Genomic DNA, 57,671 nt, shown 5'->3' on the forward strand with positions numbered 1-57,671 from the left:
CCCGGCAGCGACGCCGAGGCTGCCGCCACTCAGGACCCGACCTTTGTTCTGGTTATCCAGCGTGCCGGCGCTAACGCTGGTTTGCCGCTGCCCGCTCAAGGTGCCGCCCTGGTTGCCCAGGGTTTGCGTTGCGGTCACCGTCAGGTCGCGGCTGGCGATCACGCTCTGGCCGCTGTTGACAAGGTTCTGCGCAGTGACGCTGACATCGCCAGTGTTGTTGCGCGAGTTGTCGGCATTGACCCCGGCTTCGATAATCCCGTTGTTGGTCAACTGGCCGCCGCTGCCCAGGGTGATGCTGTCCCTGGCCGCCAGGTTGTTCTGGCTGTTCAGGTCACCCGTGGTCTGCACGCTCAAAGTGCTACCGGCGTAGATCGGACCTTGGGCCTCAAGGCTCGCGGCCTTCACATTGACCGCCCCGCTGGCCGTGGCCTGGACCATGCTCAACTGGCCATTGGCATCGAGTTGGATATCACCGCCACTGGCCGCCAGATTACCCGCCAGCTTTACCCCGACCCCGGCTTCGGTCCCCACCAGTTTGATGGCCCCGGCGTACATGCCACCCAGTGCCGAGGAATCGATCGCCACTTGCGGCTTGGCACTGCCATCGTCGGCGCGCGCCGTGGCCTGGAGCGTGTGGGCGTCAACGTCGTTGCGACCGGCAATCACCGTCAGTTGGTTGGCATTGATCTGCGCGTTGATGCTCGCGGCACGGGTGATGATTTCGAACTGGTCGATATTGCTGGCGTTGAGGCCCGCACCGTCGATGGAAACGCTGCCCTGGTCGACCTGATACCCCGTGACCTGACCGTTTGTGATGACCGCCTTGCCGGTGGTCAAGGTCGCCTGCGGGGTGTTGATGAAGCCACAGCCATTGCAACTGATGCCATAGGGGTTGGCGACGATCACATGGGCCGATTGCCCCGCCACTTCGGTGTAGCCGCGCAACTGGCTCGGACTGCCACCGTTCACTTCGTTGAGGATGACGTTGGCCGCCGTGCCGTTGAAATTCGGGTTGCCGAGAATGATCCCGCCCAGTTGCGTCGACTGGGTTCTGTTCGTTGAGTTGTTGAGGATGACCCCGTTGGCCCCGACGTTGTAGTCGCTGAACTGGTTATGGGACAGGCCCTGGGCATTCGGCGCGGCAATGTTGACGATGGGAACGCCATTGCCCGCCTGCCCCAGCGTGGTGCCCGGCGCATTGACCACGATGCCGTCCGCCTGAGCCAGCAAGGGCTGCCAGAACAGCGCGTTCGCCAGGATGAAGGCCAACCCGCGCTTGGGCATTCCGAGGAAATGCTCGCGTTTTTTCAGAGCAGCAGAAGGCTGGCGAGCCAGGAAGGCGAACTGACGAACGTCCATGTAGGGATCTCGATACAACGCAGACGCCGGGACGCCCTTAAGATGGCGCTATGCCATCAACCGGCGGCGATACTAGGGCGACAATTCAATGACGTCAATTTGTCCAATCATAAATATTTCAAAATATTTCTTACGACTTTATTGACCCGAGCAGGCCATTTCAGCAGGCTGCGCGGCTAATTCATTGATAGGTATCGATTTCGATACTGAAACCCCCGACTTCTCGCTCGGCATCTGACCCAGGTGCCCGGTTTCTTGCTGTCGGCGGGAAAGTGGTCATCAAGGAGCGTTGCATGAGCAGGTTTTACCGGACGTCCCCAACGGGAGGGTCCGCCCCGCGGTTCGCGCTCAACCTCCTGACCCTCGGCCTGCTGACCGCTACCGGCCTGCCGACGGCCCGCGCCGCCACCGAACTGGCGCCAGTCAGCGTGGTCGGCGAGAGCGACGCCGGCTACAACGCCAGTAGCGCCTCGGTCGGCGGTTTCGACGCCGCGCCCTTGCTCGACACACCCGCGTCGATTTCGGTGGTCACTGAATCCTTGATCAAGGATCAGCAGGCGCGCCTGCTCAGCGACGTGTTGCGCAACGATGCCTCGGTGGGCGACAGCTATGCGCCGGTCGGCTACTACGAAAACTTCGTGGTGCGCGGCTTCTCGCTGAACGCCGCCAACAGTTACCGGATCAACGGCCGCAGCATCACCGGCGAACAGAACGTCGGGCTGGAAAACAAACAGCAGGTGGAGTTGCTCAAGGGACTGGCCGGGCTGGAAAGCGGCGTCAGCGAACCCGGCGGGCTGGTCAATTACGTGACCAAGCGTCCGGCGACAGTGCGCTCGGTCACCATTTCCACCGATGACCGTGGCAGCGGTTACCTGGCCGCCGACGTCGGCGACTGGTTCGGCGCCGAGCAGCAACTGGGCCTGCGGGCCAACGTCGCCCATGAAGATATCCAGTCCTACGTCGAACACACCAACGGCCAGCGCGATTTCGCTTCCCTGGCCCTCGACTGGAATATCAACCCCGATGCCGTCCTGCAACTGGATGCCGAATACCAGACCAAGCAGCAACGCTCGGCCCCCGGCTATCAGTTGCTCGGCGGCACCGAACTGCCCCACGACGCCTCGCCGAGACGGCTGCTGGGCTACCAGAGCGGCTCACCACCAGTCACCAATGACTCGCTGAACCTCAACGGCCTGTTCGAATACCACTTCAACGATCGCTGGAAAGGCAGCCTCAGCGCCTCCCGCAGCCGTGTGGTGATCGACGACTACAGTTCGTTCGCCTGGGGCTCCGCGAACGGGACCTACAACCACTTCAGTCCCGAGGGCGGCTACGATATCTACGACTATCGCAGCCCTGACGAAACCCATCGCAACGATGAGCTCCAGGCCTCCCTCAATGGTCGGTTCGACACCGGCTTCCTGGGCCATGAGCTGACCCTGGGGACCAGCGCCTTCCGCCGTATAGTCGACCAGCACGATCCGATCAACCAGCAGATCGGCAGCGGCAATATCGACAGCGACCCGGCACAGTTCCCGCGCTACGACGGTCCGATCGGACCCTCCTATCGACACCTGGACAGTCGCCAGTACGGGTTGTTCTTCAACGACCGGATCAGCCTGAACGAGCAGTGGCAGACCCTCCTCGGCGGACGTGAAGTGCGCCTCGACGAAAGAACCTTCGACCAACAGGGTTCGACCACCCGGCATACCCAGGAATATGTGTTCCTGCCTTCGGCGGCCCTGATCTACAAACCCGTCGACAACCTGTCGCTCTACACCCGCTACAGCAAAGGCCTGTCCCTGGGTGGCGAAGCACCGTGGTTCGCCAGCAATGCCTTTGAAATCCTCGCGCCGACGGTATCGCGGCAGATCGAGGCCGGGGTCAAGTACGACTGGCAACGAATCAGCCTGGCCGCAGCATTGTTCCAGATCCGCCAGGCCTACCAATACTCCAAGCCCAATGACGACGGTTCCTTCACCTTCACCCAACAGGGCGAGCAGAAGAACACCGGGCTGGAGCTCTCGGCCAATGGCTGGGCAACCCAGCGCCTGCAGATCGCGGCCAGCGTCGCGGCCATTCAGGCACGGGTCACCGGCAGCGGCACGCCATCCTATGAAGGGCACCAGGCGATCAACATCCCACGGCTGCGCGCCAGCCTCTCCGGCGACTACGCCCTGCCCTGGCTCGATGGCCTGGCGTTGCTCGGCGGGGTTCAATACAGTGGCAGCAAATACGCCAATCACGAAGGTTCGGTGGCCACCAGTGCCTACGCCATCTTCAATGCCGGCAGCCGCTACAGCACCCGTATCGAAGGCTACGACACCGTCTTCCGTCTGACCGTGGACAACCTGTTCGACAAGCGTTACTGGCGTGATGCCGGTGAATACGAAGGCGACGGCTACCTGTTCCAGGGCGCCCCGTTGACCGCACGACTGAGCGCATCGATCAATTTCTGATTGCCTGCCCCTACTGTTTCCGTTGAGGAACCTTGCATGTCCACCCTTGAAATCATCGCTGTCCTGGTCAATGTCCTTGGCGTCTGGCTGACCGCCCGACGCATTCGCTGGTGCTGGCCGGTCGGCGTCGTTGCCGTGCTCTTGTACGCCTGGATTTTCTACGATGCCAAGCTGTATTCCGACACCTTGCTGCAAGGCATTTTCGCCGTGCTGCAGGGTTATGGCTGGTGGCGCTGGAGCCAGGGCGGGCTCAGCGACGGCAAGGTCCATGTTGCCCGGTTGTCCTTGCGCGAAGGCCTCCTCGGCCTGTTCAGCGGCGCCGTGGGCGCGGTGCTGCTGGGCGGCCTGATGGCCCACTTTACCGACGCGGAGGTGCCTTGGGTCGACGCCTCGCTCACCGCCTTCAGCCTGGTGGCCAGCGTCTGGGCGGCACGCAAATATGTCGCCAGTTGGTGGCTGTGGATCGTGCTGGACGTGATCTACGTCGGCCTGTTCCTGTTCAAGGACCTGCAACTGACGGCGGCGCTCTACGCCGGCTTCGTGGTACTGGCGATCTATGGTCTGCGGGCCTGGCAACAGGACCTGAAGTCCCAGGAGCGGCAGCCCTTCCCGGGGTCGAGCGGCGAGCTGATTCGTTAGTCTAGGCGTCTGACCCGCGGCGCCTGCCCACCAGGCGCCCAAGCCCCTCGATCACGGGTCCTCGACCCCCTGGACAACCACGATTTGATCGGTTGGCGACGCCCTAAAGTTTCATGTGTCATGGTCGATACACTCCTGTACATAGAATAATTTTCTTGATTCAGGAGGTTCCATGACAGGGATATCGTCGATTACTGCCGTGACGCTGACCCCTTCTCAGCTTGTTGCCAATCTGCCCGCCGGCCAACAGACCGCCAACACCACCGCTGCCGTTTCCTCACCGGCCTCGAGCGTGATACTCGGCCAGAACAATGTGGTCGGGATCAGTACCTACAATGCCCGTGGAGCCTTGCCTAACGCCGCACTGCAACCGGCCTGGGAAGGCAGTCCGCTGGACCGGGTGTCGTTCACGATGGGCGGCAACCTCGCCAGCAAGTCCAACTCCGCCCGCTTTGCCGGCCTGGGTGCGGCGTTGCTGACGCAGTTGGCCGAGGGCAAGAAAAACATCTCGCAATCGGTTGTCCAGCAGTCCGGCAGCAAACCGCTCAACGCCGCCGAGCTTTCGGCCGCGCAAGCCAAGCTGCACAGCGACAATGTCGACAGCGCGATCACCCTGACCCTCAAGACCGCCAGCGGTAAAACCGTGACCTTGAGCCTGTCGAACCAGGACACGGGAATGGCCGTACAGGCCCAGGTAGAGGGCGGCGACCTCACGGATCAAGAGAGTGCGGCCCTGGCCAAGATGGCCAAGGGTTTCCAGTCCGCGATCGACGGTTTGACCGCCGAGCCACCTCAGCTGAAGCTGGATGCCCTGACCCAGTTCGATTCGAAGGTATTTTCCTCGGTCGACCTGAACACCAAGCTCAAGATTGACGACAACAACACCCAGACCCTGGTGTTCCACGCCGACAACCAGCAACGCTCGGTGAAAATGAGCGGCCCTTCGGGTGATCTGCAACTGTCCGTGGACCTGAAGAACCAGGCGATTCTCGGCAATGCCAGCCAACAGGCCAAGGCGCTGCAAAGCTACCTCAAGCAGATCGATGCCGCCGCCGCTCGGGGTCACGCCGACCGCGATATGATGTCGATGTTCAAGGATGCGTTCTCCTCCCTGAACAGCAACTATCCCGCCACCCGGGCAACCTCCACGCCGGCAACCGTCAATCCACTTGCACCGACCAATCTCGACCGCAACCTGTTGACCGGCTTGGCGGACTTCTCCGCGTCGATGACGCAGAAAAGCGAGGCAAGCAACCCGATGCGTCCCCTCGAGCGGGATACCTTTGCTTACAACGTGTCCCAAACCACTCAACTCAAGGGCAGCGATCCGCAGAACCGCTCCATTGAGCAGCACCAGCAATCGAGCCTGAACGCCAGCTTTCACCAGTCACTGTCCGGCCAAAAGCTGCGGCTGACCACCAATGCCGATTCGCAGAACTACCTGTTCTACCAGATCGCCGACACCGCCGACAGCCAGACCAGCATCGGTTACAAAGACGGTGAATTGACCAATGCGTCGGTGACCCAGTCGGCCAGCCAATCCACCCATATTGCCAAATACGTGATGGGCCGCCTGGTGGATCAGACATCGACACCGGTCAACACATCGAAAACCCAGAGTTTCCTGGACGTGCTGGAAAGGAGCCTGCACCCCGACCAGGATGACAAGACGTCAACAGGCGCTGCGCGCTTGAAAGAACTCCTGGCTGGCCTTCAGGACAAGGTACTGCTGGATTCGTACCCGAAAAAGCTCAACAGCTGACCCTGACAGTTCGTCGGTTCGCTGCCGCGCTTAGTGGTAAGGTTGGCGCATAGATATCGCCCCCTTAACCCGGATAGACGAATATGAAAAAATTCACATTCAAAGCGGCCATGCCGGCCGTGTTGATGCTGGCTGTCCTCGGCGCTTCCTTCTCGGCACCGACGATGGCGGCGAGCAGCTCCGACGCCGTCTCACAGGCGGCCGCCCGTCACGCCAGGAAATATGAAGACCTGGTCGAAAAACGGATCAACGAACTCCACGCCAAACTGAAGATCACCGACAAACAGTCCGTCCAGTGGGAGGCCTATGCGAAAACCATGCGTGAGAATGCACATGGCACCGATAAAGCCTACCTGGATCAGGCACAGAAACTCCCATCGTTAAATGCCGACGACGCGATGCAGTCCTATGCCAGGCTGGCCCAGATGCACGCAGGCAATCTGCAGAGACTTGCCACTTCGTTCAGCGCGCTGTACGGCACACTTTCCGCCGATCAGAAAAAGACCGCCGATAAACTGTTTCGCAGTGAGCGCGGGGAACGGCACGAAGTCGCGGATAGATTTCATTGATGCGCCGTGTGTTGTGCACTATTGAACAGCCAAAGGGCCATGGCTATCCAAGGATTGACTGAAAACCGCGATGCCGATCAGTTGCGCTCAATACATTAGGCCCGGGACTACAGGGCCCGGCGAAGTATCTGACTATCTCACCCAGTAGGTTTGAGTCCACCATCGGGACTATGAATCACTGTCGTCGATGCCCTCGCCGACTGGCCAATGGAATGCCCAGTCCCCACACCGTCATACACCTTCGATATCAGGTGGGACTCCAGGCAGTTGTCACCTGCAGGAGAGACAATGACACTCGCCCTTACGTTCTACGACGCGCTGACCACTGTCAGCATTCCATCAGAAAAAGCCAAGGCGGTTGTACAGGCCTGGGAGGCTGAAGTGGAAGATCTCGCATCGAAATCCGACCTAAAACAAGTGGAAACCCATTTAACGTATTCAATCACCGCGCTAGGTGATGAACTTCGCTCATCGATCAAGGAGCTGCAATCCTCTCTCCGGGAACAGGGCGTCGAGCTGAGAGCGGAACTCAAGGAACAGCGGGCCGAGTTCCGCGCCGAACTCAAGGAACAACGAGCCGAGTTCCGCGCTGAGCTCAAGGAACAACGGGCCGAGCAACGCTCTTCTACCCGGGTCTTGCAATGGAGTATCGGCGTGACCTTTCTCTGCGTCGCGGCACCCTTTATCAAGAATGCGTTCGAGCTGTTGGCCACGTTGTACTGACCGGCTGCGCTGGGTCAGCCTGGATAGCGGCCCGATGAAATGAAAAGGCTTGCCCAAGAGAATTCACTTGACTTACCGGTCATTAAATCTGCAATTAGTCTTCTGCCGGGCATCAACACCTTGATACCCGGTGATGCCCTCCTCCCAATGTTTGAGCATAAATGATCGTTCAAGGAGGCAAAGAGCATAGGTTTGATCTATTCATAAACTAACTAATTGACTCATCAGAGAGCCCATGGACGAGCAATCCCAGCAGCAGGTGACTTCTCGCATCTGGCAGGTTCTCGCCCCTGCCAGTGTGCTTTGCCTTGCCCTGCTTACGGGCTGCGCCGTGGGCCCGGACTTTGCTCGGCCCAGTGTGGCTAAAAATGCCAGCTATTCGCCGGAAAAACTCGCAACCACAACCGCCTCAGCCGACGTGTCAGCAGGCGGCGCTGCGCAAAAACTGGTCGAGGGCATGGACATCCCCGGCCAATGGTGGACGCTGTTCCGCTCGCCGGCACTGAATGCCCTGGTGGAAGAGGCGCTGAAAGCCAATGCGGATGTGGCCGCCGCCCAAGCGGCCCTGCATCAGGCCAACGAACTGCTCTACGCCGAACAGGCTTCGCTGTTTCCCTCCGTGAGTGGCGGCACATCACGGACTCGGGAGTTGCCCTCGGCGGTCACGACCTTTGGCGCGCCCTCGCAGATTTTCACCGTCAACTCCGCGTCGCTGAGCGTCTCCTACGCCCCGGACGTTTTCGGCGGAACCCGGCGCCAGATCGAGTCGTCCGCAGCGCAGGCCGAGTATGAGCGTTACCAGCTGGAAGCGACTTACCTCACGCTGACCTCGAATGTCGTCAATACAGCCGTGACCCTGGCGTCCCTGCGCGATCAGGTAGCAGCCACCGAGGCAATCATTCGGTTGCAGAGCGACCAGCTTGAACTCCTGCGGTCGCAACGTCGTCTAGGGGCGATTGCCAATACCGACGTGCTCACGCAACAAGCGGCACTCGCCCAAACCCGCGCGACATTGCCGCCCCTGCAAAAACAGCTCGCCCAGACCCGCAATCAGCTGATGGCCTATCTCGGTCGCTTTCCGAATCAGGATCAGGGGGAAAACTTCGATCTGGCCTCCCTCCATCTGCCAGAGCAACTGCCGGTCAGCCTGCCGTCGACCATCGTTGAGCAGCGCCCGGATGTGCGCTCCGCCGAAGCGCAACTGCATCAGGCCAGCGCCAATATCGGCGTAGCCATCGCCAATCAACTGCCGCAATTCAGCATCACCGGATCCCTGGGCTCCGCTGCGTTGGGTGGCACCCGGCTGTTTTCGGCAGGCACGGGGTTCTGGAGCCTCGCCGGATCGGTCAGCCAGACGCTCTTTGACGCAGGCGCCCTTGAGCATCGCAAGCGGGCCGCCGTGGCTGCCTATGACGAATCCGCCGCACGTTATCGCAGCACCGTGATCGCCGCCTTCCAGGATATCGCCAATGCACTCAGGGCACTGCAAGCGGACGCCGAGACCCTCAACCAGCAGGTTCAGGCCGAACAGGCTGCCCGCGAAAGCCTGGAGCTGGCCCAGGCCCAGTTCCGCCTGGGCGCCGTGGGTTATCTGAGTCTGCTGACAGCGCAACAGACCTATCAGAACGCGGTACTCACCCGCGTCAAGGTGCAGAGCACGCGTTATAGCGACACCACCGCCCTGTTCCAGGCACTGGGTGGTGGCTGGTGGAACCGAACCGATGTGGCCCCTGCCTCCGTGGGAAGCCCCGACCGCTATTGAAACAGTGAGAAAAAACCATGGCCGACGCCAAGACCGTCTCTTCTCCCTCCTCCCAGCCGGCTGAACCGGGTGGGGCACGCAAGCGACGGCTGCTTAAACCCATGCTCACCATGATTGCGGTGGTCCTGGTGATCGTTGCGATCATTGCCGGCGTGAAATTCACCCAGATATCAAAGCTGATCGCCCAGGGCAAACTGCCTCTACCGCCGGCCGTGGTGACAGCTATGCGCGTCGAATTTGCCGATTGGCAGCCCAGCGTTTCCGCCGTGGGATCGATAAAGGCCGTGCGGGGTGTCGATGTCACCACCGAGGTCGGCGGTATCGTTCGCACCCTCGGTTTCAAACCGGGCCAGGAGGTGGCGGCCGGGGACCTGCTCGTCCAGTTGAATGCGGACTCGGACATCGCCCAGTTGCACTCGCTCGAAGCCACCGCCAACCTGGCGGTAACGGTCCTCAAACGTGATAAGGCGCAACTGGCGGTGAGCGCCGTGTCCCAGGCGCTGGTCGAGGCGGACAGCGCCGACTTGAAAGCCAAAGTGGCGGCGGCAGAACAGCAACGGGCGCTGGTGGCGAAGAAAACCATCCGCGCGCCCTTTGCGGGAAAGATCGGGATTACCAGTGTCAATCCCGGCCAATTCCTCAATCCCGGCGACAAGATCGCGACCCTGCAAACGTTCAATCCCATCTACATCGACTTTAACGTACCGCAAGCCCAGGTGGCGGCGGTGACCCTCGGGCAAGCCGTCGCGGTCACGGCCAGCGGCCTGCCCAAGCAGACCTTCGCCGGCAAGATCACCGCCATCGACACCAAGTTCGATCCGACCACACGTAACGTCCTGGTTGAAGCCACCGTCGACAACCCCAAGCAAAACCTGGTGCCCGGCATGTTTGCCCAGGCCGTCGTGGAGTCCGGCGCCAAGCAGCGCTACCTCACCGTTCCACAAACCTCCGTCACCTATAACCCTTATGGGACGACGGTGTTCATCGCGGTCCAGAAGAGCGACCAGGACAAGGATGTGCTCACCGCGCAGCAGACCTTCATCGAAACCGGGCCGACCCGTGGCGATCAGGTGGCCATCGTGTCCGGCGTCAAGGAAGGCGATCAGGTGATCACAAGTGGCCAGATGAAGCTCAAGAACGGCTCACCGGTAAAAGTCGACAACCAGAGCGTGCCCTTGAACGATGCGGCGCCCAAGCCGCAAGAACAATAGGTCTCCGCGCCCATGAAGCTCACCGACATCTTCATCAAGCGACCGGTCTGGGCCGTGGTCATCTCGCTGTTTATCCTGATACTGGGGCTGCGCTCGATCTTCGGGCTGCCGGTCAACCAGTGGCCGCGTACCGAAAACACCGTGGTCACCATCAGCACCAGCTATTACGGGGCGGACGCGGCCACCGTGGCCGGCTTTATCACGCAACCGCTCGAATCGGCCATTGCCCAGGCGCAGGGCATTGATTACCTGGCGTCTTCGAGCATTACCGGGGTCTCGACCATTACCGCGACGCTGCGGCTCAACTACGAGGCCAGCAAGGCGCTGACGGAGATCAACACCCAGGTCAACTCGGTCAAGAACCAGCTGCCGGCGCAGGCCCAGGAGCCGGTGCTCACGGTCGCCGTCGGGCAGACCACGGACGCCATGTACCTGGGCTTCTACAGTGACGTCCTGCCCACCAACAACATCACCGATTACCTGTTACGGGTCGTCAAGCCCAAGCTCGACTCCCTTGAAGGCGTACAGACCGCCGAGATTCTCGGCGGACGCCAATTCGCCATGCGTGCCTGGCTGGACCCCGGCAAGCTGGCCGCCCACAACGTTTCGGCGCAGGACGTTTCCACCGCCTTGGCCAACAACAACTACCTGTCCGCCCTGGGTTCGACCAAAGGGCAGATGGTGACGGTCGACCTGACCGCCGGCACCGACCTGCACACCGTGGATGAATTCAAACAGCTGGTCATCAAGCAGAACGGCGACGCACTGGTGCACCTGGAAGATGTAGCGACGGTCACCCTGGGGGCGGAGAACTACAACACCAGCGTGGCGTTCTCCGGTAAACGCTCGGTGTTCATCGGCATCAAGACCGCCCCGAATGCCAATATCCTGACCGTCGCCGCCGATGTCAGAAAGGCCTTCCCCGATCTGCAATCGCAACTGCCGAGCGGCGTCAGGGGGGAAATCGTCTACGACTCCACGGAGTTCATCAACACCTCGATCTACGAGGTGGTGAAGACCCTCGTTGAAGCCATGATCATCGTCTCGATCGTGATCTATCTGTTCCTCGGCTCATTTCGCGCGGTGATCGTGCCACTGGTGGCGATACCGCTGTCGTTGGTCGGGACTTTTTTCATCATGTTCCTGCTGGGGTACTCGATCAATCTGCTGACCCTGCTGGCCCTGGTATTGGCCATCGGCCTGGTGGTCGATGACGCGATCATCGTGGTGGAAAACGTCGACCGCCATATCAAGGAAGAAGGCAAAGGGGTCATGGAGGCCGCCATGATCGCGGCCAGGGAACTCGGCGGCCCGATTCTCGCCATGACGGTGGTGTTGATTGCCGCGTACGTGCCCATCGGCTTGCGCAGCGGTCTCACCGGTGCGCTGTTCAAGGAGTTCTGTTTCTCATTGGCCGGCGCCGTGACCGTGTCCGCCGTGGTGGCGTTGAGCCTGTCGCCGATGATGACTTCGCGACTGTTCAAGCCAGGGCAGGAAGAGGGTCGATTTGCCCGCCTGCTGGATCGTTATTTCGACCGGCTACGCCACGGCTACCATCGGATACTGTCAGCCGGACTCAATAGCTGGCCGGTCCTGGTCACCTTTGGTTTTATCCTGTTCCTGCTGGTGGCCGCCAGTGGCATGACCGCCAAGAGCGAGCTGTCGCCCACCGAAGACCAGGGACTGGTGTTCATGCAGATCCAGGGCGCCTCGACAGCCTCGCCGCAGCAGATGGAACGGCTGGCGGACCAGGCTTTCCAGATTTCGAAAACCGAGCCTGAGTACGCACAGATGTTCCAGCTTACCGGGGTCCCCTCGCTCAATCAGGGACTCGGCGGCGTGCTGCTCAAGCCCTGGGGGCAGCGAACTCGCTCCCAGGCAGAATTGATCCTGGACCTGCAACAGAAGTGGAACCAGGTGGCCGGCGCCAAGCTGGCGGCCTTTCCGCTGCCGTCGCTACCCGGTGCCCAAGGCTTGCCGGTACAGTTTGTCATTACCACCACCGAGTCCGTCGAAAACTTGAATGAGGTGGCCCAGGCGGTCATGGCCGAGGCCCAGAAACAAAAGCTGTTCTGGTTCGCCGACCTGGACCTGAAGATCGACAAGCCGCAGGCCAAGCTGATCGTGGACCGAGACAAGATCGCCGCCCTCGGCATGACCCAGGCCGACGTCGGTGCAGCCCTATCGGCAGCGCTGGGCGGGAATTACGTGAACTATTTCTCCACCGCCGGGCGCTCCTACAAAGTCATTCCCCAGGTACTGCAGGTTGACCGTCTCAACCCCGATCAAATTCTCGACTACTACATTCGCACGCCCTCCGGCGCCATGATCCAGGCGCGTACGGTGGCGCATATCGAAACCTCGACGCAAGCGGAGTCGATCAACCACTTCCAGCAACTCAACTCGGTCACCCTTTCCGGCGTGAGTGGCGTTTCCCAGGGCGAACTGCTGGCGAAACTGAACACCATCCTCAACAACGTCGCCCCTTCGGGATATACCTCCGATGCGTCGGGTGAGTCGCGTCAGTTCGTCCAGGAGTCGGGCGGATTTGTCGGCCTCTTGCTGTTCTCCATCCTGATCGTCTACCTGGCGCTGGCCTTCCAGTTCGAGAGCTACCGCGATCCCGTGGTGATCCTGTTTTCGGTGCCGCCTGCGCTCTTCGGCGCACTGGCGTTCATCACCATGGGCTTCGCCTCGATCAACGTGTACACCCAGGTGGGGCTGGTGACCCTGCTCGGGCTTATCACCAAGCACGGGATTCTGATCGTGCAGTTTGCCAACGAACTGCAGCGCGCCGGTCGCAGCAAGCGCGAGGCCATCGAAGAAGCCGCTGAGGTACGCTTGCGACCGATCCTGATGACCACCGCGGCCATGGTCTTGGGCGTGGTGCCGCTGGTCTGGGCCTCCGGTGCCGGCGCGGCCGGACGTCACGACATGGGCCTGGTGATCTTCGCCGGCCTCTCCATCGGCACCCTGCTGACGCTGTTCATGGTGCCGGCCATGTACATGTTCATTGGCACCACTCACCATCAGGAGGCGCCCGAGCAGCCGTTGTCGACTCCTGTGGCGTGACGCTCCTGCTGCGTATTGCCAGGGCAGTCGAGGTAGACTTCGACGTTTACGGCGAGCACCGGATGGCTCGCCGAGCCCCGGGAGCGAGATCGTTGACGATGAAAAGATGGAACATTGCGATAACCGGCTTTGGCTCGATTGGCAAAGCCGTCGCTCAGATACTCCGCCAGCGGGAGCAGCGCTATAAAGCGCTTTATGGCGCCGACGTGCGTGTGGTGGCGGTCTGCGGATCCCGTGCGGGACTGATGGATCACAACGGGCTGGCGTTTGACACAGAGGGGGCGTTGTCGTTGCAACCCGGCCTGACCGGTGAAGGTTTTATCGAACAGGCGCAGGCCGATGTGCTGATTGAAGCCGGACCGACCGACTACGAGACCGGCGGCGCGGGCTACCGCTATATCCGTGCGGCATTGGGCCAGGGTATGCATGCCATTGCCATCTCCAAAGGCGCGTTGGTCTTCGACTACCGCGGCCTCGCCGACCTGGCCCGCGCCAACGGCGCACAGTTGAAAATCAGCGGCGCCACCTCGGCAGCGCTGCCGACCATTGATCTGCTGCAATACAATCTTGCCGGCTGCCAGATTCTCGAAGTTGAAGGGATCGTGACCGCAACCAGCAACTTCGTGCTGAGCCGCATGATGGACGGCGCAGGCTTCAGCGACGCAGTGGCCGAGGCCCAGCGTCTGGGCATGGCAGAACCGGACCCGCGTTTTGATGTCGAGGGCTGGGACACCGCTTGCAAGATCAACATTCTGGCCAACGCCGCTTTTGGCGCTGACTTGAAACTGCAAGACATACCGCGTGACGGTATCGACCAGATCTCAGCGGTGGATATCCAACGCTGGAAAGCAGCAGGCGTCGTTCCCAAGCTCGTCGGACACATCGATAACCGCGCCAGCGGCGTCCAAGCCTCGGTCACGCTGAAGACCTATCCGCTGGATCACCCGTTTGCCCAGGTGAGCGCCAAAATGAAAGCGATCCGGGTCACGACCGATGTCATGGGAGAAATCATGGCCATTGGCGTCACCAGCCCTTTGGCGACTGCCGCAGCGGCCTTGAAGGACTTTGAGCATCTGCTCATGGCCGCCCATCGATAGCGCCATCGGCAGCCGGGACAGACCCCGGCTGCCTGCTCATACGGGTTTCAGCTCGCCAGCTGTTTTTTCAGCATCACCGGTATCGACAAGGCAATCAGCGAGGCGATTACGCAGAGCAGCCCGGCGATAAAAAACGCCGGCGTGTAGGTGGCCAGCAAAGTCCGTGTCAGCCCGGCGCCGTAGGCAGCAAAGGCCGCGCCCAGTTGATGCCCGGCAAACACCCAGCCGAACACGATATTGGCCCGCTCGCCACCGAACTTCTGTGCCACCAGCTTGACCGTCGGCGGCACGGTGGCGATCCAGTCCAGGCCATAGAGAACGGCGAAAAATGACAGGCCGAACACGGTGAAGTCGGTAAACGGCAGGAGCATCAGCGAGATGCCGCGCAAACCGTAGTACCAGAACAACAGCCAACGGTTATCGAAACGATCCGACAGCCAGCCCGAACCCACGGTGCCGAAAAAGTCGAAGATGCCCATCATCGCCAGAATACCGGCCGCCGTGGTGGCCACCAGGCCGAAATCGCCGCACATGCTGATGAAGTGGGTCTGGATCAATCCATTGGTGCTGGCGCCGCAAATAAAGAAGGTGAAAAACAGCACCCAGAACGTCCAACTGCCCGACACGTCGCGCAGCACCTTCAGCGGGCTGATCAGCATCTGCAGCAAACTGCCCCGATGGGCAGGCGCCGGCAGCACCTCCTTCTCCCCGTACAACGGCAAGTCCAGGTCCACCGGCCGATCGCGCAACAGGGCAAGCACAGCGACCACCACCACGGCCATGGCGCAGCAAATGAAGCTCAGTGCCAGGCGCCAGCCATAGTGTTCAGTCAACGAAGCCATCAGCGGCATGAACAGCAGTTGGCCTGTAGCAGAACTGGCCGACAGCAGCCCGACCACCAGGCCACGCCGATGGGAAAACCAGCGGGTCGCTACCGTGGCACCGAGCACCATGGCGGTGAGCCCCGTACCGACACCAACGACCACGCCCCACAACAGCACCAGTTGCCAGAAGCTGTTCATGAACATCGAACCGATCATGCCACCCAGCACGATCACCAGGGCCACCAGCACCACCCGGCGCAGGCCGAAGTAGTTCATGAAGGCTGCTGCGAACGGCCCCATCAATCCATAGAGCATGAAACGAATCGCCAGGGCCCCGGAGATCTGCGCACTGCTCCAGCCGAACTCGTGCTCCAGGGGCACGATAAACACCCCCGGCGCGCCCATGGCACCGGCCATCACCAGCATGGTCAGGAAGGTGACGGCGGCGACCACCCAGCCATAGTGAACCTGGCGCCGCGCCAGACGGTTTGCGACCAATGTAGACAACATGGAGTGTTCCTTATGCTCGCGGGGCGTGCCGCAGCTCGTCAGGGGGAAGGACAAATAGATTATTCACAACCTTTATTTAATAGATGTTTTACATCATGTATTATCCCTTGGCAAGACAGCCGATTCATCGACACCGATGATTTTCGTCCCATGTTTTTTAGCATCACGCGAGTCGACTATGCCCAGGGTATCCAGGAAACAGAGCGAACTGAACCGCGTCATCATCACCGAAACCGCCAGCCGACTGTTCCGTCAGCGCGGCATGCACGGCGTCAGCTTGATCGAGGTGATGAAGGCCAGCGGGCTGACCCACGGCGGTTTCTATGGCCACTTTGAGTCCAAGGAAGCCCTGGCCAACGAGGCTTGTGCCAAGGCCTTCGAGCAGTCCGCCAAGTCTTGGCGAGAACGCGTCGGCGCCCAGCGCAAAAAGAGCGAGGCGCGCCAGGCCATCGTCGACAACTACCTGTCCGACAGGCTGCGAGCACACGACGCCGAGATCTGCCCGGTGCTGGCGTTTGGCCCGGATCTGGCTCACGAGGCCAAGCCCTCGACGCTGCATCAGCACTATGTCGAAGGCCTGGAACAGTTGCTGGCGATTTACCAGGGCACCCTGGATGACGCCGACTCAAACCGCGCCCGACAAACCGCCCTGATGGAATACGCCTTGATGGTCGGCGCCATGACCCTGGCCCGCGCCGCCGGTTCGCCGCTGGCCGATGAGCTGCTCAATGCGGCGAGACACTTTCTGGAATCCAACGCAGGGCAAGTGTCATCTGACACCGCTCAGGAGTGAGCCACCGAACCCGAGACCGGTAAGCTTTCCAGCAGTTTGAGCCCGGTGGTTTTCACAAAGGTCTCATAGTCCATCGGCTTCTCGACGCGAGTTTCCGCGTTGGGCAGCACATAGGCCCAGGCCCGCTTGGACGACACGTCATAGACCAGTTTGAACAGACGTGTAGGCACCCAGACCTGGTCGTCACCAATGGTGCCGTGGCCCTCATCGAAGATCGGACCGGTAAAGACAAACACGTTGCCTTCGGCGCGCATCGCGAACTTCCTGACGTCGGCCTCGACCTTGCTCCAGATCTTGCGGTTATTGGTGGGGTCTTGGGGCACCATGTTCGACAGCGCGAAGGACTGTGCCATGGCATTCGCATTCGGCGCATCGGCTGCTGGCGCCTGATGACCACGGTCCACGGCCGGATGCTGGGCCTTATAGTCGCTCAACTCGGCGCGCGCACCCTTGGGAATGCGCGGGTCCGGGTAGAACTGATTGGTACGTTCCTCGCCCTTGGCATCCTGTAGCTGGGCCGCGCTCAAGCGTTCCACCACCAGCAACGGGGTCTTGCTGGTTTGTGAATACAGCACCGCAAAGCTGTCGGAACACAGGGCCATGGGTTTCATGGTGGCCGGCACGCTGGCCGTGCTGATCGGCCTGGCACCCGGGAACAGGTCGGCACAACCGTCAAATGAGGCTTGCTGCTGCTGGCTCGAATACAGGTCAATCGCCGCGCTCTGGCTGATGGAGCCTGAGCGGTGTCCTGGTTTTTCGTGTTGGCTGGGTGGATCGATAAGATCTGGCAGGTTGCGCGCTTGTGCAGCGCAGGAAAACGATACAAGGGCCGACAGCCCCACGGCGATAATGCGTAGGTTCATGCTTGGATTCTTTGGATTGGAGTGCGGATGCTGATGACAAAGGCCCCCAAGTCGGGGCCAGAGGGAGGCTTCTACCATCGGTCAACGGAAAATGAAAGAAAAGCGGCCTCAATGGCCGCTCCGGGCGATGACGTTATTGCACGCCCTCGCCCTCCTGAGCTGAGCGCTATTGACCGTAGCGGGCAGGAGGGATAACGCTCCGATCCAGCCATTCCCGCAAGAACTCGATCAGCACCTGAACCGGTCGCGAGCGCTGGCGGTGCTGCGGGTAGACCGCCGATAACGCCAACGGCCCGGGGCGAAAGTTGTCCAGCACCGGTACCAGCCGCCCGTCCTTCAACGCCGAATCAACAATAAAGACCGGCAGATAAGTGATCCCCATGCCGGCGATGGCGGCGTCCTTGAGCAACTCACCATTGTTGACCCGCATCCTGCCCGTGACGTTGACGGTCAATGGCTTGCCCGGCCCCTCGAAACGCCATTGCACCTGGCGACCATGGCCGTAAGGCAGGCAATCATGGGCCTGTAGGTCCTCGGGGTTGATCGGGGTGCCGCGCCTGGCCAGGTAAGCGGGGCTGGCGCAATACACCCGTTGGATGGAAGCGATGCGTCGGGCAATCAACGTCGAATCTTCCAGCACGCCGATGCGCAATGCCAGGTCGTAGCCTTCACCGAGCAAATCTACTGGACGGTCACTGAGGTCGACCTCAACCGTGACGTCGCCATAGCGCTGCAAAAATGCCGGCAACGCCTCCCCCAGATGCGCCATGGCAAACGACAACGGAGCGCTCAAGCGGATGGTGCCACGGGGCTCGATGGTCTGCCCGGCGATGCCCTGCTCCACTTGCTCGACTTCGCTGAGCAGGCGCAAGGCCGACTCGTAGTAACTCTGCCCCAGGGGCGTCATGTCCAGGCGCCGGGTCGAGCGATTGATCAGCCGCACACCCAGGCGATCTTCCAGTTGCATCAGGCGCCGACTGACAAACTGCTTGGACAGGCCCAACTGGTCCGCTGCGGCAGTAAAGCTGCCGGAGTCCATGACCTGGCAAAAAATGCGCATATCCTCGAACGGATTCATTGTCACTCTCAGGTTGACAGCCAAGCACTTTATAGCGGCTTTACCCTTTTATGGCACTCCATTAATTTGTATCCGAGCTGCAGTGCAGACCGGGTTCCGACATGTACTGACTGATCCGAGAGCGCAGCCAGCGTTCCGCCGGGTCGTTGTCATGAACCCCACTCCAGGCCATCGACAATTGTGCCGCTTCAATGGGAAACGGTGGCTCTTCGGCGCGCAAGGCGCAGCCTTCAACCAGCGCGCAGGCCGCGTAGTCGGGCACGGTGGCGATCATTTCGGTACCCGCGAGCATCGCCCGCAAACCACTGAATTGTGGGACCCCCAACACCACGCGCCGGGTACGACCGACCTTGGCCAGATCAAGGTCGATGTTGCCGCTCAGGTCGCCGGAGAACGACACCATGGCGTGGGGTCGCTGACAGTACTCATCGAGCGTCAGCTCACCGGGACGATTGTCGCCGCGCAACACTTTGCAGGCGATATCGCGCAGTTTCTTGCGTTTGGCATTGGCCGGCAGTTCGGTGGTATAGCTGACCCCGACGGAGATTTCCCCGGATGCCAGCAAGGCCGGCATCAACAGATAGTTGGCCCGACGGACCACCACCACAATTCCCGGCGCCTCCAACTGCAACTGGCTCAGCAATGGCGGAAACAAACCAAACTCGGCGTCGTCCGAAAGGCCGATGCGAAACACCTCGCCGCTCGTCGCCGGATCAAAGGCCTTGGCCCGGCTGACGGCTCCCGAGATGGTGTCCATTGCCGGCTGCAGCTCCTTGAGAATCGCCAAGGCCCGCGCTGTCGGTTCCATCCCGCGACCGTTGCGCAACAGCAGCGGGTCGTCAAACAAATCCCGCAGGCGCCCCAACGCGGCGCTCACCGCCGGTTGCCCCATGAACAGCTTTTCCGCCACCCGGGTCAGGTTCTTTTCGAACATCAGGGCCTCGAAAATCACCAGCAGGTTCATGTCGACGCGGCGCAGGTCGTTACGGTTCATCAGCACACTCCCATAAAAAAACGGTCCTGAAGGACTCTCATACACTCCCCATATTGCACGCGAGCACTCCCGCCAAAATTGCAGCGGTGTGCTGAACAGATGGGGCTCCTGCCCTCCCCCGACAAGGAATTAACAACGTTTAACTCGCCCGGCCGCACCTCGCGACCAAGAATGAAGCCTTCTGTGCAGATCTGTTTTCTAACCCGGGAAACGGTTGACCCGGCGTGCAGTGAGTCCGCGCACTCCCACCGACACGGACATAGGTCATGGCCCTCGTTCAACACAACGCCGCCCACGTATCCATCACTGAAACACCAAAACCCAGCACGGGAGGCCTCTCTCCCTGGCGGGAAAACCTGGTCAAGAAGCTGATCCTCGAAGGTCTGAGCGAAACGCTGGAGGTGACCGAGCTTGCCCGGGCCTGCGCCCTGTCCCGCAGTCATTTCTCCAGGGCATTCAAGTGCAGTACCGGCTTGTCGCCCCAGGACTGGATTCGTTGCCAGCGCGTCGCCCGGGCCAAGCAACTGATCCTGAACACCGACCTGACGCTGACGCAAATCAGCCTGGAATGCGGCTTCTGCGATCAGGCGCATTTCTGCCATATCTTTACCCGCAGCGAAGGCATCAATCCGTTTGCCTGGCGCTGTCGAACGGTTCGACCGACACCTCTCGACAAGAGAAGACCGTCCGAGCGTCCGGACGATCTTGCGACGGCCATCAGCCCTTGAGGAAGGCCAACAGATCAGCGTTGAGCTGATCCTTGTGAGTGTCGGTCAGGCCGTGGGGGGCACCGGGATAGATCCGTAGCGTCGAGCCCTTGACCAGCTTGGCCGAGGCGATGCCGGCCGCCTCGATCGGTACGATCTGGTCTGCGTCGCCATGCACTACCAGGGTCGGCACGTCGAACGTCTTCAGGTCTTCGGTGAAGTCGGTTTCCGAGAACGCCTTGATGCAGTCATAGGCGTTCTTGTGGCCGGCCATCATGCCTTGCATCCAGAACGCGTCGATCATGCCCTGGGAAGGCTTGGCGCCAGACTTGTTGAAACCGAAGAACGACACGGCGGCGTCCTTGTACAACTGCGAACGGTCGGCCAGGGAAGCCTCGCGGAAACCGTCGAACACTTCGATCGGCAGGCCCGCCGGGTTGGCTTCGGTCTTGAGCATCAGCGGCGGCACCGAAGAAATCAGCCCCGCCTTTGCCACCCGCTCGGTACCATGGCGACCGATATAGCGCGCCACTTCACCACCGCCGGTGGAGAAACCGAACAGCACCACATTCTGCAGGTCCAGCAACTCGATCAACTGGGCCAGGTCGTCGGCATAGGTGTCCATATCATTGCCGAACCAGGGCTGGCTGGAGCGGCCATGTCCACGACGGTCGTGGGCAATGACCCGATAGCCCCTGGAGGCCAGGAAGATCATCTGAGACTCCCAGCTGTCAGCATTCAGCGGCCATCCATGACTGAAGACGATGGGCTGGCCAGTGCCCCAGTCCTTGTAGTAGATCTCGGTACCGTCGCGGGTGGTAAATGTACTCATGGCGATTGCTTCTCAAGGTGTCTGGGTGAATAAATCGATTGAAGGATTGGATCTTTGGGCCAGACCGGAAACAGGACGAGTTAAACGTTGTTAATTTTCAAGGGCGTAAGAAAGGCCCCGATTGCGCTGATGAATAAACCTGGGGAACATGCCCGAATACCGTAAGACAGAAGGAACGCGCCGTTGACCCTTTCCACCGTGCAAGCCGTGCATTTCGGCCCCTACCGGATCTACCCTGGACAGCGCCTGATCATGGAAGGCGATCAACCCCTGCGCCTGGGCCGGCGCGCCATGGACATTCTGTTGATCCTGCTGGAGAACGCCGGGAATGTGGTCAGCAAACAACAACTGATCGCACGGATCTGGCCCAAAAGCGTGGTCGAAGACACCAATCTGCGGGTGCACATGGCCGCACTGCGCAAAGCCCTCGGTGACGGTCAAGCCGGCCAGCGCTACATCGTCACCGTCGCTCAACGGGGCTACAGCTTTGTCGCACCCTTCTCTCTGGAGGCCATAGAGCAAAGCCCCGAAAGCGACTCACCCCCGCCGAGCGGTCACAACCTCCCCGTGCGTCGCACCCGCATGATCGGGCGTCAGACACTGGTGGCGACGGTCGTGACGCAACTGCCTGCCCAGCGCTTCATCACCCTGGTCGGCCCCGGTGGCATGGGCAAGACCACGGTGGCCCTGCGTGTCGCCGAACAACTGATCGGCCATTATCGAGACGGTATTCGGCTGCTGGACCTGGCTCCGATCAGCGATCCGCGGATGATCAGCGCCCATCTGGCGACGCTGCTGGGCCTGAACCTGCATGACAGCGAGCCGATGAGCAGCCTGGCGACGTTTCTGCGCGAGCGCCGGATGCTACTGGTCATCGACAACTGCGAACACCTGGTCGATGCCATTGCGCTGCTCTGCGAGAGCATCCTGCGCGGCGCGCCACAGGTGCATATCCTCGCCACCAGCCGTGAGAGCCTGCGGGCCGAAGGCGAATGCGTGCAGCGCCTGGAATCGCTGGACTGCCCACCGCCCGTCGCCGCGCTGGACCGAACCCAGGCCCTGACCTTCTCGGCCCTGCAACTGTTTGTCGAGCGGGCGATGAGCAGCCACGACAGCTTCGAGTTGAGCGACGACGAACTGCCCCTGGCGATTGAGATCTGCCGGCGCCTGGATGGCATTCCACTGGCCATCGAACTGGCGGCCGCGCAAGTGGCCCACCTGGGTATCCACGGATTGCTGACGCAACTGCAAGGCAGTTTTCGCCTGCTGACCCACGACAACCAGGTGACCCTGGGTCGTCATCAGACCTTACGCGCAACACTGGACTGGAGCTTCGAGCTGCTCAATGCCTGCGAGCAGACCTGCCTGCGCCGGCTGGGCATCTTCAGGGGCGGTTTTACCCTCGAATCGGCAGCGGCGGTCATCGTCGGCGAGCACATCGAGCCCCACATGATTTTTGCCTCGATCACGCAACTGGTGGCCAAGTCCTTGCTGAACGTGGAGGTCGGCGACGAGGAGGTGTTTTATCGCCTGCTGGACACCACCCGTAGCTACGCCCTGGAAAAACTCGACCAGGCCGCTGAAATGCAGGATGTCCGCGAACGTCACGTCGAGCGTTGCCTGGCCTTGATGCACCAGGCCCAGAACGACTGGGAGCAAACCCCGTCCGAGCTCTGGGTTGAGCGTTACGCCAGAGGCCTGGAAGACATTCGCGCGGCGCTCGACTGGGGCTTGAATGCCCAGGGCCCGCAGGTACTGGCCATCCGTTTGACGGCAGCCTCCACGCCGCTGTGGCAGGAACTGTCGCTGCTCAATGAACATGGCACCTGCGTGCGTCAAGCCCTGGCACTGCTGGAGGCCGCCGCCGAGCCCTGCCCGCGCTTGACCATGGCCCTCAAGCTGGCCCTGGGCAGCTCCTGCTACCACGCCCAAGGGGGGACTGCCGAAACCATCGAAGCCTTCGTGACCGCCAGAACCCTGGCCGAGCGCTGCCAGGATGTGGCCGGTCAGCTCAAGGCCGTGTCCGGACACATGGCGGTCAACCTCAGTTGCGGCAACTACCAACTGGCCCTGGAGCAAAGCCAGCAGTTCGACCGACTGGGGCTGCACGGCGACGGCCACGCCGCGATATCCCTCAGCGCCCACCGCTTGCGAGTGCTGGCCTTGCATTTTTCCGGGGATCAGCCGCAAGCGCGGGAGAATGCCGAGCACGTCATCCAGCGCCTGACCCAGAGCGGGCACCTCAATCGCTTCACCCGTGGCTTTGGCGTGCAATACGACCAGAGTGTCGCCGCCCTGACGATTCTGTCACGGGTCCTCTGGCTGCAAGGTCATCCAGAGAGAGCCTGGCGTACTGCCCGCCAGGCCCTCGACATTGCCCTCCAGATCGACCACGGCACGTCCATCTGCTACACCCTGGCGCTGTCCGGATGCCTGATCGCCCACTACAACGGCGATACCCAGACTGCCCGCGAACACTTGCGCCTGCTATTGGAGCAGGCGCAGAAACATTCGGTGCTGCTGTTCCACACCTGGGCCCGACACTATGCGCAGGTGATGGATCAGGTCGAAGGGGACGCCTTGCCGCCACCCGGTACCGGGCTGATCAAGGAAATCATGGTGACGCTGGACACCCGCTTTATCGATGACGCCTTGCTGGAGCGGGCCGAAACCGGCATGGCAGGCTGGAGCACGGCGGAGATCCTGCGGGCCAGGGCGCACAGGCTGCTGGCAGAAAACCGCGCGAGCGAGGCCGAGGCCGTTTTGCTCAAGGCATTGGGCGTGGCAAAAGACCAGGGCGCCCTGGCCTGGGAGCTGCGCAGTGCCACCTCACTGGCTCAGTTGTGGCAGCGCCAGGGTCGCTATCAGCCAGCTCATGACCTGCTCGCACCGATCTACGCCCGGTTCACCGAAGGCTTTGCCACACCGGACTTAAGCAAAGTCCGCCAGTTGCTCAATGAACTGCAACGACACGGCGCTGCCTGATGGCCAACGCGTCCGGTTGAAGTAGCGGGTATAACGCATTTCAAACGCCCGCAGCATGCCGCTGTGTTCAAGCTTGTCCAGCGCGAAGGTGCGGGTGGTGTTGAGCAATTGGTAACGTGTCATGCCCTTGCCCTGCTCCACCGACAGCAGCGATTTGCGCGCCAGTCGTTCCATCACGTCCACCAGGCTGGTGGGTCGCAGCACCGCACAACTGATGACGCCGATGGCCGTCTCCAGCGTAAAGGCCATTTTGAACACCGCCAGTGCCAACAATACGGTTTGCTCCAGCGGGCTCAGCCGCTGATAGCTCCAGTCCAAGGCGGATTTGAGGGTTTGATGCCGCGCAACGGCGGTGCGCCGGCCGTGAGCCAGCAATTGCAGGCAGTTACCCAACTGGGCCTGCAGCCCCACCAGTGCCAGCGCATCGATTTGCGCCGCTGCCAGCTCGATGGCCAACGGCAAACCATCGAGTCGACGGCAGATTTCGCACACGGCCTTGAGGTCCCGCTCGCGCAAGCTAAAGGTCTGCTGGCGGGCTCGGACCCGACTGACAAACAGCTGCACCGCCGAATAGCCCATGACTTCGGCCACGTTGTGCAACGCCGACATTGGTGGCACGGCCAAGGGCGGCAGACGCAGCACGGTTTCAGCCGACAGCAGCAGCGGTTCGCGACTGGTGACCAGGATCGACAGTCGTGGCGCCGATGCCAGCAACGCGTCTACCAAGGTTCGACAGCCTTCGAGCAGGTGCTCGCCATTGTCCAGCACCAACAAGGCATGCCACGGCACCAGCGCATCCACCCCGCCGTCCAGCGCCAGGGTTCGAGTCAGGTGCTCGATCATCTGCCCAGGCTCATCGATTGCCGCCAGATCGATGAGCCAGACACCGTCGCGATAGTGCTGCAACAGCAGTTCAGCCACGCGCAAGGCCACCGTGGTCTTGCCGATACCTGCCGGCCCCACCAGGGTCATGAAACGTCGAACCGGCAACTGCCGGACCACACTGCCAACCAGCGAGTCTCGACCGGTGATCGACGTCAGCCGCGCAGGCAGGTTATGCACGGGCTTCTGAACAGTGTCGAGCGAAACCGCTGTCCTCTGCAGAACACGCTGCACCGGGGCGATGAAGCTGTAACCGCGCTGGGGAATGTTGACGATGTAACGTTGCCCGCCCTGCCCCTCATCAAGGGCGCGACGCAGGGCGGCGATGTGAACACGCAGGTTGATCTCCTCGACCACCGAGTGGGGCCAGACGAGGGCAATCAGCGCGTCCTTGCTGACCACGTTGCCTGCCTGCTCGACCAGCACCTGCAAAATATCCAGCGCCCGCCCGCCCAAGCGCAACGGCCGATCGCCCTCCAGGACCAGCCGTTGCCGCAGGTGGAACACATAGGGCCCGAACTGCAGCAATGCGTCGCTGTTTGAATGTCTGAGGTTGTTCATGCACGCTCACGTGCTGAAAACCTGGCCCGGCTCAAGGGACTGCATCCTCCGTTGCGCGCGTCGGCCCAGGCTCCCGCACCTCCCTGAATAAAAGTTCATGGATATCTTGGCAGGCATGGCTGACGGTACAACCGGCACGGGAGGAGCGTTACAGCCATCCCGGTGCGCGGAACGGACAAGAGCGCCTAGCTGAACTGTAGGCGGTACTGGGTGGGGGTCAAGCCGAGCTTCTCACTGAACAGAAAACGCATATGTCGCACACTGCCGAAGCCACTCTTGTAGGCCACGGTCTTGAGTGGCAAGTCACTGGTTTCCAAAAGATTTCTGGCACTGTCGATGCGTGCGTTTTGCAGAAACGCCATCGGTGTCATGTTCACTTCCTGGGCAAATACCCGGGCGAAATGCCGCGCACTCATGTTCGCCAGACCGGCCATGCGTTCGATGCTGAAGGCCTCATCCAGGTGCTCGAGCACATGGTGTTGAACCCGGGTCACCGGCGTTTCATGGGGTGCCACCGCCGCCATCAACGGGCTGAACTGCGCCTGCCCGCCCTGGCGTTTCATCACCACCAACAGCACCTTGGCGACGTCCTGAGCGACTTTCTTGCCATGATCCTGAGCGACCACGGCCAGTGCCAGGTCGATACCTGCCGTGACGCCACCCGAGGTGATCAGGTTGCGGTCCTGGACGTAAATCTGATCGACCTCCACCCTCGCCTTGGGAAAGCCCTTGATCAACCGCTCCGTGTAGTGCCAGTGAGTCGTCACGCGATAGCCGTCCAGCAAACCGGCATGTCCCAACACAAACGCCCCGGTGCAGATCGAGCCATAGCAGGTCACCCGTGTGACAGCACCCTGGAGCCAGGCGAGCAACTGCGGATGTTTTTGTTCATAGGCCCCAGGTCCCCCCGGCACCAGCAACAGGTCATAACCCTCGCACGCCTGATCGATATGCACGTCGGCCTGAACCCTGACGCCGTTGGAAGCCCGTAGCGCCCCGGGCTCAGTGCCGATCATCGACAACTGATAGTGGTCGTCCGGGGCCAGGTAACGATTGGCGATGGAAAACACCTCCATGGGACCGGCCATATCGAGCAGAAGAAAGTCTGGAAACAGCACCATTGCCACGGTTTTCATGGGTTGGAAATCACTGGTCTCAAAGAAATGAAAGCGTCACCTCGACGCTGAACAGCATGACCGCGTGCAGCACGATCGTCGGACAAGAATACGTGATTCGCCGTCCATCATTGTCAACTTCAACGAGACAGTATTTCAGTTTTCATCTACTTATTGCACCACGGCGTAAACATTAATCTTCTCCTCACTCGGACGACCCCACGTCCCTACAGGAGATTTCATCATGCTGACCCTTCGCAAAGCCTCTGATCGTGGCGCGGCCAATCACGGTTGGTTGAAGTCATTCCATACCTTTTCTTTCGCCAACTATCGCAACCCACGGGAGCAGGGTTTTTCCGACCTGCTGGTGATCAACGACGACCGGGTCTCGGCCGGCAAGGGCTTCGGCCAACACCCGCACCGGGACATGGAGATTTTCTCCTATGTGCTCGAAGGCGCCCTGGAGCACAAGGACACCCTCGGCACCGGCTCGGTGATCCGCCCCGGCGACGTGCAATTGATGAGCGCCGGCAGCGGCGTAGCCCATAGTGAGTTCAACCACTCGACGACCCGAGGGGTGCACTTCCTGCAAATCTGGATCGTGCCGGACGTCAGCGGTGCCAAGCCGCGTTATCAGCAAGAGCACTTCAGTACCCAGAAAAAACGCGGGCGGCTACAACTGATCATTTCACCTGACGGCGCCAAGGGCTCGCTAAGCGTGCGCCAGGACGCACGGGTTTATGCCGCACTGATTGACGGCAAGGAAAGCGCCACCCTGGAGTTGGCCGCCAACCGTTACGCCTATGTGCACGTGGCCCGGGGCAGTGTCGAACTCAATGGCGTGCCGTTGCAGGAAGGCGATGGCGTGCGGGTTCGCGATGAACAGGTGCTGACCTTGAGCAACGGCGCGGATGCCGAAGTGCTGGTCTTTGACCTGCGGCCTCAAGAGCTGCCGCAAATGCCATGACGGCCATCCGCCTGAGGGGGCTCAACGCTCCCTCAGGACTTGGCGCCCAACTCCGCGGAAATACGTGCCGCCGCGCTTTTGATCTGCGGGATCAACTCAGCCATTTTCTCCAGCGGCATATAAGGCACCGTACTGGCGATACTGATGCCCGCGATGATTTTCCGGCTGGCATCGCGTATGGGCGCGGCCACGCAACGGATCGACGGTTCATTGTCTTCCAGGTCGAACGCATAACCGCCCGCCACATACTCCAGCATCCGCGCCTGGAACTGCTCCCAGGTCGGCTCCACATGCTGGGGCCAGAGGATGTTCTTGCCGCCCACCGGCAGGCTGACCTGATACAGGCGCTGCCATTCCTGCCGCGAACAGTCGAGCATCAGCGCCTTGCCGATCCCGGTCCGCGCCAGCGGCATGCGATGCCCCACCCGCGAACGCATTTCCGGACCATTGCGCCCCGGATTCTTGTGCAGGTAAAGCACGTCATCGTCTTCACGGATGGCCAGGTGGATGGTGTCGCCGGTCAACGCCGACAACTCATCCAGGAACGGCGTGGCCAGGGTCACCAGCGGCAGGGCCTCACGGGCCTGGAAGCCCAGTTCGATCAGCTTGGGGCCCAACAGATAACCGACTTGCGGCACCACCCGCAGATAACGTTCGTCCACCAGACAACTGGCCAGCCGATGGGTGGTGCTGCGGGTGGTGCCGATGAGCCGGGCAATCTCCTTGAGATCCCGCGCACCGCTGGCCACCGCCTGCACCACGCCCAGCCCCCGGAGCAAAGTCTGGGTGCCGGTGGGTGCGGTGTCCTTGGCGTTTTTGGGTGTGTCGTCCAGCATATCCAGCCTTATCAAAGGGTCTATGAAAACCAAGGCCATTATGGCCGCTCACCGGCTCGCTGTTAACCCGTGCACCTTCAACGCTGCTTGAGACGATCGATGATCACCGCCACCAGGAGAATCGAGCCGCGAATGACGTACTGGTAAAAGGTGTCGATATTCTTCAGGTTCATCGCGTTCTCGATGATCGCCAGAATCAGCACCCCGGCAATCACATGACGAATCAAACCGATCCCGCCGCTCAAGGAAACCCCACCCAGCACGCAGGCGGAAATCACCGTCAGCTCGAACCCTTGGCCGATCATCGGCTGGCCCGAAGTCATACGCGAGGCCAGGATCACCCCCGCCAGTGCACCGATCACCCCATGCACGGCGAAGATGATGATCTTGGTCCGGTCCACATGCACACCGGCCAGCAGCGCGGCTTCCGGGTTACCGCCGATGGCCATGGTGTTGCGCCCGTAGGTGGTGTAGTTGAGCAGCCAGCCGAAGAACAGGAAGCACAGCACGGTGATCACGATCGGCACCGGCACGCCGAACAACTGCCCATTGCCGAAAACAAAGAAGCCTTCGTCCATCACGCCCACGGCCTTGCCGTTGGAGAAGATATAGGCCAGGCCGCGCACGATCTGCATGGTCGCCAGGGTGGTGATCAGCGCGTTGACCCGCAACTTGGCGATCACGATGCCGTTGATCAGGCCCACGCACAGCCCCATGGCCAGCGCCGCCGAGACACCGAAAAACACGCTGTCGGTATCGCGAATCACAATACCGGCGACCACCCCCGCACAGGCGATCACCGAGCCCACCGACAGGTCGAAATGCCCCGACGCGAGGCAGAACAACATGGTGCACGCGGCAATCCCCGTGGTGGAAATCGCCAGGCCCAGGCCACGCATGTTCAGCGAGGACATGAAGTTATCGATAAACAGCGCACAGAGCACAAAAATGCCGATGGCCGCGAGCAGCATTACCCAATCGTCGAAGAACTTGCGCTGGTTCAGGCCCAGCCAGAAGGCCTGTGAATTTTTAACCTGTGACATAGACACCTCAATGGATTTTCAGTCCCGCGAACGCGGGAGGGCCAGTTGCAACAAGGAGGCTTCGTCTGCCTCGCCCCGTAAACGCTCACCGGTGATCGCGCCTTCGCTCATGACCAGGATGCGATCGGAGATGCCCATGACCTCCATCAGGTCGCTGGACACCACGATCACCGCGATCCCCTGCTCGGCAAGGTGGTAGATGATCTTGTAGATCTCGGCCTTGGCACCGATGTCGATGCCCCGGGTCGGCTCATCGAGCAGCAGCACCTTCATCGACATCGACAGCCAGCGACCCAGAATGGCCTTCTGCTGGTTGCCACCGGACAGGTAGAGAATCGGCTGACTGGCCGAAGGCGTACGGATATTCAATGCCGCGATCTGCTGCTGGGCATTGTCCCGCTCCCAACCACCGCGGATCAGCCAGCCGAAACCGGCGTGATCAGCACGGGCGCTGATATTGATGTTCTCCGCAACACTGGCGCGGGGCACGATGCCTTCCTTCTTGCGGTCCTCCGGGCACAACAACACACCCGCCGCGATAGCATCACGGGGCGATTTGAACGTCGCCGTCTGCCCATGCAACACCAGGCGTCCGGCCTTGCTGCGGGACAGCCCGGCCAGCAGCCGCAGCAGTTCGGTGCGCCCGGCGCCGACCAGGCCGAACAGCCCGAGGATCTCGCCCTGCTTCACACTGAAACTCGCCGGTTCCTGCACGCCCGGTCCGAGCAGACCCTCGACCCGCAAGGCCTCGCCGCCGTGCGGGCGAGGACGGTAGTTGTAGATGTCCTCGATATCGCGCCCGACCATGCAGTTCACCAGCCGGTCGACGCTCAGTTGCTGCATGTCCTCGAAGGTGCAGACAAAACGCCCGTCCTTGAACACCGTCACCGCATCGCAAATACGAAATACCTCTTCCATGCGATGGGAGACATACAGAATCACCCGCCCCTCATCCCGCAGCCGGGCGATGATCACCATCAGCCGCTCGATCTCCCGCGCCGACAGACTGCTGGTGGGCTCGTCGAAGGCAATTACATGGGCATTGCGGGACATGGCCTTGGCGATCTCGACCATTTGCCGCTGCCCCAGGGACAGGCTGCCCAATCGGGCATTGGGGTCGATCTCGTCGGCCAGCCCCTTGAGCAGCTCCCGTGCCTGGCGCACCATCGCACCACGATTGACGATACCCAGGCGCGAGGGCATATGCCCCAGCAGCAGGTTCTCGGCCACCGTCATTTCCGGCACCAGTTGCAGCTCCTGGTGGATCACCGCAACGCCATGGGCAATGCTGTCGGCTGCCGACCTGAAACTCAGGACCTGCTCGCCAATCTGCAGGTTGCCGCTGTTGGGCGAATAGAACCCGCCGAGGATCTTCAGCAGGGTCGACTTGCCCGCGCCGTTCTCGCCCATCAGCGCATGCACGCTGCCGGGCCGCGCCTCGAAACTGATCTGCGCCAGCGCCCGGACCCCGGGGAACTCCTTGCCGATAGCGTTGAAGCGCAGGCTTGCGGCCGCCTTCGATTGTTCCAACATAACTTATCTCCCGCACCCGGCCACGCGAGGCGCAACCGAGAGGATGGACGTCAGGCGCAAAGTCCAGCCGTTGCGCCGGCAGTGCGTCATTTCCACAGCCCGATCTTGGTCAGCTCTTGCTGGAAGTTGGCGCGGGTAATCAACGTCACGTTGTCCAGGGCGGTGTACTTGGCGGGTTCCTTGCCGGTGCTGACCCAGGTGAACATCTGGCTGGCGGTTTCATAACCCGAGGTATCGGGGCTCAGCAGCATCGAACCGTAGAAGCCGCTGTCGGTTTTTTTCAGCTCGCCGATGGCGTCCGTGCCGTTGATGCCGACACCGATCACATTCGCCGCCTTGAAGCCTGCGCTTTCAGTGGCCCGCACGCCGCCCAGCACGGCACTGTCATTCATGCCGCCGACGAGCAGGTTCTTCGCCGTGCTCGGCAGCTTGACCAGGGCCGAGTTGGTGGAGTCCATGCTGCCGGGGACATCGAGGGTTTTCTGCGCGGTGAAGAGGATATGGTCCGCCGGCAGGCCTGCGGCCTTGAGCGCATCCACCGAACCGTCGGTGCGTTTCTTGCCGGTGTCGAGTTCGTCGAAGGTATTGATCACGGCGTAGGTGGCATTCAAATCCCAGCCGCGCTTCTTCGCTTCATCAGCCATGGCCGTGCCTTGCTTCTGGCCGATCTTGAACGCCGCCAGGCCGACGTAGGGAACATCCTCCATAGGCTTGCCGTGGGCATCGACAAAGCGGTCATCCACGGCCAGGACCTTCAAGCCGTTGAGCTTGGCCTTGGCCATGATCGCCGGGCCCAGGGAGGTGTCCGGCGGGCAGATGACAAAACCCTTTGCGCCATTGGCGGCCAGGGTGTCAATGGCTGACAGGGTCTTCTCGCCATCGGGGACCGCGATCTTGATCACGGTGAAGCCCTTGTCCTTACCCGCCTTTTCGGCAAAGGCCCATTCGGTCTGGAACCAGGGCTCCTCGGCCTGCTTGACCAGAAAGCCGATCTTGACCTCTTCGGCCGAAACCCAACCGGTGAAGCTGGTGGCGGCGACCAGCGCCGCGGCGCAGGTCAGAGAGCGGATGTTGCGTTGAATGAACATAAGTAACCCTCTTGTTTTTATTGGTTTGTTACGTACGAAAATGCGGCCCGGCCCTGCGACCGGCTGGCTGTTACTCGTGATAAAGCACTGAACGGCCACCATCGATCATCAGGCAGGTGGCATTGATGAACGGTGCCTCGTCGGTGGCCAGGAACAACGCCGTCATCGCCACCTCGATCGGCTGGCCGATACGTCGCGGCGGGTGCAGGTCGAAGGCCCGCTGGCGCTCGGCGTGGGGATCGTCGAAACCGTTCCAGTAATCGACATTGAGCTGGGTTTCGATATACCCCGGCGCAATGGCGTTGACCCGAATGCCCTTGGGCGCGTACTCGATACCCAGCGCCCGCGTCAGCCCGAGCAGGCCATGCTTGGCCACCGGGTAGGGAAAGCAGCCGGGGATGATGTGGCTGGAATGGGTCGAGGCGATGTTGATGATGTTGCCGATGCCCTGCTCGATCATGTGCGGCAATACCGTGCGGCAACCGTACCAGGCACCGTCCAGGTCGATGGCGAAACAGCGCCGCCAATCTTCGTCGCTCATCTCCAGCGGGTCGCGAAACACATTCACGCCGGCACAGTTGACCAGCACGTCGACACGGCCGAAACGCTCGATGGCCAGGTCCACCAGGGACCGCCATTGCTCCTTGGACGTGATGTCCACGGCCTGGGCATGGACCTGCGCGCCACGCTCACGCCAGCGGGCGGCGACACGTTCGACTTTCTCGCCCTGGATATCACCGATCACCAGCCGCGCCTGTTGGGCCTGGAAGCAGGCGACAATCGCCTCGCCGATCCCCTGGGCCGCACCGGTCACCACCACCACTTTGTCTTTCAGCCGGTCACCGTAGGTAGGCTCCGGAACCTCGGGTAAAGACAGCGATTCAGCCATTTCAAATACTCCTGTAAATAAAGTGTCCGGCACCTGGGACAGGTCGGGTTTCAGCCTGAAAAACGCTGACAGGCCAAGCCTTTCACGCCGACATTGGCGCTCAACAACGCACCGTCCAGCGAGGTGTCGTCGCCTCCCCGGCTGCTCGCCGGGCGGGCGCTGGTGACGTAAAGCGTGGACAGGTCGGGCCCGCCGAAAACACAACTGGTGGGGAATTCGACGGGTAACTCGATGACCCGATCTAGCGTGCCATCGGGGGCATAACGGATCAGGCAATGGCCTCCCCAACGGGCGTTCCAGACGTAGCCCTGGCTGTCCATGGCCGAACCGTCCGGCACGCCACGGGGCGATGGCTGCGCCCAGTGGCTGCGCGCGCCCAGGGAACCATCGGCCTCGATGGCATAACGATAAAGTTCGCCGTCGAGGCTGTCGGCACAGTAGAGCTGGCTGCCCGTGGCATCCCAAAGCAAGGTGTTGACGATGCCCTGCCCCTCCAGCAGCGGAGTGACGCGGGAATCCGCATCGATCCGGAACAGGCCGCCCGAACGCCGGGTGATCGGCAGGTCACTGCCATCGGCGGCCAGGTTGTTTTGCATGCTGCCCATCCACAATCGCCCCTGCGTATCGCAACGGGCCTCGTTCGGACGGTTGCCGCTGATGGGGTCGGCCACGCAGAACAGGGTCAGGACCGGCTGCTGCGACGGGGAGTCGAGGTCAAGACGATAGACCCCACTGGCCAGGGTCACCAACGCATCACCACGCTCGCACGGAATAAACGCCGACACGGCTTCGGGCAACTGCCACTGCTGGTAACGCCCCTGGCTCAGGCGGCAAGCCAGCCGGGCGGCGATATCCACCCAGTACAACGTCTGGGTCGGGCCGTCCCAGAACGGACCTTCCGCCAACATGAAGCGCTGTTCACTCACTGGTTGCCATTGCATGACTGATCCTCTCGTCGGGTCCATGGACTCACCACTCGGCAAAGCTGCCGTCGGCATGACGCCAGATCGGGTTGCGCCAGCGGTGGCCGATGGCGGCGCGCTCGATGACGTACGCTTCGTTGATCTCGATGCCCAGGCCCGGGCCGTTGGGGATCTTCACAAAGCCCTTGTCGTAGTCGAACACCCGCGGATCCTTGACGTAGTCCAGCAGGTCGTTGCTTTCGTTGTAATGGATACCCAGGCTCTGTTCCTGGATGAACGCGTTGTAGCAAACCGCGTCCAGTTGCAGGCACGCCGCCAGCGCAATCGGGCCCAACGGGCAATGCAGCGCCAAGGCCACGTCATAGGCTTCGGCCATGTTGGCGATCTTGCGGGTTTCGGTGATGCCACCGGCATGGGAAGCATCCGGCTGGATGATGTCGACATACCCCTCGCTGAGCACCCGCTTGAAATCCCAACGGGAGAACAAACGCTCGCCCAGCGCAATCGGCGTACTGGTCAACGGTGCCAGTTCCTTCAAGGCTTCGTAGTTTTCGCTGAGCACCGGCTCTTCGATAAACATCAGCTTGTAGGCGTCGAGTTCCTTCATCAGCACCTTGGCCATGGGTTTGTGGACCCGGCCATGGAAATCCACGCCGATGCCGACATTCGGCCCCACCGCGTCGCGCACGGCAGCAACGTTGGCCAGCGCCAGGTCGACCTTCTCGAAGCTGTCGACGAATTGCAGCTCTTCAGTGCCGTTCATTTTGACCGCCGTGAAACCCCGCTCGACGGCCTCCCTCGCCGCCCGGGCGGTATCCGCCGGACGGTCGCCGCCGATCCACGAGTAGACACGAATCTTGTCGCGGACCTGCCCGCCCAGCAGATCGCTGACCGAGACGCCCAGCGCCTTGCCCTTGATGTCCCAGAGCGCCTGATCGATCCCGGCCAGGGCGCTCATGTGCACCGCGCCGCCACGGTAGAAACCGCCGCGATAGAGCACGGTCCAGATGTCTTCTATATTGCGTGGGTCCTTGCCGATCAAATAGTCCGACAGCTCATCCACGGCCGCGGCGACGGTGTGAGCACGGCCTTCGACCACCGGCTCGCCCCAACCCGTCACGCCCTCGTCGGTTTCGACCTTGAGGAACAACCAGCGCGGTGGAACGATAAAGGTCGTCAGTTTGGTGATTTTCATCGTGTTGTCTCTCGTGTTCAGAGGCAGCGCACACGGCGCCGGAAAGTCTTAACGCAACGCGTTCCATGCCTGCACATAAGCTTTGGCGCGGACCGCCACTTCGTCAGGTGTCAGCCCCGGTTTGAACAGCCCGGAACCCAGGCCGAAACCACCCACGCCGGCCTCGACAAACACCTGCATGTTGTCGGGGGTAATCCCGCCTACCGGAAGCAGCAAGGTGCCCGCAGGTAATACCGCCAACCAGGCCTTGACCACCGCCGGGCCCATCTGCTCCGCCGGGAACATCTTCAGCACATCGGCGCCTTCGGCCAACGCAGCAAAGGCTTCGGTCGGGGTGGCGACACCCGGCGACAGGTACAGGCCCGCCGCCTTGGCCGCGCGCAGGACTTTGGGGTCACTGTGGGGCATGACAATCACCTGCCCGCCGGCCGCCTTCACTTGTTCGACCTGTTCGGCGGTCAACACCGTCCCGGCGCCGATCAGGCAATCAGCGGGCAAGAGGCTGCGCAGGATGCGGATACTGTCGTAGGGTTCAGGCGAATTAAGGGGCACTTCAATGACGCGAAAACCGGCTTGGTACAGCACCTCGCCGATAGCCGCTGCCTCTTGCGGGCGCAGGCCACGGAGGATCGCGATCAGGCCGTTTTTCGCCAGTGCTTGCTTGAGCATGTCAAACCTCTTGGTAGTTGAACGCAGGCGCTCAGCGGAGCAGTCCGGCCGCTTCGGCCAGGTGCCATAAACCGCGCTCGGTGGCGTTTTCGGCCAGGCTGACCGGGGCAAAACCGCAGGCATCGAGCGCCCGGCCATAACGAGCACAAAGTTGCGAGTTGCCGATCAGGATGACCGAGGGTAGTTGGACGTTATCGCGGCGGCGGCGTTGCACGCCGGCCAGGGCCGTAAGCTCATGACCAATCAACAGACCCGACAGGTAGTCGACTTGTTCGGTGCCACTCAATTCGCCCGTCAGGCCAAGGCTGCGGGCGCTGAACGAGGTCGAAAGCGGACCGATCTGGCCGTCGGTGGACAAGGCCACCTGCACGCCGCGATCAAACGCCAGGCCATCAAAGGGCGCGCCACGTTGTTGAGTACGACCCAGAATGCTGTGTTCACTGAGGACGGCGAACAACTCGCCGGTCATGAAGGTGTCGAAATGCACGATGCAGCCGTCGACCACTTCCACCCATTTCGAGTGGCTGCCCGGCAAGCCGATCAACAGATTGTCGCCCGCGCCTACTGGCAGACTTTGCAGTACGCCGAGGACCTGGGTTTCTTCGCCGCGCATCACATTCGGCAAGCGTGAACGCTGAATCACCCCGGGCACGATATGCACGTCGACGCCGCGCAGGCTGCGCAGGGTTTTCAACGAGGTACCGAGCTGGGCGACATTCGCCGGGGTGTCGCAGTAAGCGGCTTCACGCCATCCCTGGGCACTGCCGACCATGCCACAGGCGATCACGGGAAGGTCGGGCTGAGCTTGCAGCCAGTCACCGCAGGCTTCATCGAAAGCCAGTTCGAAACCTTCGGAGCACATCTGCCCGGCGATGATCCGCGGCACGCTGGGCAACTGCATGATCCCCGACGACAGCGAACGCTGTTCGAGCACCTGGCCGCCAGCCGCGAGTTTGTAAGCCCGAAGGGAAGTGGTTCCCCAATCGAGTGCGATCAATTGCGCCTGCATCGCTTCACCTGAATTTGTTTTTGGACAGTGAGTGCGTAGAGCTGATGGGGCGACTATAGGCCTTTGCAGAAACAAATCTCAATATATATTTATACATCCCATATATAGGGATTAAACATTCAACAAACGGATGCCGATGAATGTGAACGGGCGGGCCGACTGCCGGCCGGAAGACCCGCCAACCGACTCACGGCTGCTTGCGGAAGAACAGCGTGACCTGCCCCACCTCCACGCCGAACTTGGTCATCAACGATCGGTTGGCCATGGTGTTTTCGTCCAGCAGGTACATCCAGTCATCCAGGTGAACTTCATAAACCTTGCCGTCCACCGGCAGGTTCAGCGTATAGCGCCAGTGCAGGGTATTTCCCGCCAACTCACCGCTCGCCTCACCCACCACGTCGCCTGCTGTACCACGCCACAGTCCGGGGCCTTGCGGAGTCAGGGTCCAGACCCGCTTCTGTGTCGTGCCGTCGCTGTAGGTGAAAGACTCGTCGAGGATCAGCGCGTCACCTTCGGAGTGACCATTGATTTGCACATGCATACGCTTGACCACCTCGCCCGAACGCTTCTGGAACATGCCCCAGGCTTCGACTCGGCCCTCGAAGAACTTGCGTAATTCCAGCTTGGGCGTTTCCTGGCGGTAGGTGCTCACGTCCACCGGGCTGCAAGCAGCCAGAACCATGCAAAGCAGCAGTAGTAGCTTCTTGAACATGAAAGACTCCTCGTGTTTACCAGGTCCTCTGGTACAGCCAAGGAGCATAGGTTGGCCGTGGACTGCCTGCCCTTGTCTCAACCGAAAGTGTTCGTTGCTTATAACCGGGTCATGGGAAACGCTGGACTCGGCAAACGGCTTAGCGTATTCAACCCAACTGCCTGGCAACCCACTCTATTGGCCATCTATAAGGAACTGTTAATGGGCGTCTCTTCTCGTATATCCCTCACCCCCCAAGGACCGGAGTTTTCACGCATCATCTTTGGCATGTGGCGTTTGAGCGAGTGGTCCCTGTCAGTCCATGAACGCCAGCAACTGATTGAAGCCGCCCTGGAACTCGGGGTGACGAGCTTCGATCACGCGGACATTTACGGCAACTATCAGTCCGAAGCCTTGTTTGGCGAAGTACTGGCCGTCGCACCGCATCTGCGCGAACACCTGCAACTGGTCAGTAAATGTGGGATCAAACTGGTTTCGTCTCGACGGCCTGACCATCGCCTCAAGACCTATGACACCGGTTTCGAGCACATTGTCGCCTCGGCCGAGAACTCACTGCGTGCCCTGCATACCGAGTACCTGGACGCGCTGCTGATCCATCGCCCTGATCCGTTGATGGATGCCGATGAAGTGGCCCGGGCCTTCAAGGCGTTGCACCAGGCAGGCAAGGTCAGACACTTCGGGGTATCGAATTTTACCCCCTCTCAATTCGCCCTGCTCCAGGACCGGATGGTCGCCAACGGTCTTTCACTGGTCACCAACCAGGTCGAATGCTCACTGCTGCAACTGTCCCCTCTCTATGACGGGACCTTCGACCAGGCCCAGCAGTTGAAGTGCGCACCCATGCTGTGGTCGCCCCTCGGCGGCGGACGTATTTTTACCGGTTCAGACCCGGTGGCCCGGCGCGTCCAGGAGACCCTGGGACACATAGGAGAGCAATTGGGCGCGTCTGCCACAACGGTCCTGATGGCGTGGTTGCTTGCCCTCCCCAGCCAACCGTTGCTCATCTCGGGGTCAAGGCGCATTGACGTGTTGCGTGAGTCGGTACAGGCCTGCCAGTTGGCGTTGAGCAAAGATCACTGGTTCGAACTGCTGTACTCGGCTCAGGGACATGAGATCCCGTAGAGATCCACCCGGGAACGCGGCACGTCGGCCGACGCTGCCGCCATGGATCGGTACCAGCAGATTCACGGTGTAGAAACAGCTACACCGTGATTGCCCGCCACAACATATCGAATCCCAACTGCCGGTGAAGCGCCTCATCTCCAGGGAGCGTTTCGGCATGTTCAATCGCCGTGTTGGCGATGTTTTCTATCACGGACGAAATGAAGCTGATGGGCGCATCGACCAGCACACCGTCGCGCACTGCCTCCTGCATCATCCGGGACACCGCCAGAAACGGCTCCGTGGCCAATGCCCGCGTGCCCTCCGATATCTGCCCGGAAGACGAAAGCCGGGCCAGGACGACCCGCTCGACGGCGTTACCCATTCCCCAGCTCACATAACGCTGGAAGAGGAACTGCGTACGCAACCGGTAGTCGGCCTCGGCCGGATAATCCGACATCATGACCCCCGCCAGGCTGCGCTTGAGGTACAAGTACAACTCCTGGAACAGCACTTCCTTGCTCTTGAAGTAGGTGAACAGCGTTCCCTCGGCCACGCCGGCACGCCGTGCAATGCTCGACGTGCTGGCCAGCACCCCCTGCTCAGCCACGGCCTGCATGGCCGCTTGCAACAGGGCGATCCGTTTTTCCGGACTCAAAGGACGTGCCATGGGATATTTTCACAAAATAAAATGAGTAATCACTCAACTATATGGGTTTTTCACGACCGGAGAAACCCTTCGTATCGCCACCTGCCCCAGCACTGCCAGGTCAGCGCCGAGGAAGATGACCTCATACAGACCTGACGCTTCAGGACTTGCGCCGATAGAGCATCAACAGCACCAGATAAGGTCCTCCCAACAAGGTCGCCACCAACCCCGCCGGCATCTGTTCGGGGAACACCCACTGGCGTCCCAGCCATTCCGAGACGACCATCAACACCGCGCCGAACGCCGACGCCACCCATAGCTGTTGCAGCGGCTGGCGGGCACCGGCAAAGCGGGCGATATGGGGCGCCAGCAAACCGACGAAGGACAACGGGCCGACCAGCAAGGTCGCCACGGTGGTGAGCACACCGGCGAACAGCAGTATCAGCAGCCGCGCACGGGCAACCGGTACGCCGACACTCGCCGCCGCCCCCTCCCCCAACGAAAAGGCTTCGAGCCAACGGGTGAACAAGGGCGCCAGGCAAAGGCCCAGCACCATCACCCCGGCGCTCAACCAGGCCAATGCCGCAGGAATGTAGTAGATCGAACCGGTGACCAGCTGGAGCATCAGGGCTGCACGGGGATCGCCGCTGGCCAGGGTCGCGCTGACCATCGCCTGGAACCAGGCACTCACCGCCACACCGACCAGCAACAGGCGTTGCGGATTGAACGCACCACGGCCCAGCCACAGCAACCCGCCGAGGGCCGCCAGCGACCCGGCCAGGCAAGCGCCAAACAGCACGATCGGCGATGGCTGGCTGACGGCAAAGACCACCACGACAATGCCCAAGGCCCCTCCCGAACTGACCCCCAGCAGATCCGGGCTGGCCATCGGGTTGGCGGTCGCCCGTTGCAGCAAGGTGCCGGCAAGCGCGAGCAAACCGCCGGCAGTGGCCGCGATCACCGTATGGGGCAGTTGCCAGAACAGCAAGGCGCTCACCTGGGCCGCCGTCGCAACCCGCCAGCCGTCCAGGCCGCGCGAAACCATGAAGGACAGCAACAGACCGAGGAACAACAGCACCGCCAGTCCCCAACCACGACTGGCAGTGAAACCCGCGCTGCTCGGCCAATTGGCTTTCCAGTGACTGGCAAGCCCCTTGCGCAGACGCGGCAGCATGGCGATCAGCAGCGGCACGCCCAGCAATGAGGTGACGGTACCGGTCGGAATCAGGTGGGCCGAGAGTGAAGCGGTGTTCGACAGCACCAGGACTACCTGGTCGGTCGCCGACAACATCGCCGCACCGATGCACGTCGACCACCACAGCCGCTGGTACAAGGTTCGCGCCCCGAGCAGGCGCGCCAACGCCGGGGCCGCAAGACCGAGAAAGCCGATCACGCCGACCTGCGCCACCACCAGGGCCGTCAGTACCACGGCCACCAGCAAGGCGATCAACCGGGTCCGTTCGACCTTCGCGCCGAGGCTGCGGGCGGTGCTTTCACCGCTGTCGAGCAGCACCAGTGGCCGCCGAACCAGCCATACCGCCAGCACGCAGGCCGCCAGACCGGCGGCCAGATGGCCGCTGGGTTGCCAGCCCGCCTGCTCCAGCGAGCCGCCGCCCCAGATCTGCAACCCCAGCAACAGGTCGTAGTGAATCAACGCCATCGCCAGGCTGACCGCCCCGCAATAGAGATTGACCACCATGCCCGAGAGGATCACCGCCATCGGCGACAGCTTTTGCGGCCAGGCCAGCATCAGTACCGCCAACACCGCCAGGGCACCACCGCCCAAGGCCACCAACTCACGGCCACCCGGCAGGCCACTGGGCACATAGATCGTATAGAACGCCAAGGCCAGATAGGCCCCGGGGAAAATCCCCAGGGTCATCGGTTCGGCCAAAGGGTTGCGCAACACCTGTTGCACCAGCGTGCCGGCCAGGCCCAGCGCCGCGCCGCAGAGCAACGCCATCGCCACACGCGGCAGCAGCGACTCATGCACCAGCACCTGACGCACATCATCACGATCCGGGGCCAGCAGCGCGGACAACCAGGAGCTGCCCTCCAGCGTTGCACTCACTTGAAACAGCGCCAATACGACCGCCAGGGCAAACAGCCCGACCACCAGCAGCAGCCCGCCACGTGGGGCAAAAGGTAGACGAAAACTAGACAATACCGGACTCCCGCTGGGCCGTTTGAAGCAACGCCGTCTCCACCGCACGGGCAAAGCGTTGCATGGAGAACAGACCGCCATAAGGCGCAATCACCGGCAACAGCGCCACCCGCCGCTCGCGCACGCAAGGCATGGCCTGCCAGACCGGGCTGAGCTGCAAGGCCGCCCGCACGCTCGGGGCCACCGGCCCCACCAGCAGCAGGTTGGCCTGGGGGACACGCGCAATGCGCTGCAGCGGCACCAGGGCAAAACCCGCCGAGTTGGTGACCCAGGATTCGCTCATGGCCCCGATGGGATGGGTCGCATTGTTCACGCCGATCTTCTGCAACACCGCATCGAACAGGCTGCCGTTGCCGTACACCCGCAAGTGGTGTTCATCGACCGCATCGGCGACAAAGGTCGGCGCCGTGGCAACACCCGGCTGCGCCGCCAAACGCTGGCGCACTGCTCCAAAGAGCTGCTCGGTGTCGGCAATCAAGGCCTGGGCCCGGGCCGGACAGTCGAGCACATTCGCCATCTGCCGCGTGTCCTCGAGCAACGCCGGATAGGGTTGTGCAGCCCCCATATAGGCCCCGAACGTGACCGTCGGTGCCACACGCGCCAGCAAGGGCTGCAATTCGGCGTGCCCGGGCGTCAGGATCAGCAGGTCGGGCGCCAGTTGCTGGAGTATTTCGAAACTGGGCTGGTACAACAGCCCGATATCGAGAACACCCTCGGGCAGCGCTGGCTCGACGATGGTCTTGCTATACCAGTCGGGCAGCGGCATGGCGACGGGCGCATGCCCCAGCGCCAGCAGCGTTTCGGTCAGCTCCCAGCTCAGGGGGACGATCCGCGAAGGCGCAGTCGGCAAGGCTGACGCCCATGGTCGGCTCATCCATAACGCCGGCGGCGCACTGGCCATCAGTTGCAGAATACGCCGGCGGCTGAACACCAGGCTCATCGTGGAAAACCTATCAGACGCCCACTGGCCGGATCCGCCAGCACGCCCATCGGCACGCCATAGACCTGTTCGAGATGGGCTTCCTGAAGCATCTCGCTGGCCTTGATCTGCAATTGCAGGTGGCCCTCGCGCAGGGCTATCACTTCGTCGCAGAAACGCGCCGCCATGTTGACGTCGTGCAGGATGATCACCGCCCCCATACCGCGCTGCTCGCACAGGTTGCGAACCAGTTCGAGCACCGCGAGCTGGTGCCCGATATCCAGGGCCGAGGTGGGCTCATCGAGCAGCATGCAGCGGCAATTCTGCGCCACCAGCATGGCAATCCACGCCCGCTGGCGCTCGCCACCGGAGAGGCTGTCCACCGGGCGGTCGGCATACTGCAGCACATCGGTGGCGATCATCGCCTGCTCGACCCACTCACGATCCTGCGCGCCAAAACGACCGAGGGCGCCGTGCCAGGGATGCCGCCCCAGGGCCACCAGCTCGCGCACCAACAGGCCGTCGACCTCGGGCGGCTGTTGCGGCAGATAGGCGATCTGCCGTGCAAAGGCCCGCGACGACCAACCGTGCAGCGGCTCGTTGCTCATTCGCAGCGAACCGGATGAGGCCAACTGCTGGCGGGCCAACAACTTGAGCAGGGTCGACTTGCCCGAACCGTTATGGCCGATCAAGCCATAAAGACGTCCTTCCTTGAGTCGCAGGTCCATGGGGTGCAACAAGGTTCGGCTGCCAACCTTCACACTGGCCGCGTCAAGGCGGAACAGGTCCGGGCTCTCGGGCAATGCCGGGGCAACGATGGCGGAACGCGGCTCAATCATGTTCATCGAACGGATAGCTCCTCTACACTGACGCTGCCGGGCAGCTCTGTCACGATCTGGCCCATTTCCAACTTGATACGCCGATCGGCCAAGGCGAAATAACGGTCATCGTGGGTGATCACCAACACGGCCTTGCCCCGAGCTTTCAGGTCGGGCAGCAGGCTTTTGTAGAACACTTCCTTGAACGCCGGGTCCTGGTCGGCCGCCCATTCGTCGAAGACATAGAAAGCCCGGTCTTCGAGCAACGCGACCAACAAGGCCAGGCGCTTGCGTTGCCCCTGGGAAAGATTGAGGGTGGTAAAGGCACCGTCCTCGATGCTCACCTTGTGTTCCAGTTGCAGCGCCTTCAACAAGGTTCGGGCTTGTGGCTCCAGATGCGCGGGCATCACCCCCAGCAGCGTGTCGAACAGGAAGAAATCACTGAACACCGTGGAGAAGCGCTGGCGATAGGCATCCCGTGTCGCCGCTTCGACCGGCTGACCGTCCAGCAGCACGCTGCCACTCTCACCCTCGTAAAGGCCCACCAGCAGCTTGGCCAGGGTGGTCTTGCCGCTGCCATTGCCGCCGATCAGGTAAGTGATCTCGCCCGGCGCAAACGTCAGGTCCACGGGGCCGAGCATGAAGTAGCTGTTTTCCTTTTCACGGAAATAGCGGTGCGTCAGGGCCTGCAACTCGATGCGTTGAAAGCCCGTGTCAGCGCCCTGCTCACCCATGATCTCGACCGGCAACTGCGCCTCCAGCCGGGCAATCCGCTCCAGGGCAATGCGCGCCGAGCCCAGGGTCGGCAGCGCCGCCAGCAGGCCTTCGATCGGCAGGATCATGTAGAGAAAGGTCATCGCGTAACCGGACATCACCTGATGATCGACACCGTAGCTGCGCGCCAGCACGAACAGCGTCAAACCGATAAAGGCGAACAGGACCAGGTTGCCCCAACTCGACGCCGCGCTGAACAACACGTAACCCAAGGTGCGTTGCACCCGCACCGACTCGATATGCGGCGCCAGCGTGTCGTCGATAAACGCGTCACGCCGGGAACGGTGCAGCTTGAGTTCCTTGGCCCCATCGAACAGTGCACGGAACTGCTGGATCAGATCGTCCTCACGCTGTCGGGAACCGCGCAGATGGTCCAGTGCCCGACTGTTGACCAGCAGGAAGCCCACCGCGCCGATGGCGATGGCGAGCAGCGCAAACAACAGGATCTGCCAGGACAGCCAGCCCAGGTAAGCCAGGCAACCGATGATCACCGTGCTCTGCATCATGATCGTCGGCAGGTTGATGAACAGCACCACCAGCGTATCCAGGTCACCGGTCAGGATGGCCAGCGGACGCCCGCCACCAAAACGCTCAAGGTGCGCGTAGGAGGCATGGGCGATGTGCCGGATGGTGCGCAGGCGCACGCTGGCCTTGGCCCGCTGCCCCAGGTACATGAACAGGGTCTGCGAAAGCAGGCGCAGCAGCAGCACCGCAACCCCGAGCAGCATGAAGCGCAGGCCCAGCGCACCCAGTTCATCGCCCTGCGCCGACAGCGCCTGGTTGATCAGCGCCACCATGGCGGCACTGCCAAAACCACTGATCAGGCTGGCCGCGGCCGCCAGCAACAGCAGTCCGCGAGCGCCGTGAAGCATCGTCAGCAGCAAGGCGAACGGCGTGGTGGGGTCTCCTGGCCGAGGGTCTTGGCCAGGTGTTGGGTGGTCAGATTGTCTAGTCGAAGTCATGGGAGATCAGTATTTCACCCGCAGGGTCAGCGTCGTATTGCGCGGCTCGCCATACAACCCGTAGTAGCTGGAAGGCACGCGCGCGTAGTAGGTCCGGTCGAACACGTTGTTCATGTTCAAGGCCAGGTCGAGATGGCTGTTGATCTTGTAGCCGATCAGGCCGTCCACCACGGCGTAACCGCCCTGATAGCTGATTTCGTTGCGGGTGGTGCGGCTCTGGGTACGGACGCCGCCGCCGACACGCCAGTTGTTCAGGGTGTCACCCTCGAAGTGGTAGGTGTTCCAGAGCTTGAGCAGGTGTTTGGGTTCTTCCGGGTCCTGGATATTGCTGCTGCCATCGCTGGCCTCTGCGCCCAGCAATTTGGTCTGCAGGTAGGTATAGCCCGCCTGCACATCCCAGTTCGGCAACACCTTGCCGGTAATTTCCGCTTCAAAGCCGCTGCTGCGGGCCTTGCCCTGGGCCAGCCAGGAACCTGGGTTGGCATCGTCGGCCACCGGACGGTTCTGGTCATCGATCTGGAACACCGCCACCGAGGCACCGAGCCGACCGTCGAGGAAATCGCCCTTGAGGCCGAGTTCCGCTTGATGGCCGGTACGCGGTTTGAGCACATCACCGCTGACGGTGGTCTGGAAGGCCTGGGACGGCGTGAAAATATCCGAGTAACTGGCGTACGCCGACAACCAGGGGGTCAAGCCATACACGACGCCGGCATAGGGCGTGAACTTGTTCTGGTCAGGGTCGTTGACCGTCGGCTGGGTCGATGGCAGGAAGCTCTGCCGCGAACTTTCATAGTGGTCCTGACGACCGCCAAGGATCAACGACAGCTCATCCGTGGGTTTGAAGGTGACCTGGCCGTAGACGCCATATTGCGAGGTGTTGGACGTGGTCCCGGAGCCGTAAGGAATATAGGGGTTGGCGACATTGATGCTGTCGATATTGACCGTACCGCCATCGGTGCCGCCCGACAGGCTGCGCTGATGACTCTCGGCGTAGTTGACCCCGAACATCAGCTGATGGGTGCGCCCGAACAGCTGGAAAGGTCCGTTGACATAGGAGTCGACACCGATCCAGCGGTAATTGTCCTGCTGGCGCTGCAGCCAATAATCGTCCGTGCGATCGAGATTGACCGGGCCGTCGACGTAACCGTACTTGGCAGCCACGGCCGAAGTGCGATAGTTGATCGCCGTACGACTCTGCCAATCGTTGCCGAAGTGATGCTGCAGATCGGCATAGACTTCGGTCATGTTGGTGTCGGCGTAGCTCCAGTCGCTGCCGTAGAAGCCTGAACGCTTGCCACTGACAAAACTGCCGTCGGTGAAGGTCGACAGACCATAGTCCACGCCATTCAGCGCGATTTCCTGGTGCGCGGCACCGACCGTCAGTTTGGTGTCCGCATCCAGGTCAAAGGCCAGCGAGCCATAGACCAGACCCTGCCCATTCTGGCCCGCGTCTTCGAAGCTCTTGCCGTTCTGGCCACTGAAACCCAGGCGGCCCTTGATATTGCCGCTGTCCGTCAGCGGGCCGGTCACGTCCCATTCGGTACGGTAGGTGTTCAAGGACCCCGCGGAGACCGCGCCGGTCAACCCGAATACGTCCTGAGGGCTCTTGCGCACCAGGTTGACCGTACCGCCGGGGTTGCCGAAACCTTGCAGCAACCCGGCGGGCCCGCGCAGGACCTCGACCCGGTCGTACAGCGCCAGGTCGAACTGTGGCAGGTACTGCAGCCCGTTATTGGCGGGCAAGCCATCGAACTGCACCTCGGCCGGGTAACCGCGAGACTGGAAATAGCTGGTGCCGTCGCCATAAGTCACCGCGGTGATCCCCGGGGTGTTGCGCAAGGCATCGTCGACGCTGGTCATGGCCTGGTCGTCCATGCGCTGGCGGGTGATCACCGAGACCGAGGCCGGCAGGTCCTTGGGCGCCACCGGCACCTTGCCGACGGTCACCAGGGCGGGCTTGTAGGTATCGGTATCTTCAGTCGCGGCGCTATCCTGTGTGATCTGATCGCCGACGATCCGGGTTTGCGGCAACACCGTTTCCGTAGCAGTCTGGGCCTGCGCACATGGGGTAACCAGTGCCAGGGGCACGAGCAAAAGCGGGGTGAACATCAGAGAACGGCTATACCTGTACGGGATCAAGCGCGCGGGCGCAAAGCGTTCAATCTTACTTCTGCTCATGGGGTCATTGGCTCCAGCACTTGAAAATGCGATTCATTTGCATTAATTTTGCCAGTCTGTTTACTTGGCTTCAGGACAACTTGTATCGATGAAAGGACAGAATTGGCGCTTTTCTGCCACTCACGACCCTCGCGCCCAAAAAGCAGCCATGACCCCGCACAAGGAATTTGCTGACGACGCCGCTCCCCTGGTCGTCAGGGCCTATGACTACGCCTCGGGCGCCCGGCAGCAACCCCACTGCCATGAGCGCATTCAACTGATGTATTCGCCGCGCGGCTTGATGCGCGTCTCCACGGAAACCGGCGCCTGGACCCTGGCGCCCATGCGCGCGTTATGGATACCGGCTGGCGTCACCCATGAAGTGCGGATGGTCGGGGATATCTCGATGCGTTCCGTTTATCTCGACCGGCACGCCGTCCCCTGGCACTGGGATGAATGCTGTGTGCTGACGGTGACGCCGCTGATGCGCGAGCTGATCCTGATGCTCAATGACCAGCCGACGCTGGACGAGCAGCCCCGGCAGCAGGCCTCGGGGTTGCTGATCCACCTGCTGGCCCAGGCGTCGCGGCAAACCAACAACCTGCCGATGCCGCTGGACCGCCGGCTGCGCCGGGTGTGCGATGCCATCCTGCAAAGCCCGGACAACAACGACACCCTGGAGGAATGGGGCGAACGCATCGGTGCCAGCTCACGAACCCTGGCCCGACGGATGAAGGAAGAAACCGGCGTGACCTTTCACCATTGGCGCTTGCAGGTGCGGGTCGACGAGGCGATGTGCCGATTGGTCGAGGGCATGTCCATCAACGATGTCGCCCAGGGCCTGGGCTATCGCAGCTCGAGTGCGTTTATCTATATGTTCCGCAGCCTGCTGGGCAGCACGCCGTCGCAGTATCTGGAGAGGGTGTTGTCCGGGGGGCCGGGCCTGGTTCAGTCATAGAGGCCGATGGCGTCGATAAGCAGGTCACAGCTTGCGAAAGCGGTTCAACCTCCAAAGTCGAGCCCCTTCATTATCGCGCCCCCTGCTGATACTCACGCGGCGTACAGCCAAACTCTCGCCGGAACACCGTGTGCAGGTATTGAGCAGATTTAAAGCCACAGACGCGCGCAACGTCGGCAATCGCCGAGTCGGTATTTTTCAGGCCACTGGTGGCCGCTGCCAGTTTGAAACGCAGGATCTCGTCGTGCACGGTGCAGCCTCGTTCCGTGCGAAAATGCGCTTCGAGTGACGAGCGCGACACGCCGACAAAAGCCGCTACCTGCGCCGTTTTGATGCCTTGGCAGGCATATTGGCGGATAAACAGCAGCGCCTGCATGACATAAGGGTTACCCAACGGTTGGTGCAAACTCGACACCTGCACGTTGACAGCATCAGGAGGGATCAGGATTTGCGTGCCGGTGGATGGCATGCCGTGGAGCATCTGGTGGAGTAATTGTGCGGCGGTACGGCCCATGGTTTCGGTGCCCTGAATGACCGAGCTCAGGGGAACCCGGGTCAGGCTGCGGGTCAGCGGGTCGTTGTCGATGCCAATCAGTGCCACCTGCTCCGGCACGGCTATGCCGGCGGTCAGGCAGGCTTGCAGCAACTGACGGGCGCGGGCGTCACTGACCGCGATGATGCCGATGGGCTTGGGCAGACTCTGCAACCAGGCGATCAACTGCTCGACGGCGCTGTCCCAGAGCGGTGCGCTCGTGCCCATGCCGCGATAGATTTCAGCGTGCAAGCCGTCGCGCTGCATCAGCCTGCGAAAGGCTTTTTCCCGCTCCTGAGCCCAACGATTGGCCTGTGCTTCAGGCAGGCTGAAGCAGGCAAAACGCTGCAGCCCCGCCTCGATCAAGTGCGTGTAAGCGAGGGTGATCAGTGCGTTGTTATCGGTGGCGACATACGGAATCGCTTGCGGATAAGCCCTTTTGTCCTCATACGAACCCCCTACCGCTACTACCGGCAGGTGGATGTCGGCCAGCGCCTCGCCAATCAACGGATCGTCGAAGTCGGCAATGATCCCATCACCCTGCCAACGCTCGATCCCTCTCAAGCGACAAAGAAAGTCCTCTTCCAGGAACAGGTCCCAGGAGGCGCGCGTGCTGCTCAGGTAGTTGCCGATGCCGCTGATGATGCCACGGTCGTAGATCTTGCTGCCGTTGAACAACAGTGCGATGCGGTGTACGGGCGGTACGGTTTTCATTGTGTTCACGCAGGTCCCGGGCCCCTTTCTCGCCGAGGCGGTGTGCACAGACTAGGCGCGTCGGCGAGGAAGCTCAATACGCAAAATCGCACTCTGCATTGGTGTTTTTCATAATCAGCAGACACGGTGCCGTTGCTAGTATCGAAACACCGCCAAGAACAACAAGGACATGGCCAATGCCGTACTTCCCCGATGTCGACCCGATCCGCTACGAAGGCCCAGACAGCCACTCTTCCCTTGCCTTCCGTCACTACGACGCCGACAAGCTCATCCTCGGCAAACCGATGCGCGAACATCTGCGCATGGCCGCCTGTTACTGGCATACCTTCGTCTGGCCAGGTTCCGATGTGTTCGGTGCGGGTACGTTCAAGCGCCCCTGGCAACACCCCGGCGACCCGATGGAAACAGCCATCGGCAAGGCGGCAGCCGCCTTCGAGTTCTTCTCCAAACTGGGGATCGATTATTACTGCTTCCACGACACCGATGTCGCCCCGGAAGGCCAGTCACTGAAGGAGTATCGCAACCACTTCGCGCAGATGATCGATCACCTGGAGCGACATCAGGAAGAAAGCGGGATCAAGCTGCTGTGGGGCACCGCCAACTGCTTCAGCAATCCACGCTTTGCGGCGGGTGCCGCGAGCAACCCCGACCCCGAAGTATTCGCCTGTGCCGCTGCCCAGGTGTTCAGCGCCATGAACGCGACCCAGCGCCTGAAAGGCTCCAACTACGTGTTGTGGGGCGGTCGCGAAGGCTACGAAACCCTGCTCAACACTGACTTGAAGCGTGAACGCGAACAACTGGGCCGCTTCATGCGCATGGTGGTCGAGCACAAGCACAAGATCGGTTTCACCGGCGATCTGCTGATCGAACCAAAACCGCAGGAGCCGACCAAGCACCAGTATGATTACGACAGCGCCACCGTGTTCGGTTTTCTCCAGCAGTTCGGGCTGGAACACGAAATCAAGGTCAACATCGAGGCCAACCACGCCACCCTGGCCGGTCACAGCTTCCATCACGAGATTGCGACGGCCGTCTCCCTGGGGATTTTCGGCAGCATCGACGCCAACCGGGGCGATCCGCAAAACGGCTGGGACACCGATCAATTCCCCAATAGCGTCGAAGAAATGACCCTGGCCACCTATGAAATCCTCAAGGCCGGCGGGTTCAAGAATGGCGGATTCAATTTCGACTCCAAGGTCCGCCGCCAAAGCCTCGATCAGATTGATCTGTTCCATGGCCACGTCGGCGCCATGGACGTTCTCGCCCTGTCCCTGGAGCGCGCAGCCGCCATGGTGCAGAACGACCAGCTTCAACAACTCAAGGATCAACGCTACGCCGGCTGGCAGCAACCGTTCGGGCAGGCGCTGCTGGCGGGTGAGTTCAACCTTCAGTCATTGGCCGAGCACGCCTTCGCCCACGAGCTGAATCCGCAGGCCGTCAGTGGCCGGCAGGAAATGCTCGAAAACATCGTCAATCGGTTTATCTATCGCTGATCGCCCACGGAGTCTGCGGGCGCATCCACGCGGTGACATTTCCACGACAAATCTGTGCCTGCGGCACCTGCGGACTCTCTACAGTTTTACCAGCCCGATACTCATCGTCAGGCCGTGTCTTTCAAACAACAATAAAAGGACGCCCCACCATGAAGAACGTAAAACGCACGCTATTGGCCACTGCCCTGGCATTGCTGTCACTGCCGGTGATGGCTGACGCCGCCCACCCGAAAATCGGTTTCTCCATTGATGACCTGCGCCTGGAACGCTGGTCGCGTGACCGTGACTATTTCGTCGCGGCGGCAGAAAAAATGGATGCCAAGGTCTTCGTACAGTCAGCCGATGCCAATGAGCAAAAGCAGATTTCGCAAATCGAAAACCTCATTTCCCGGGGCGTCGATGTCATCGTCATCGTGCCGTTCAACGCCACGGTGCTGACCAACGCGGTGGCCGAAGCGAAGAAAGCCGGGATCAAGGTCGTGTCCTATGATCGACTGATCCTCAACGCCGATATCGACGCCTACATTTCCTTCGATAACGAAAAGGTCGGCGAGATGCAGGCCGGCGGCGTGCTGCACGCTGCGCCCAAGGGCAATTACTTTTTGCTCGGTGGTGCGCCCACCGACAACAACGCAAAAGTCCTGCGCGAAGGCCAGATGAAAGTGCTGCAACCGGCCATCGACAAGGGCGATATCAAGATCGTCGGCCAACAGTGGGTGAAGGAGTGGAACCCGACCGAAGCGCTGAGCATTGTTGAAAACGCCTTGACCCGCAACGACAACAAAATCGATGCCATCGTCGCCTCCAATGACGCCACGGCAGGCGGCGCCATCCAGGCACTGGCCGCTCAGCAGCTGGCCGGCAAGGTGCCGATTTCGGGGCAGGACGCCGACCTTGCAGCGGTCAAGCGAGTGATCGCCGGCACCCAGACCATGACCGTGTACAAGCCACTGAAACTCATCGCCTCCGAAGCGGCCAAGCTCTCGGTGCAACTGGCGCGCAACGAAAAACCCGCCTTCAGCTCGCAGTACGACAACGGCAGCAAAAAAGTCGACACCATCCTGCTCACGCCCACTGCGTTGACCAAGGACAACATCGACCTGCTGGAACAGGACGGCTTCTACACCAAGGCGCAAATTGCCGGGAAGTGATCAAGGCCCTGGGAGCGGGTTTTCTCGCGAAGGCGGCACCTTCACTCTCGCCGCAAGCTGAACCCCCTTCGCGAGCCGGCTCGCTGCCACAGGCTTAACGGTGTCTGAGTCCTTGTTATATGAGCCCTCGCCATGTCCGACTATCTGCTGCAAATGAACGGTATCGTCAAAACCTTTGGCGGTGTCAAAGCGCTCAACGGCATCGACATCAAGGTCAAACCGGGTGAATGCGTTGGACTGTGCGGCGAAAACGGCGCCGGCAAGTCCACGCTGATGAAGATCCTCTCGGCGGTCTACCCCCACGGCACCTGGGACGGTGAAATCCTCTGGGACGGGCAACCGCTCACGGCCCAATCCATCAGCGAGACGGAAGCCGCCGGTATCGTCATCATTCACCAGGAATTGACGCTGGTTCCGGACTTGTCGGTGGCCGAAAACATTTTCATGGGCCATGAACTGACGCTGCCCGGTGGGCGGATGAATTACCCCGCGATGATCCACCGCGCCGAAACCCTGATGCGCGAATTGAAAGTCCCCGACATGAATGTATCGCTGCCGGTTTCGCAGTACGGCGGCGGCTATCAGCAACTGGTGGAGATCGCCAAGGCGTTGAACAAAAAGGCACGCCTGCTGATCCTCGACGAGCCTTCATCGGCCTTGAGCCGTTCGGAAATCGAGGTGTTGCTGGACATCATCCGCGACCTCAAGGCCAAGGGGGTTGCCTGTGTCTATATCTCCCACAAGCTCGATGAAGTGGCCGCCGTGTGCGATACCGTTTCGGTGATCCGTGACGGCAAACATATCGCCACCACGGCCATGGCCGACATGGATATTCCACAGATCATCACCCAGATGGTCGGACGGGAAATGAGCAACCTCTACCCTACCGAGCCCCACGATGTTGGCGAAGTGATTTTCGAGGCCCGTCACATCACCTGCTACGACGTCGACAACCCCAGGCGCAAACGTGTCGACGATATCTCGTTCGTCCTCAAGCGTGGCGAGATCCTCGGCATCGCCGGGCTGGTCGGCGCAGGCCGCACCGAACTGGTGACCGCGCTGTTCGGCGCTTACCCCGGTCGCCACGAGGGCGAAGTCTGGCTGGACGGTCAGCACATCGACACCCGCACGCCACTCAAATCGATCCGTGCGGGGGTCTGCCTGGTGCCTGAAGACCGCAAGCGCCAAGGCATCATTCCGGACCTGGGTGTCGGCCACAACATTACCCTGGCCGTGCTGGACAGTTACTCGAAACTGACCCGCATCGATGCTGAAGCCGAGCTGGGCAGCATTGATCGGGAAATCTCGCGCCTGCACCTCAAGACCGCGAGCCCGTTCCTGCCGATCACCAGCCTGTCGGGAGGCAATCAACAAAAAGCGGTATTGGCAAAGATGCTGCTGACCCACCCCCGGGTGCTGATTCTCGATGAACCCACCCGAGGTGTGGACGTCGGCGCCAAATACGAAATCTACAAGTTGATGGGCGCGCTGGCCGCCGCGGGTGTGTCAATCATCATGGTGTCGTCGGAGCTGGCCGAAGTGCTCGGCGTTTCCGACCGCGTGCTGGTGATCGGCGAGGGCCAGCTGCGTGGCGACTTCGTCAACCATGAACTCACCCAGGAACAGGTGCTCGCTGCCGCACTCAGCCAGCCCGGCAGCCATAACAATAATGATCGGAAATCCGCGTAAATGAATCAGGTCAAACAACTGTTCACCCGCTACAAAATGCTCGCGCTGGTGTTTGCCGTGGTGTTGATCTGGCTGTTTTTCAGCTGGCAGACCGAGGGCGGATTTCTCACCCCGCGCAACCTTTCCAATCTGTTGCGCCAGATGTCCATCACCGGCATTCTCGCCTGCGGCATGGTGCTGGTCATCATCAGTGGCGAGATCGATTTGTCGGTCGGCTCATTGCTGGGCCTGCTCGGTGGCCTGGCGGCCATTCTCGATGTGATTTATCACATTCCACTCCTGGTGAACCTGAGCCTGGTCGCCCTTTGCGGATTGTTGATCGGCCTCGCCAACGGCTACATGGCGGCTTATCTGCGCATACCCTCTTTCATCGTCGGCCTGGGCGGCATGCTGGCTTTCCGAGGCATTTTGCTGGGGATTACCGGCGGCACGACCATCGCTCCGGTAGCGCCGGAGCTGGTGTACATCGGCCAGGGTTACTTGCCCCACACGATCGGCACCGGCCTGGGTGTTCTGTTGTTCGCGCTGACGGTGTTCCTGACCTGGAAACAACGGCGCAATCGCGCCCTTCACGGTCTGGCGGCGCATTCCCTGGTGCGCGACGTCATACGCGTGTTATTGATCGGCGCCGTGCTGGCCGGCTTCGTCCAGACGCTCAACAGCTATGACGGGATTCCCGTGCCGGTCCTGCTTCTGCTGATTCTGCTGGGTGTGTTCAGCTACGTTGCCAGTCAGACCGTGTTCGGTCGCCGCATCTATGCCGTGGGCAGCAATATGGAGGCAACGCGCCTGTCCGGTATCAATGTACAGGCCGTGAAGCTGTGGATTTTCGGGATCATGGGCGTGATGTGCGCCCTCGCCGGCGTGGTCAATACCGCGCGTCTGGCAGCCGGTTCGCCTTCGGCTGGCAGCATGGGTGAACTCGACGCCATTGCCGCCTGTTTCATTGGCGGCACCTCGATGCGCGGTGGCTCGGGTACCGTCTACGGTGCCCTCCTCGGCGCGCTGGTCATCACCAGCCTGGACAACGGCATGTCCATGCTCGACGTCGACAGCTATTGGCAGATGATCGTCAAAGGCAGCATTCTGGTTTTGGCCGTATGGGTGGATGTCAGTACGCGCACTGGGCGACGTTGAGCCCAGTTCCTTGGCTAGGAACGGTGCCAGAAACGCGGCCAACGACGCTGGAACGAAACCTTGCGAAACGCCTCCAGCCACTGATCGGCATCGATGGTGCGCTGCTCGGGGTCGAAGCTCAACGCCTGGCGCAAGGCAGGCCAGAGCGGGCGCGGCAGTTGTGCCGGGCGTCGTAAGGTTCGGTACAGGCCCTGGTCCCTGGCCTTGAGCGCGTCCAGACGATGGAAAGGGTGTATGCCGCTGGCCAGTTCATACAGCACGCATAGATGATTTCGGATCACGGGGAATGATCACTTGATGGTCGAATGCCTGAATCAGTATCTGGAGACAAAACCTTCACACCCCAGCAGGGCCCCAGAAAACACAGGGTGGAAGCCGTTTATTTTCCAAATGAAGTGCACCCACGGTGTAAGTTTCTACACAACGTCCCTGCCCCTAATCCTATGCTTCAAAGCCTTGCGTACACGATGATTCATCGCGATATTCCAAGCTCTCTGCGCAGAGGAACCACCAGAACGGATTGACCCAATGCCAGCCCTCCCTTGAATGAAGACCTCTTTTTTAGGGCGACTCCTTCAGCGTCAGGTAAGGATTATCATAGGGTTTCTCGGTAAAAATCAGGCCCGGGTCCTTGAGCAGGTAGCCCTTGATGTCGCGTGTTTTGCGCGGGCCTTTGATTTCACAGACCCAGATGTTCATGCCCTCTTCGCTCTTGTGGTGCAGACCCAGCTTTTCAAAACAGCGTTGTACCCAACGCCAGTCGCTGGTCCCCTGCTCCTTGGCCAGGCGTGCGGTTTCAGTGGGTTGTTGGGCATCGTGCTGAAGGATCTTCGGGCTGATCAAAAAAGCCGTCTAGACGACGCTGTGAGCGGGTGCGTGGCCGTCGTTAATTACGAAAAATTCGTCGACAGCCGCTGAGAGAACTGGATCGGGCAGGCGCAAGCCGAAGGAACGGCTTGCACCTGCCTGTGTGTACATGCCGTTGTCACCCTTCTGGGTCCCTCCTCAATGAAGCAGCCCGAGGATATACGCCTTGACTGCCGCCTCGGTCTTGTTGGCCGCATTGAGCTTACGCATCGTATTGACCAGATGAAATTTTACGGTGCGGGCATCAATCGACAGGACACAACCAATCTCACTGTAGGTTTTCCCGACTGCCGTCCACTTCAGCACTTCCTGCTCGCGAGAGGTCAGTTCCTGAGTGGCTTCGGGCACCCGCTTGGGAGTGATCAAATTGGCCATCGTGGAATGCACATTCATCGCCACCCACATCATCTTCTTTTCATTCGAAAACATCTCTTTTTCGCTCAGTACCTCTGCAGAGCGCATCAAGGACAACAAGCCGACCGAACCGAAACCACCATGCACCGGCATGCACCAACCGTTACATAACCCTACTTGCTGCGCCTCTTCCCAGAACTCCCGCCGGCCAATGGGATTGGTCGCTGACCAAATCAGCGGCGTGCTGTGTCTTAATCCATGCTGTACCGTAGGATCAATTGCAAAATAATTATTACTGACGTACTTCTCTTCCCAAACTTTCGGAAAATCTGACAGGAGATAAAAATCAGGAGCGGTGACAGGAATCGGTATGCGCATACCATAGGAACAGTGTTCAAACCCCAGCTCGGACGCAACCTTTTTCAATCCATCAAATAATACAAACTCCGACTCTGACTCCGTACACAAGCTAAAAATCCTTTCGCGAAACTCGTCCAAATTTCTCACCCTGTTACATATTGGTACGAAAGTGCCGTTCCAAACCCGTGACACCCTGCGTAGGATCCTCCACTGTAGCCCTGCCTAGGCATCAAAAAACTTGATGGTTCATCAGTCTGCTCCCATCCTTGTGAATAGCGCGATCATTTCGCAACCTGTAGATATCAATCGAGAACGACTATGCTGGCTCCAGACGGATACATTCGCATGACATTCAGCGACTTCTGCACCTTGTCACTGAAGCAGGATATCGCCTGGCCTGACTCCTCTCTGTTAGAAGAGCTTCGAGGCCTGGGTCTCAGTGTCGAGTCAGCCGGGTACTGCGAATGGACCGGGGAACGTACCATACCAAGGGTCAGTCTGGGCTGGAGTTGGTTATGCCACTCCCACTCCGCTACCCCCGTGATCGCTCCTGGAGGCATCAGCTCCAACGTCATGTTACGCACCCCCAACGGTTATGACCTCGGCGCCAAGCTGACTGAAGAACTCATTACGACCTGGCTCCATAGCCAACCCTGGCAAGGTGGGGTACCCCGGCCCCACTGAGCGCACCCTGCCCAAATGGGCAGCTTATACTGATTGATCTCTTGTGACTAACTATGGATCCAATTTAGACAGTCCGAGAGTCGCATGCTACAGACCATAACTGGCACAGCCGCGGAGCTAGGCTCGCGCGTGGAGACGGCACTCGCCTCCTATCGCTACAAGATATTCCTCGAAAAACTAGGTTGGCCGCTCCCCTCCAAGAATGGAGAGGAAGTGGACGAATTTGATCGAACGGATACTGTTTACGTCATTGCCAAAGATCAATGCGGCGAGATCTGCGGGTGCGCTCGGTTACTCCCGACTACGCGCCCGTATTTGCTCCGTGAAATATTTCCGGAACTGATGGGCGATATCCCGCTTCCAAATTCCGCCGACACCTGGGAACTCTCTCGTTTTTCCGCGACACCGCTTAACGAGCCCAGTAGCAATACAGCTCAGGCCTGGAAAAACACTTGCACACTAGTGGCAGAAACTGTTTCAGCTGCCATCCAACTCGGCGCCAGTCGTTTAATCGCCTTCTCTGCCGT

49 protein-coding genes (2 of these 49 cut by a window edge) are annotated in these 57,671 nt (G+C 61.0%); 21 read left to right on the forward strand and 28 right to left on the reverse strand.

Translation table 11 applies throughout. The features are described 5' to 3' along the window. Positions 1–1,359, reverse strand: partial view of a two-partner secretion domain-containing protein gene (locus HX866_RS32795; RefSeq protein WP_177141182.1) — the 5' end (the start) only. Its footprint begins 9,564 nt before the window's first position; 1,359 of the gene's 10,923 nt are visible here — the first part of the coding sequence; the start codon lies at positions 1,357–1,359; its stop codon lies beyond the left edge, outside the window. 293 nt (positions 1,360–1,652) lie between these two features. Between HX866_RS32795 and HX866_RS32800 the strand changes: the two genes are divergently transcribed. The 9 genes from HX866_RS32800 (at position 1,653) to HX866_RS32840 (ending at position 14,653) form a co-directional block, all read left to right on the forward strand. Next, positions 1,653–3,818, forward strand: coding sequence for a TonB-dependent siderophore receptor (locus HX866_RS32800; RefSeq protein ID WP_177141183.1), 2,166 nt, complete (start codon positions 1,653–1,655; stop codon positions 3,816–3,818). Between the two features lie 36 nt (positions 3,819–3,854). Beyond that, positions 3,855–4,457 (forward strand): nicotinamide riboside transporter PnuC, encoded by a 603-nt coding sequence (pnuC, locus tag HX866_RS32805; RefSeq protein ID WP_177123736.1) that lies wholly within the window; start codon positions 3,855–3,857, stop codon positions 4,455–4,457. 172 nt (positions 4,458–4,629) lie between these two features. Beyond that, complete coding sequence (locus HX866_RS32810) at positions 4,630–6,219, forward strand: lactate dehydrogenase (protein WP_177141184.1); 1,590 nt, start codon at positions 4,630–4,632, stop codon at positions 6,217–6,219. An 83-nt stretch (positions 6,220–6,302) separates the two neighbouring features. Then, on the forward strand, positions 6,303–6,788 hold the full coding sequence (locus tag HX866_RS32815) for a Spy/CpxP family protein refolding chaperone (RefSeq protein WP_177097066.1): 486 nt from the start codon (positions 6,303–6,305) through the stop codon (positions 6,786–6,788). A gap of 288 nt (positions 6,789–7,076) precedes the next feature. Further along, positions 7,077–7,511: a DUF1640 domain-containing protein gene (locus tag HX866_RS32820; protein ID WP_177141185.1), complete on the forward strand. Its 435-nt coding sequence runs from the start codon at positions 7,077–7,079 to the stop codon at positions 7,509–7,511. Between the two features lie 235 nt (positions 7,512–7,746). Then, entirely contained in the window at positions 7,747–9,273 is a 1,527-nt protein-coding gene (locus HX866_RS32825) for an efflux transporter outer membrane subunit (protein WP_177141186.1), read from the forward strand. Between the two features lie 101 nt (positions 9,274–9,374). Continuing rightward, a complete protein-coding gene (locus tag HX866_RS32830) occupies positions 9,375–10,484 on the forward strand; it encodes an efflux RND transporter periplasmic adaptor subunit (RefSeq protein WP_256345064.1) in 1,110 nt (369 codons plus the stop codon). Positions 10,485–10,496: 12 nt separating this feature from the next. Further along, complete coding sequence (locus HX866_RS32835; protein ID WP_177097073.1) at positions 10,497–13,556, forward strand: efflux RND transporter permease subunit; 3,060 nt, start codon at positions 10,497–10,499, stop codon at positions 13,554–13,556. Next, on the forward strand, positions 13,553–14,653 hold the full coding sequence (locus HX866_RS32840) for a homoserine dehydrogenase (protein ID WP_371319309.1): 1,101 nt from the start codon (positions 13,553–13,555) through the stop codon (positions 14,651–14,653). The genes HX866_RS32835 and HX866_RS32840 overlap by 4 nt, the downstream gene beginning before the upstream one ends. 47 nt (positions 14,654–14,700) lie before the next feature. On the opposite strand, the gene HX866_RS32845 is transcribed toward HX866_RS32840, so the two are convergent. Further along, positions 14,701–15,987, reverse strand: coding sequence for an MFS transporter (locus HX866_RS32845; protein ID WP_177097075.1), 1,287 nt, complete (start codon positions 15,985–15,987; stop codon positions 14,701–14,703). Between the two features lie 178 nt (positions 15,988–16,165). On the opposite strand from HX866_RS32845, the gene HX866_RS32850 reads away from it, so the two are divergent. Next, entirely contained in the window at positions 16,166–16,780 is a 615-nt protein-coding gene (locus HX866_RS32850) for a TetR/AcrR family transcriptional regulator (RefSeq protein ID WP_177141188.1), read from the forward strand. On the opposite strand, the gene HX866_RS32855 is transcribed toward HX866_RS32850, so the two are convergent. From HX866_RS32855 to HX866_RS32865, 3 genes are all read right to left on the reverse strand, one after another. Beyond that, a complete protein-coding gene (locus HX866_RS32855; protein WP_177141189.1) occupies positions 16,771–17,643 on the reverse strand; it encodes a DNA/RNA non-specific endonuclease in 873 nt (290 codons plus the stop codon). The genes HX866_RS32850 and HX866_RS32855 overlap by 10 nt on opposite strands. Positions 17,644–17,809: 166 nt before the next feature. Beyond that, positions 17,810–18,721 (reverse strand): LysR family transcriptional regulator, encoded by a 912-nt coding sequence (locus HX866_RS32860; protein WP_177141190.1) that lies wholly within the window; start codon positions 18,719–18,721, stop codon positions 17,810–17,812. A 61-nt stretch (positions 18,722–18,782) separates the two neighbouring features. Then, the gene (locus HX866_RS32865) at positions 18,783–19,715 is read right to left on the reverse strand and encodes a LysR substrate-binding domain-containing protein (RefSeq protein WP_177097084.1); all 933 of its coding nucleotides are present in this window, start codon (positions 19,713–19,715) and stop codon (positions 18,783–18,785) included. Positions 19,716–19,981: 266 nt separating this feature from the next. Between HX866_RS32865 and HX866_RS32870 the strand changes: the two genes are divergently transcribed. After that, positions 19,982–20,443: a helix-turn-helix domain-containing protein gene (locus HX866_RS32870; RefSeq protein WP_177097086.1), complete on the forward strand. Its 462-nt coding sequence runs from the start codon at positions 19,982–19,984 to the stop codon at positions 20,441–20,443. Here HX866_RS32870 and HX866_RS32875 read toward each other — a convergent pair. Next, positions 20,433–21,254 carry an alpha/beta fold hydrolase gene (locus tag HX866_RS32875; protein ID WP_177141191.1) on the reverse strand — a complete coding sequence of 274 codons (822 nt, stop codon included), beginning with the start codon at positions 21,252–21,254 and terminating at the stop codon, positions 20,433–20,435. The two genes, HX866_RS32870 and HX866_RS32875, sit on opposite strands and share 11 nt — an antisense overlap. Positions 21,255–21,437: 183 nt before the next feature. On the opposite strand from HX866_RS32875, the gene HX866_RS32880 reads away from it, so the two are divergent. Beyond that, the gene (locus HX866_RS32880) at positions 21,438–24,239 is read left to right on the forward strand and encodes an ATP-binding protein (protein WP_177141192.1); all 2,802 of its coding nucleotides are present in this window, start codon (positions 21,438–21,440) and stop codon (positions 24,237–24,239) included. On the opposite strand, the gene HX866_RS32885 is transcribed toward HX866_RS32880, so the two are convergent. Continuing rightward, positions 24,186–25,682, reverse strand: a complete 1,497-nt coding sequence (locus HX866_RS32885; RefSeq protein WP_177123754.1) for an ATP-binding protein — start codon at positions 25,680–25,682, stop codon at positions 24,186–24,188. The two genes, HX866_RS32880 and HX866_RS32885, sit on opposite strands and share 54 nt — an antisense overlap. A gap of 185 nt (positions 25,683–25,867) precedes the next feature. Next, entirely contained in the window at positions 25,868–26,818 is a 951-nt protein-coding gene (locus HX866_RS32890) for a GlxA family transcriptional regulator (protein ID WP_177123756.1), read from the reverse strand. A 223-nt stretch (positions 26,819–27,041) separates the two neighbouring features. On the opposite strand from HX866_RS32890, the gene HX866_RS32895 reads away from it, so the two are divergent. Next, the gene (locus tag HX866_RS32895; RefSeq protein WP_177097096.1) at positions 27,042–27,764 is read left to right on the forward strand and encodes a pirin family protein; all 723 of its coding nucleotides are present in this window, start codon (positions 27,042–27,044) and stop codon (positions 27,762–27,764) included. Between the two features lie 32 nt (positions 27,765–27,796). Here HX866_RS32895 and HX866_RS32900 read toward each other — a convergent pair whose 3' ends face one another. The 10 genes from HX866_RS32900 to HX866_RS32945 all read right to left on the reverse strand — a co-directional run bounded on the left by HX866_RS32900 (position 27,797) and on the right by HX866_RS32945 (position 37,661). Next, a complete protein-coding gene (locus HX866_RS32900; protein ID WP_177141193.1) occupies positions 27,797–28,600 on the reverse strand; it encodes an IclR family transcriptional regulator in 804 nt (267 codons plus the stop codon). A 77-nt stretch (positions 28,601–28,677) separates the two neighbouring features. After that, positions 28,678–29,643 (reverse strand): L-arabinose ABC transporter permease AraH, encoded by a 966-nt coding sequence (gene araH / locus HX866_RS32905; protein ID WP_177097100.1) that lies wholly within the window; start codon positions 29,641–29,643, stop codon positions 28,678–28,680. An 18-nt stretch (positions 29,644–29,661) separates the two neighbouring features. After that, complete coding sequence (araG, locus tag HX866_RS32910) at positions 29,662–31,176, reverse strand: L-arabinose ABC transporter ATP-binding protein AraG (protein WP_177097102.1); 1,515 nt, start codon at positions 31,174–31,176, stop codon at positions 29,662–29,664. A gap of 86 nt (positions 31,177–31,262) precedes the next feature. Further along, positions 31,263–32,264, reverse strand: coding sequence for a substrate-binding domain-containing protein (locus tag HX866_RS32915; protein WP_177141194.1), 1,002 nt, complete (start codon positions 32,262–32,264; stop codon positions 31,263–31,265). 70 nt (positions 32,265–32,334) lie between these two features. Continuing rightward, positions 32,335–33,153, reverse strand: coding sequence for an SDR family oxidoreductase (locus HX866_RS32920; protein WP_177097106.1), 819 nt, complete (start codon positions 33,151–33,153; stop codon positions 32,335–32,337). A gap of 50 nt (positions 33,154–33,203) precedes the next feature. Beyond that, positions 33,204–34,094 (reverse strand): SMP-30/gluconolactonase/LRE family protein, encoded by an 891-nt coding sequence (locus tag HX866_RS32925; RefSeq protein WP_177141195.1) that lies wholly within the window; start codon positions 34,092–34,094, stop codon positions 33,204–33,206. 28 nt (positions 34,095–34,122) lie between these two features. Further along, a complete protein-coding gene (dgoD, locus tag HX866_RS32930) occupies positions 34,123–35,271 on the reverse strand; it encodes a galactonate dehydratase (RefSeq protein WP_177097111.1) in 1,149 nt (382 codons plus the stop codon). Positions 35,272–35,319: 48 nt separating this feature from the next. After that, a complete protein-coding gene (locus tag HX866_RS32935) occupies positions 35,320–35,940 on the reverse strand; it encodes a 2-dehydro-3-deoxy-6-phosphogalactonate aldolase (RefSeq protein WP_177097113.1) in 621 nt (206 codons plus the stop codon). A 31-nt stretch (positions 35,941–35,971) separates the two neighbouring features. Then, positions 35,972–36,949, reverse strand: a complete 978-nt coding sequence (locus HX866_RS32940) for a 2-dehydro-3-deoxygalactonokinase (RefSeq protein ID WP_177097115.1) — start codon at positions 36,947–36,949, stop codon at positions 35,972–35,974. A 187-nt stretch (positions 36,950–37,136) separates the two neighbouring features. Further along, a complete protein-coding gene (locus tag HX866_RS32945; RefSeq protein ID WP_177097116.1) occupies positions 37,137–37,661 on the reverse strand; it encodes a DUF3833 domain-containing protein in 525 nt (174 codons plus the stop codon). Between the two features lie 201 nt (positions 37,662–37,862). Between HX866_RS32945 and HX866_RS32950 the strand changes: the two genes are divergently transcribed. After that, positions 37,863–38,783: an aldo/keto reductase gene (locus HX866_RS32950; protein ID WP_256345056.1), complete on the forward strand. Its 921-nt coding sequence runs from the start codon at positions 37,863–37,865 to the stop codon at positions 38,781–38,783. A 79-nt stretch (positions 38,784–38,862) separates the two neighbouring features. On the opposite strand, the gene HX866_RS32955 is transcribed toward HX866_RS32950, so the two are convergent. The 6 genes from HX866_RS32955 to HX866_RS32980 all read right to left on the reverse strand — a co-directional run bounded on the left by HX866_RS32955 (position 38,863) and on the right by HX866_RS32980 (position 47,157). Further along, entirely contained in the window at positions 38,863–39,432 is a 570-nt protein-coding gene (locus HX866_RS32955; protein WP_177097117.1) for a TetR/AcrR family transcriptional regulator, read from the reverse strand. A 139-nt stretch (positions 39,433–39,571) separates the two neighbouring features. Beyond that, positions 39,572–41,575, reverse strand: a complete 2,004-nt coding sequence (gene fhuB, locus HX866_RS32960) for a Fe(3+)-hydroxamate ABC transporter permease FhuB (RefSeq protein ID WP_256345057.1) — start codon at positions 41,573–41,575, stop codon at positions 39,572–39,574. Further along, the gene (locus tag HX866_RS32965) at positions 41,568–42,515 is read right to left on the reverse strand and encodes an ABC transporter substrate-binding protein (protein WP_177141197.1); all 948 of its coding nucleotides are present in this window, start codon (positions 42,513–42,515) and stop codon (positions 41,568–41,570) included. Before HX866_RS32965 ends, fhuB begins: the two co-directional genes overlap by 8 nt. After that, positions 42,512–43,279, reverse strand: a complete 768-nt coding sequence (locus tag HX866_RS32970) for an ATP-binding cassette domain-containing protein (RefSeq protein WP_371316719.1) — start codon at positions 43,277–43,279, stop codon at positions 42,512–42,514. The genes HX866_RS32965 and HX866_RS32970 overlap by 4 nt, the downstream gene beginning before the upstream one ends. A 56-nt stretch (positions 43,280–43,335) precedes the next feature. Beyond that, complete coding sequence (locus HX866_RS32975) at positions 43,336–45,048, reverse strand: cyclic peptide export ABC transporter (RefSeq protein WP_177141198.1); 1,713 nt, start codon at positions 45,046–45,048, stop codon at positions 43,336–43,338. 6 nt (positions 45,049–45,054) lie between these two features. Continuing rightward, positions 45,055–47,157, reverse strand: a complete 2,103-nt coding sequence (locus tag HX866_RS32980; protein WP_177141199.1) for a TonB-dependent siderophore receptor — start codon at positions 47,155–47,157, stop codon at positions 45,055–45,057. A 217-nt stretch (positions 47,158–47,374) separates the two neighbouring features. On the opposite strand from HX866_RS32980, the gene HX866_RS32985 reads away from it, so the two are divergent. Further along, on the forward strand, positions 47,375–48,163 hold the full coding sequence (locus HX866_RS32985) for an AraC family transcriptional regulator (protein ID WP_177123772.1): 789 nt from the start codon (positions 47,375–47,377) through the stop codon (positions 48,161–48,163). Between the two features lie 70 nt (positions 48,164–48,233). Here the strand turns inward: HX866_RS32985 and HX866_RS32990 are convergent, their stop codons facing one another. Continuing rightward, positions 48,234–49,409 carry a XylR family transcriptional regulator gene (locus HX866_RS32990; protein ID WP_177102720.1) on the reverse strand — a complete coding sequence of 392 codons (1,176 nt, stop codon included), beginning with the start codon at positions 49,407–49,409 and terminating at the stop codon, positions 48,234–48,236. Between the two features lie 176 nt (positions 49,410–49,585). On the opposite strand from HX866_RS32990, the gene xylA reads away from it, so the two are divergent. The 4 genes from xylA to HX866_RS33010 all read left to right on the forward strand — a co-directional run bounded on the left by xylA (position 49,586) and on the right by HX866_RS33010 (position 54,879). Beyond that, positions 49,586–50,902 carry a xylose isomerase gene (gene xylA, locus HX866_RS32995; RefSeq protein ID WP_177097127.1) on the forward strand — a complete coding sequence of 439 codons (1,317 nt, stop codon included), beginning with the start codon at positions 49,586–49,588 and terminating at the stop codon, positions 50,900–50,902. Between the two features lie 149 nt (positions 50,903–51,051). After that, complete coding sequence (xylF, locus tag HX866_RS33000; RefSeq protein WP_177102566.1) at positions 51,052–52,053, forward strand: D-xylose ABC transporter substrate-binding protein; 1,002 nt, start codon at positions 51,052–51,054, stop codon at positions 52,051–52,053. Positions 52,054–52,185: 132 nt separating this feature from the next. Next, positions 52,186–53,742: a D-xylose ABC transporter ATP-binding protein gene (gene xylG, locus HX866_RS33005; RefSeq protein WP_177141200.1), complete on the forward strand. Its 1,557-nt coding sequence runs from the start codon at positions 52,186–52,188 to the stop codon at positions 53,740–53,742. After that, positions 53,743–54,879: a sugar ABC transporter permease gene (locus HX866_RS33010; protein ID WP_177097133.1), complete on the forward strand. Its 1,137-nt coding sequence runs from the start codon at positions 53,743–53,745 to the stop codon at positions 54,877–54,879. Positions 54,880–54,893: 14 nt separating this feature from the next. On the opposite strand, the gene HX866_RS33015 is transcribed toward HX866_RS33010, so the two are convergent. The 3 genes from HX866_RS33015 to HX866_RS33025 all read right to left on the reverse strand — a co-directional run bounded on the left by HX866_RS33015 (position 54,894) and on the right by HX866_RS33025 (position 56,598). Then, positions 54,894–55,160 (reverse strand): hypothetical protein, encoded by a 267-nt coding sequence (locus tag HX866_RS33015; protein ID WP_177141201.1) that lies wholly within the window; start codon positions 55,158–55,160, stop codon positions 54,894–54,896. A 280-nt stretch (positions 55,161–55,440) separates the two neighbouring features. After that, positions 55,441–55,722 carry a conjugal transfer nickase/helicase domain-containing protein gene (locus tag HX866_RS33020; protein ID WP_256345058.1) on the reverse strand — a complete coding sequence of 94 codons (282 nt, stop codon included), beginning with the start codon at positions 55,720–55,722 and terminating at the stop codon, positions 55,441–55,443. Positions 55,723–55,884: 162 nt separating this feature from the next. Then, positions 55,885–56,598 (reverse strand): LuxR family transcriptional regulator, encoded by a 714-nt coding sequence (locus HX866_RS33025; protein WP_177097137.1) that lies wholly within the window; start codon positions 56,596–56,598, stop codon positions 55,885–55,887. Positions 56,599–56,778: 180 nt separating this feature from the next. On the opposite strand from HX866_RS33025, the gene HX866_RS34990 reads away from it, so the two are divergent. Then, a complete protein-coding gene (locus HX866_RS34990; RefSeq protein WP_371319310.1) occupies positions 56,779–57,144 on the forward strand; it encodes a DUF4902 domain-containing protein in 366 nt (121 codons plus the stop codon). 84 nt (positions 57,145–57,228) lie between these two features. Next, positions 57,229–57,671: the 5' portion of an acyl-homoserine-lactone synthase gene (locus HX866_RS33035; RefSeq protein WP_177097141.1), read on the forward strand. 175 nt of this gene lie beyond the right edge of the window; 443 of the gene's 618 nt are visible here — the first part of the coding sequence; the start codon lies at positions 57,229–57,231; its stop codon lies beyond the right edge, outside the window.

The sequence above is a fragment of the Pseudomonas gingeri genome, from assembly GCF_013386165.1.
GTDB lineage: Bacteria > Pseudomonadota > Gammaproteobacteria > Pseudomonadales > Pseudomonadaceae > Aquipseudomonas > Aquipseudomonas gingeri_C.

Bases quoted from the DNA above. Each gene is read 5' to 3' on its own strand.
- HX866_RS32800 (WP_177141183.1), top strand. From the start codon at position 1,653: ATGAGCAGGTTTTACCGGACGTCCCCAACGGGAGGGTCCGCCCCGCGG.
- pnuC (WP_177123736.1), top strand. From the start codon at position 3,855: ATGTCCACCCTTGAAATCATCGCTGTCCTGGTCAATGTCCTTGGCGTC.
- HX866_RS32810 (WP_177141184.1), top strand. From the start codon at position 4,630: ATGACAGGGATATCGTCGATTACTGCCGTGACGCTGACCCCTTCTCAG.
- HX866_RS32815 (WP_177097066.1), top strand. From the start codon at position 6,303: ATGAAAAAATTCACATTCAAAGCGGCCATGCCGGCCGTGTTGATGCTG.
- HX866_RS32820 (WP_177141185.1), top strand. From the start codon at position 7,077: ATGACACTCGCCCTTACGTTCTACGACGCGCTGACCACTGTCAGCATT.
- HX866_RS32825 (WP_177141186.1), top strand. From the start codon at position 7,747: ATGGACGAGCAATCCCAGCAGCAGGTGACTTCTCGCATCTGGCAGGTT.
- HX866_RS32830 (WP_256345064.1), top strand. From the start codon at position 9,375: ATGCTCACCATGATTGCGGTGGTCCTGGTGATCGTTGCGATCATTGCC.
- HX866_RS32835 (WP_177097073.1), top strand. From the start codon at position 10,497: ATGAAGCTCACCGACATCTTCATCAAGCGACCGGTCTGGGCCGTGGTC.
- HX866_RS32845 (WP_177097075.1), bottom strand. From the start codon at position 15,987: ATGTTGTCTACATTGGTCGCAAACCGTCTGGCGCGGCGCCAGGTTCAC.
- HX866_RS32850 (WP_177141188.1), top strand. From the start codon at position 16,166: ATGCCCAGGGTATCCAGGAAACAGAGCGAACTGAACCGCGTCATCATC.
- HX866_RS32855 (WP_177141189.1), bottom strand. From the start codon at position 17,643: ATGAACCTACGCATTATCGCCGTGGGGCTGTCGGCCCTTGTATCGTTT.
- HX866_RS32860 (WP_177141190.1), bottom strand. From the start codon at position 18,721: ATGAATCCGTTCGAGGATATGCGCATTTTTTGCCAGGTCATGGACTCC.
- HX866_RS32865 (WP_177097084.1), bottom strand. From the start codon at position 19,715: ATGAACCGTAACGACCTGCGCCGCGTCGACATGAACCTGCTGGTGATT.
- HX866_RS32870 (WP_177097086.1), top strand. From the start codon at position 19,982: ATGGCCCTCGTTCAACACAACGCCGCCCACGTATCCATCACTGAAACA.
- HX866_RS32875 (WP_177141191.1), bottom strand. From the start codon at position 21,254: ATGAGTACATTTACCACCCGCGACGGTACCGAGATCTACTACAAGGAC.
- HX866_RS32885 (WP_177123754.1), bottom strand. From the start codon at position 25,682: ATGAACAACCTCAGACATTCAAACAGCGACGCATTGCTGCAGTTCGGG.
- HX866_RS32890 (WP_177123756.1), bottom strand. From the start codon at position 26,818: ATGAAAACCGTGGCAATGGTGCTGTTTCCAGACTTTCTTCTGCTCGAT.
- HX866_RS32895 (WP_177097096.1), top strand. From the start codon at position 27,042: ATGCTGACCCTTCGCAAAGCCTCTGATCGTGGCGCGGCCAATCACGGT.
- HX866_RS32900 (WP_177141193.1), bottom strand. From the start codon at position 28,600: ATGCTGGACGACACACCCAAAAACGCCAAGGACACCGCACCCACCGGC.
- araH (WP_177097100.1), bottom strand. From the start codon at position 29,643: ATGTCACAGGTTAAAAATTCACAGGCCTTCTGGCTGGGCCTGAACCAG.
- araG (WP_177097102.1), bottom strand. From the start codon at position 31,176: ATGTTGGAACAATCGAAGGCGGCCGCAAGCCTGCGCTTCAACGCTATC.
- HX866_RS32915 (WP_177141194.1), bottom strand. From the start codon at position 32,264: ATGTTCATTCAACGCAACATCCGCTCTCTGACCTGCGCCGCGGCGCTG.
- HX866_RS32920 (WP_177097106.1), bottom strand. From the start codon at position 33,153: ATGGCTGAATCGCTGTCTTTACCCGAGGTTCCGGAGCCTACCTACGGT.
- HX866_RS32925 (WP_177141195.1), bottom strand. From the start codon at position 34,094: ATGCAATGGCAACCAGTGAGTGAACAGCGCTTCATGTTGGCGGAAGGT.
- dgoD (WP_177097111.1), bottom strand. From the start codon at position 35,271: ATGAAAATCACCAAACTGACGACCTTTATCGTTCCACCGCGCTGGTTG.
- HX866_RS32935 (WP_177097113.1), bottom strand. From the start codon at position 35,940: ATGCTCAAGCAAGCACTGGCGAAAAACGGCCTGATCGCGATCCTCCGT.
- HX866_RS32940 (WP_177097115.1), bottom strand. From the start codon at position 36,949: ATGCAGGCGCAATTGATCGCACTCGATTGGGGAACCACTTCCCTTCGG.
- HX866_RS32945 (WP_177097116.1), bottom strand. From the start codon at position 37,661: ATGTTCAAGAAGCTACTACTGCTGCTTTGCATGGTTCTGGCTGCTTGC.
- HX866_RS32950 (WP_256345056.1), top strand. From the start codon at position 37,863: ATGGGCGTCTCTTCTCGTATATCCCTCACCCCCCAAGGACCGGAGTTT.
- HX866_RS32955 (WP_177097117.1), bottom strand. From the start codon at position 39,432: ATGGCACGTCCTTTGAGTCCGGAAAAACGGATCGCCCTGTTGCAAGCG.
- HX866_RS32965 (WP_177141197.1), bottom strand. From the start codon at position 42,515: ATGAGCCTGGTGTTCAGCCGCCGGCGTATTCTGCAACTGATGGCCAGT.
- HX866_RS32975 (WP_177141198.1), bottom strand. From the start codon at position 45,048: ATGACTTCGACTAGACAATCTGACCACCCAACACCTGGCCAAGACCCT.
- HX866_RS32980 (WP_177141199.1), bottom strand. From the start codon at position 47,157: ATGTTCACCCCGCTTTTGCTCGTGCCCCTGGCACTGGTTACCCCATGT.
- HX866_RS32985 (WP_177123772.1), top strand. From the start codon at position 47,375: ATGACCCCGCACAAGGAATTTGCTGACGACGCCGCTCCCCTGGTCGTC.
- HX866_RS32990 (WP_177102720.1), bottom strand. From the start codon at position 49,409: ATGAAAACCGTACCGCCCGTACACCGCATCGCACTGTTGTTCAACGGC.
- xylA (WP_177097127.1), top strand. From the start codon at position 49,586: ATGCCGTACTTCCCCGATGTCGACCCGATCCGCTACGAAGGCCCAGAC.
- xylF (WP_177102566.1), top strand. From the start codon at position 51,052: ATGAAGAACGTAAAACGCACGCTATTGGCCACTGCCCTGGCATTGCTG.
- xylG (WP_177141200.1), top strand. From the start codon at position 52,186: ATGTCCGACTATCTGCTGCAAATGAACGGTATCGTCAAAACCTTTGGC.
- HX866_RS33010 (WP_177097133.1), top strand. From the start codon at position 53,743: ATGAATCAGGTCAAACAACTGTTCACCCGCTACAAAATGCTCGCGCTG.
- HX866_RS34990 (WP_371319310.1), top strand. From the start codon at position 56,779: ATGCTGGCTCCAGACGGATACATTCGCATGACATTCAGCGACTTCTGC.